The sequence below is a fragment of the Streptomyces macrosporus genome (assembly GCF_039533145.1).
In the GTDB taxonomy this organism is placed as follows: domain Bacteria; phylum Actinomycetota; class Actinomycetes; order Streptomycetales; family Streptomycetaceae; genus Streptomyces; species Streptomyces macrosporus.
This window is the reverse complement of record NZ_BAAASZ010000035.1, coordinates 132,704-180,144: the sequence shown is the minus strand read 5'-3', so window position 1 is coordinate 180,144 and position 47,441 is coordinate 132,704. Positions and strand designations below refer to the sequence as shown.

27 protein-coding genes and 3 pseudogenes (1 of these 30 cut by a window edge) are annotated in these 47,441 nt (G+C 70.2%); 21 read left to right on the top strand and 9 right to left on the bottom strand.

Features of this window, described 5'->3' with window-relative positions; all coding sequences use genetic code 11:
- The 3 genes and pseudogenes from ABD335_RS25490 to ABD335_RS25480 form a co-directional block, all read left to right on the top strand.
- Window positions 1-723 (top strand): annotated as a pseudogene (locus tag ABD335_RS25490) (hypothetical protein); the annotation flags it as partial.
- 110 nt (window positions 724-833) lie between these two features.
- On the top strand, window positions 834-3,062 hold the full coding sequence (locus tag ABD335_RS25485) for a hypothetical protein (RefSeq protein WP_344327714.1): 2,229 nt from the start codon (window positions 834-836) through the stop codon (window positions 3,060-3,062).
- 245 nt (window positions 3,063-3,307) lie between these two features.
- Window positions 3,308-4,123 carry a GNAT family N-acetyltransferase gene (locus ABD335_RS25480; RefSeq protein WP_344327712.1) on the top strand — a complete coding sequence of 272 codons (816 nt, stop codon included), beginning with the start codon at window positions 3,308-3,310 and terminating at the stop codon, window positions 4,121-4,123.
- A gap of 592 nt (window positions 4,124-4,715) precedes the next feature.
- Here ABD335_RS25480 and ABD335_RS25475 read toward each other — a convergent pair.
- Window positions 4,716-5,147 carry a DUF6114 domain-containing protein gene (locus tag ABD335_RS25475; RefSeq protein WP_344327710.1) on the bottom strand — a complete coding sequence of 144 codons (432 nt, stop codon included), beginning with the start codon at window positions 5,145-5,147 and terminating at the stop codon, window positions 4,716-4,718.
- Window positions 5,138-5,659, bottom strand: a complete 522-nt coding sequence (locus ABD335_RS25470) for a DUF6230 family protein (RefSeq protein ID WP_344327708.1) — start codon at window positions 5,657-5,659, stop codon at window positions 5,138-5,140. Before ABD335_RS25470 ends, ABD335_RS25475 begins: the two co-directional genes overlap by 10 nt.
- A gap of 625 nt (window positions 5,660-6,284) precedes the next feature.
- On the opposite strand from ABD335_RS25470, the gene ABD335_RS25465 reads away from it, so the two are divergent.
- Window positions 6,285-6,692 carry a YciI family protein gene (locus ABD335_RS25465; protein WP_344327755.1) on the top strand — a complete coding sequence of 136 codons (408 nt, stop codon included), beginning with the start codon at window positions 6,285-6,287 and terminating at the stop codon, window positions 6,690-6,692.
- A 10-nt stretch (window positions 6,693-6,702) separates the two neighbouring features.
- Window positions 6,703-7,848: an RNA polymerase sigma factor gene (locus ABD335_RS25460; protein ID WP_344327706.1), complete on the top strand. Its 1,146-nt coding sequence runs from the start codon at window positions 6,703-6,705 to the stop codon at window positions 7,846-7,848.
- 955 nt (window positions 7,849-8,803) lie between these two features.
- Here ABD335_RS25460 and ABD335_RS30960 read toward each other — a convergent pair.
- The 6 genes and pseudogenes from ABD335_RS30960 to ABD335_RS25440 all read right to left on the bottom strand — a co-directional run bounded on the left by ABD335_RS30960 (window position 8,804) and on the right by ABD335_RS25440 (window position 13,512).
- Window positions 8,804-9,214: an integrase core domain-containing protein gene (locus ABD335_RS30960; protein WP_425583737.1), complete on the bottom strand. Its 411-nt coding sequence runs from the start codon at window positions 9,212-9,214 to the stop codon at window positions 8,804-8,806.
- Window positions 9,178-9,315 carry a hypothetical protein gene (locus ABD335_RS25455; RefSeq protein WP_344327705.1) on the bottom strand — a complete coding sequence of 46 codons (138 nt, stop codon included), beginning with the start codon at window positions 9,313-9,315 and terminating at the stop codon, window positions 9,178-9,180. Before ABD335_RS25455 ends, ABD335_RS30960 begins: the two co-directional genes overlap by 37 nt.
- Before the next feature lie 89 nt (window positions 9,316-9,404).
- Window positions 9,405-9,650 (bottom strand): annotated as a pseudogene (locus ABD335_RS30955) (IS110 family transposase); the annotation flags it as partial.
- A 313-nt stretch (window positions 9,651-9,963) separates the two neighbouring features.
- Window positions 9,964-10,585 (bottom strand): annotated as a pseudogene (locus tag ABD335_RS30950) (transposase); the annotation flags it as partial.
- 390 nt (window positions 10,586-10,975) lie between these two features.
- On the bottom strand, window positions 10,976-12,088 hold the full coding sequence (locus tag ABD335_RS25445) for a cytochrome P450 (RefSeq protein ID WP_344327703.1): 1,113 nt from the start codon (window positions 12,086-12,088) through the stop codon (window positions 10,976-10,978).
- A 167-nt stretch (window positions 12,089-12,255) separates the two neighbouring features.
- Complete coding sequence (locus ABD335_RS25440) at window positions 12,256-13,512, bottom strand: ATP-grasp domain-containing protein (RefSeq protein WP_344327701.1); 1,257 nt, start codon at window positions 13,510-13,512, stop codon at window positions 12,256-12,258.
- A gap of 502 nt (window positions 13,513-14,014) precedes the next feature.
- On the opposite strand from ABD335_RS25440, the gene ABD335_RS25435 reads away from it, so the two are divergent.
- The 12 genes from ABD335_RS25435 (at window position 14,015) to ABD335_RS25380 (ending at window position 41,773) form a co-directional block, all read left to right on the top strand.
- Window positions 14,015-15,757: a non-ribosomal peptide synthetase gene (locus ABD335_RS25435; RefSeq protein WP_344327700.1), complete on the top strand. Its 1,743-nt coding sequence runs from the start codon at window positions 14,015-14,017 to the stop codon at window positions 15,755-15,757.
- A gap of 3 nt (window positions 15,758-15,760) precedes the next feature.
- Window positions 15,761-17,209 (top strand): AMP-binding protein, encoded by a 1,449-nt coding sequence (locus ABD335_RS25430; RefSeq protein ID WP_344327699.1) that lies wholly within the window; start codon window positions 15,761-15,763, stop codon window positions 17,207-17,209.
- Entirely contained in the window at window positions 17,200-18,195 is a 996-nt protein-coding gene (locus ABD335_RS25425; protein WP_344327697.1) for an alpha/beta fold hydrolase, read from the top strand. Before ABD335_RS25430 ends, ABD335_RS25425 begins: the two co-directional genes overlap by 10 nt.
- Before the next feature lie 55 nt (window positions 18,196-18,250).
- Window positions 18,251-21,406 carry a non-ribosomal peptide synthetase gene (locus tag ABD335_RS25420; RefSeq protein ID WP_344327694.1) on the top strand — a complete coding sequence of 1,052 codons (3,156 nt, stop codon included), beginning with the start codon at window positions 18,251-18,253 and terminating at the stop codon, window positions 21,404-21,406.
- Window positions 21,407-21,411: 5 nt separating this feature from the next.
- Window positions 21,412-24,003, top strand: coding sequence for a beta-ketoacyl synthase N-terminal-like domain-containing protein (locus ABD335_RS25415; RefSeq protein ID WP_344327692.1), 2,592 nt, complete (start codon window positions 21,412-21,414; stop codon window positions 24,001-24,003).
- On the top strand, window positions 24,000-27,455 hold the full coding sequence (locus ABD335_RS25410) for a non-ribosomal peptide synthetase (protein ID WP_344327690.1): 3,456 nt from the start codon (window positions 24,000-24,002) through the stop codon (window positions 27,453-27,455). Before ABD335_RS25415 ends, ABD335_RS25410 begins: the two co-directional genes overlap by 4 nt.
- A 33-nt stretch (window positions 27,456-27,488) precedes the next feature.
- Window positions 27,489-34,643, top strand: coding sequence for a hybrid non-ribosomal peptide synthetase/type I polyketide synthase (locus ABD335_RS25405; RefSeq protein ID WP_344327688.1), 7,155 nt, complete (start codon window positions 27,489-27,491; stop codon window positions 34,641-34,643).
- Window positions 34,640-35,671, top strand: coding sequence for a MupA/Atu3671 family FMN-dependent luciferase-like monooxygenase (locus tag ABD335_RS25400; protein WP_344327686.1), 1,032 nt, complete (start codon window positions 34,640-34,642; stop codon window positions 35,669-35,671). Before ABD335_RS25405 ends, ABD335_RS25400 begins: the two co-directional genes overlap by 4 nt.
- A 25-nt stretch (window positions 35,672-35,696) precedes the next feature.
- Window positions 35,697-36,686, top strand: a complete 990-nt coding sequence (fabD, locus tag ABD335_RS25395; protein WP_344327684.1) for an ACP S-malonyltransferase — start codon at window positions 35,697-35,699, stop codon at window positions 36,684-36,686.
- The gene (locus tag ABD335_RS25390) at window positions 36,683-37,498 is read left to right on the top strand and encodes a thioesterase II family protein (protein ID WP_344327682.1); all 816 of its coding nucleotides are present in this window, start codon (window positions 36,683-36,685) and stop codon (window positions 37,496-37,498) included. Before fabD ends, ABD335_RS25390 begins: the two co-directional genes overlap by 4 nt.
- Window positions 37,485-38,840 carry an MATE family efflux transporter gene (locus ABD335_RS25385; RefSeq protein WP_344327680.1) on the top strand — a complete coding sequence of 452 codons (1,356 nt, stop codon included), beginning with the start codon at window positions 37,485-37,487 and terminating at the stop codon, window positions 38,838-38,840. The genes ABD335_RS25390 and ABD335_RS25385 overlap by 14 nt, the downstream gene beginning before the upstream one ends.
- Before the next feature lie 266 nt (window positions 38,841-39,106).
- Window positions 39,107-41,773, top strand: a complete 2,667-nt coding sequence (locus ABD335_RS25380; RefSeq protein ID WP_344327678.1) for a helix-turn-helix transcriptional regulator — start codon at window positions 39,107-39,109, stop codon at window positions 41,771-41,773.
- Here ABD335_RS25380 and ABD335_RS25375 read toward each other — a convergent pair.
- Window positions 41,766-43,088 (bottom strand): preATP grasp domain-containing protein, encoded by a 1,323-nt coding sequence (locus ABD335_RS25375; RefSeq protein WP_344327676.1) that lies wholly within the window; start codon window positions 43,086-43,088, stop codon window positions 41,766-41,768. The genes ABD335_RS25380 and ABD335_RS25375 overlap by 8 nt on opposite strands.
- Before the next feature lie 235 nt (window positions 43,089-43,323).
- Between ABD335_RS25375 and ABD335_RS25370 the strand changes: the two genes are divergently transcribed.
- The 4 genes from ABD335_RS25370 to ABD335_RS25355 all read left to right on the top strand — a co-directional run.
- Window positions 43,324-44,496, top strand: coding sequence for an NAD(P)-dependent malic enzyme (locus ABD335_RS25370; protein WP_344327674.1), 1,173 nt, complete (start codon window positions 43,324-43,326; stop codon window positions 44,494-44,496).
- A 144-nt stretch (window positions 44,497-44,640) separates the two neighbouring features.
- Window positions 44,641-45,516 (top strand): phytanoyl-CoA dioxygenase family protein, encoded by an 876-nt coding sequence (locus tag ABD335_RS25365; protein ID WP_344327672.1) that lies wholly within the window; start codon window positions 44,641-44,643, stop codon window positions 45,514-45,516.
- 402 nt (window positions 45,517-45,918) lie between these two features.
- The gene (locus ABD335_RS25360; RefSeq protein ID WP_344327670.1) at window positions 45,919-47,196 is read left to right on the top strand and encodes an MFS transporter; all 1,278 of its coding nucleotides are present in this window, start codon (window positions 45,919-45,921) and stop codon (window positions 47,194-47,196) included.
- Window positions 47,156-47,441, top strand: the beginning of a protein-coding gene (locus ABD335_RS25355) for a non-ribosomal peptide synthetase/type I polyketide synthase (RefSeq protein WP_344327669.1). 10,553 nt of this gene lie beyond the right edge of the window; 286 of the gene's 10,839 nt are visible here — the first part of the coding sequence; it begins with the start codon at window positions 47,156-47,158; its stop codon lies off the right edge, out of view. The genes ABD335_RS25360 and ABD335_RS25355 overlap by 41 nt, the downstream gene beginning before the upstream one ends.

The window sequence follows — 47,441 nt, the reverse complement described above, 5'->3', positions numbered from 1 at the left end:
GGCTACGGTTCACGCGTCATCGCCTATGCCGTCGTGGCGGGGGTGGTGCTCAACGGCATCAGACTGCTCGTCCGCCAGTGGAGTTGGCAGCGCACCGCGCCGTGGCTGCTGCCCGCTCTCCTGCCGATCGCGCTGAGCCTCCTCCCGTCGCTCGGTATCGGGCTGCACACGTTCTACCTCGACGCTTTCGACCTGAACCCCGAGGACGTCCGGATTCCCCGGGCCTACCAATTCATCGCGTCGCTGAAACTGATGGCCTGCGTGAGTGTGTGGCTCGTGGTGCCGGCGCTGCTCGGCTACATGAAACACCTGCACTGGTACGTGAAGGACCGCTGGCTCGGGAACCTGGTGCTGTTGGTCACGAGCCTGGTGCTTCTGCTCGTCGGGGTGTTCGATCTCGGAGTTCTGCCCGCGAGCAGAGCCGGAGCCGACGCGGTGGCGGCCGCGAAGGACGGGCGTACTCCTCCGGCGTACTTCGGGGTCGCGCCCGAATGGATGTGTGTACACCCGATAGGCAGGGCCGCGGACATACCCGTCGACGGTGGCGAACTCGTGCCGTCCCGGCCGTATCTCAGGATCGGCGACGAGGGTGGGACGGTCGTGCTGTGGGACGCCACGAAGGAGAGAGCGCTCAAGGCCCCCATGGGCAGACTCCGCCTCCTTCCGGCAGATGGGCAACGGCCGTCGGGACGCGTGACGGCGTGTGGCGAAGGGCACGGATGACCAAGCCGGCCCTGTCGCTGGTGGCGCGTCCGCGGCCTGTGCCGCGCCCATGATGCCCGGCTCGGCCGATCCCGTGACGCGGCGCGGTACCTCGGGAGAAGATGATTCGCATGATGGGGCGTTGGGGGCGTGTGGGTCTGTACGTGGCCTGTGCGGCGGCGCTGGGCTGGCTGACGCTCGTGGTGGTGCAGGGTGGCTGGGAGGCCGCGGACCCGGTGGCCAGTGTCATCGGTGCCACCGCCGGGGTGGGCGCTCTCCTCGTGGCATGGTGGACCGCTTTCGGACGCGACCCGGAGGTCGTGGCGGATCGTCTGGCACACCACGTGGCGCGGGTCGAGGCGGAACGCTACGCCCAACTCCTGGGTGGCGACCTCGGCGGCCGTATCGACGTGACGTTCGATGCGGAGACCTACGGAGAGGTGGACGGCGTCGCCGCCACGGGGCGGCTGACGGACATCACCCGCTTCTACCGGGACCTGCGTCCGGGCCGGGTCGTGATCACGGACGCCGCCGGCTCCTCGGACGGGACGCGTGAGGCCGGCTCCGGAAAGACGCTCGCCGCGGTCACGCTGCTCCTCGGCCTGGTGGGTGAGAGAAGCGCCGACAGCCCGGTGCCCGTGTGGCTGACCGCACCGTCCTGGCCCGGCGGCAGCGTGGAGGCATGGCTGAAGAAGGAACTGACGCAAGTGTGGCGGGTGCCCGGCAACGCCGCGAAGCGGCTGCTCGAAGCCCGGCTCGTACTGCCCGTGATCGACGGGCTGGACGAGCTCGACGGCACCGCTCTGCCCGGCCACGCCTCCCGCGCCGCCGCTCTGCTCCGAATGGTCAACGCCTACCAGCACGCACTGCACCGCGCCCCGGTGGTCGTGACCTGCCGTGGACACACCTACGGCGCGCTGATGGACGCGGACGCCCATCTGCGGAACGCCGTCGTGCTCCGGCTCCACCCCGTCACGGGACCCCAGGCCCGGCGGTTCCTGGAACACCGGGTGGCCGACAGTCCCACGGGGCAAGCCCGTTGGCGACCGGTGCTCGACGCCCTCGCGCCGCCATCCCCGCCCGCCGAGGAGGTGACGGAGGAGGTGGCGGAGGAGGACGCGCAACAACCGGAGGGGGAAGCGCCCCCGGCGCACGCCGCCTCTCCGTCCCGCCGGCGCCGGGCGGCCTTCCTGTGGCGTCGGCCCGCTCGGATGTACGAGACGGCCGAGACGGCGGAACCCGTTCCGCGACCTGGCCGACCCGCCGCCGCCCCCCATCCGCTGCAGCGCGCCCTGGACACCCCGTGGCGGCTCGCCCTCGCCGCCACCGTCTACCAGGAGCGCGGTCCTGGCGGCGAGTACCGCCGCGCTCCGGCCGCCCTCATCGATCTCGCCCGGGCCGGCACGCTCCGCGAGCACCTCCTCGACCGGTACGTGGCCGCCGCCCTGGCCGCACCGGTGCACCGTCGTGCCCGCAGCCGGGGCCTGGTACTGGCACCCGACAGGACGTGGCGCCATCTGGCCGTGCTCGCCCGGTACCTGAACGGCAACGTCGGCCGGCCTCCCGTGGGAGGAGCGGTGTTCGGACGCCCCCTCTCCTCGACCGACTTGGTCCTGCACGAACTCTGGCCCCTCGCCGGCACCCGCCGGCCCCGCCTCGTGCACCTTCTGCTCGCACTGGTCTACGCGACGCTCGGCACGTTCGGTTTCGTCCTGCCCGCGTTCGGTGTCGGTGGAGCGTTGAACAGCGGGTTCGTGGTGGCCGTGTTCTACGCGCCCGTGGTGTACGCGACGATGTCGTGGCCGTTCCCCGTACGTGTGGCGCTCCGCGAGATCCGGTCCTGGCGAGGGGCCGGTTGGACACTGCTGGGCCTCACCGGAGGGCTTGTGACCGTGGGGGACACCGACGGACCGCTGCGCGCCGCGGCCGCGATCGGTGGCGGTGTGATGGCGGGCATGGTGGCCGGAGCATTCGCTCCGGGCCACGAGCCGTCGAGCGATCCGCAGCAGCCGTTGCGGGCCAACATCGCCGTCATGCTCCTCACGGCCGTGGGCCTCGGCCCGGCCCTGGGCATCTGGCTCTGGAGCGGACAGGCGGAGGCTTCCTTCGGCTGGACGGTGGGTGCGTGGCTCGTGTTCGGCCTGGTGCTCGCCCTGAACGTCGGGCTCATCACACCCGCAGGACGCTATCTCGCGTTCCTGCTCAGCACCCGCGGACAGCTCCCCTGGAGGCTGGGCCGGTTCCTGGAGGGCTGTTACGAAAGGGGATTGCTCCGCACGGCGGGACTCGCCTACCAGTTCCGCCACCGCGAACTGCAGGAACACCTCGCCCGGCATCCGCAGCCGCCACTGCACGACTGACGCGCCAACGGCTCCTGGGGTCGGAGAAATCGAGGATCGAAGTCCACCGGGGCGACGGAAGGCGCCTCCGGGCCGGCTCGTCGGTTGGCGGCGTCGGGAAGGGGAAGGACCGAGCCCCTTCCAACCCGCCGTGTCCACTTGGCAGTTGGTCCGCCGGGTGGGTGAAGCCCCTGGTGGTGGAGCCGGCAGGGTGCATACCCTTGCTCGGTCGGTTTCTCGCCCGCTCGACCACTTGAGAGGTTTCGGTGACGGGACTCGCGGAATCCATCGAATCGATGGAGCAGCTCGCTGTGGTCTGGCGTGCCATGGTGCTCGACCGGGATTCGGATGCGGATGTGCGGGACCTCCCGGGTATCGCCGTCCGCTGGGCCGACTGCCGGTTCGCCTTCTGGAACTGCGTCACGTTGACCGATGTCGGCGCGGACGCGGGAGTCCTCGCACAACGCCTGAGCCGGGCAGCGGACATCATGCGCTCGAAGAGACATCCGGGCTTCCTGTGGGTCTTCGAGAACCTCCTCGACGGCGATGCACGCACAGCGCTGAGGGCAGCGGCCGAGCAAGCAGGCCTCGTGTACGCCTTCTCCGGCACCGGCATGGCCGGAGACCTGCTCCCCATCCCCGAGCCGACCCACCCCGACCTGACGTTCGTGCGCGTGACCACCGACGGGCAGTTGCAGGCCTATGCGGACATCAACTCGCGCGCCTACGGATTCCCCTTGGAGGCCGGCCGGGACGGACTCGTCGGCTCCGATCTGTGGAAGAACCGGGTGTACGCCTACCTGGGCATGCGAGACGGTACTCCGGTGACCTGCGCTGCGACGGTGGAGGCGGAGGGCCGCCTCTTCGTTGTGCTTGTGGCCACGGACCCGGAGTGGGAGCGCAGAGGCTACGGCGAGGCGGTGACGCGGAAAGCGCTGTACGAGGGAGCCCGAGCCACCGGACTGACCCGCGCCACCCTGCACGCGACCGTCGCCGGGGCGCCGGTGTACCCGCGCATCGGCTTCGCCCCGAACTCACCGATAGGCTTCTACAGCCTGGCGCCCGGATCCACGGACGGGTGATGGCGAGCCTGAGAGGCATCGGGTCTCCTGTCAGGGCGGCGTCGGGATGCTCCTGGTGAAAAGCCCCGGTCATGCCGTAGACGTCGAAGATCGAACCGTACGCGGAGATCAGACGCGACCATCGCGGCGGTACGTCGATGCGGGAGCTTGAGCGCAGGCACGGCGTGACGTGGCGGACGGTGCGGAAGGCGCAGGGCTCGGCTTGGCCGGAACCGCGCAAGAAGCTCTCGCCCCGGTCCGGTGCCCCGGACCCGTCAAGCCGGTGATCGACGAGACCCTCCGGGCGAGTCCGGACGCGCCGCGCAGCCGGCGGCCCACACGGCCCGGAGGGCCGGGCGCGGAGCCGGCGGAATCAGCGAGGTGAGCGCGTACTCGTCCGGGGTCCGGCGCCGGACCGTGTAGGCATCTCTCGGCTCCGGGTCGCGGATCTCGGCTTGGTGGGGATGTCGAGCAACACCGACTCCCTCGGGGGATGGCTGTGGGTGGGAACGGAACGAAAAGACGGGGCCGCCGCGAGGTCGAGGAGTTCCCTCACACCGTTCCGGGGCGCGGTCCGTGGGGAGGGCGGGCAGTCGACGGAGCGGCGCCGGGATTACACCGGTTTCCGGGGCTCCGCCGGACCCGGCGGAGCCCCGGAAACCGGTGGGGAGGGTTTCGGCGGGGTCCAGGAGAAGGCCAGGCAGCCGCCGAGGATCCCGCAGACGGTGCCGAGGAGGAGCCCACCGAAGTTGCAGGTGAGCAGGGCCAGAACGGACAGGGCGGTGGCCGCCACGCCGGTGAGGGCGTGGAGGAAAGGGAAACGCAACAGCACGACTCCGCACAGCAACAGCGGCAAACTCACCCCCAGCCCCGCGGAACCGGCGACACCGGCCTGGAGCAAGGCGAGCGGGGTGCCGAGGAAGGGCAGCACGATCAGCCAGGCACCGGCCGCCATGATCAGAACCGCGGAACCGGTCGGTCGCTGCCGGTGCCAAACGGCGGCCGTTCGCCTGGACGGTGGCGCGGTGCCGCGGGTCAGAAGCACTCGTGCTCTCCCGGCTTCAGGCGGATGTCCAGGTCCTGCAGGTGGAAGGAGCCCGCGGCACCCTGCCAGCCGGTGAACCTCGGATCGTGGACGACCAGGCGGGACGCCTTCCCGGACAGGCCACCGGGCCCGTCACCGTCCTTCGACGCGCCGAACGCCTGTGCGGACACGTCGGTCAGCCTCAGATCCCCGAACGCCCGGTCGGCGTTGACGGACAACCCGGTGGCACGCACCGGGCGCGAGGTACCGGCCTTCACCACCACGGTCATCCGCTGCCCCAGCAACTCGGGCAGCAGCAGGCTCACGCACAGGTTCTCCAACCGTGCCTCGCGGGCCGTCACCACCAGCACCGGGTGCCGGCTTCCGCCCGGTTCGGTGTACGTCCCGGGCACGACCGTGAAACCGCTGCCCTCCAGCCGGTCGCCGGACACTTTGAACGCGTTCCCCGAGGCGGCCACGGAGGCCGCCAGCGCGCCTTGGGCCATGCCCGCCAGGACCGCCCCCGCCGCCATGGTCGCGGGGGTCAGGAGCAGCCAGAACCGGCTCCACGCGCGTCCCGCTGTCGAACCTACAGTCTTATCTACGGCATCCACGACAACGACAACGCGAGAGGGAGCGGCAGGACACGGACGATTTTGTTTTCGAGCACGGCAAGACGATCGATCGGTGGTTCGTTTCCGTGCGCCGGAGCCGTGTCCTGGCCGCCCGGGAGCCGAGACACCGGATCTCCGTGGACCGACCCGGGTCGGCTCGTTCGACTGATCGAGCCCTGGTCGGCGGGTGCCGGCAGGGGCGGGTTCCGTCTGCGGAGAGCAGGATCCGGATCGTGCGGTTCTCGGAGATCCCGGCGGTCCTGCTACCGGCGGCGGGGCCGGTGGCCGTGGGTGAGGTCTCGCGAGGTCTCGGCGTGCTTCCCGACCGCGTTCCGGCAGGTGTGCCGGTTCGCCCCGAGCCGCAGCAGGCTGACCGCCCACCCCCGCTGCCCGGCTGGTGGGCCCGGACACCGCGAGACGGCTCCTTCCGGCCCGTCCACGCGGGCCGAAAAAGTGCGGACGGCGATGTCGAGAATCCGTGATCGGCTCCGTCTCCGGGGTGAACGCGACCACAATGGGTCGCATCAGCACCGAGGAGAAACCGATGGCCAAGTACCTGCTGCTCAAGCACTACCGCGGTGCCCCGGCTCCGGCCAACGACGTGCCCATGGACCAGTGGACGCCAGAGGAGATCTCGGATCACGTGCAGTACATGCGCGACTTCGCGGCCCGGCTGGAGGAGACCGGCGAGTTCGTCGACAGCCAGGCGCTCGCCCCCGAGGGGATGTTCGTCCGGTACGACGGCGAGGGCCGCCCGCCGGTCACCGACGGCCCGTTCGCCGAGACCAAGGACCTCATCGCCGGCTGGATGGTGATCGACGTCGACAGCCACGAGCGCGCCATCGAGCTGGCCGGGGAGCTGTCGGCCGCCCCCGGGGCGGGCGGGAAGCCGATCCACGAGTGGCTCGAGGTGCGCCCGTTCCTGGCCGCCCCGCCCACCATCACGGAGTGAGATCCCGGAGATGGACGAGGTCCTGCTCCGGAACCTCACGCCGAGCGTGCTCGCGATCCTCGTCCGCCGCGGAGCCGACTTCGCGGCGGCCGAGGACGCCGTGCAGGACGCGCTGGTGGAGGCGGTCCGCGTCTGGCCGGCCGACCCGCCGCGGGATCCGAAGGGCTGGCTGGTCACCGTGGCCTGGCGCCGGTTCCTCGACGCGACCCGGGCGGACGCCGCCCGCCGCCGGCGCGAGCACCTCCTCGACCAGGAGCCGCCGCCCGGTCCCGCGCCCGCGGTGGACGACACGCTCCGGCTCTACTTCCTCTGCGCCCATCCGTCGCTGACGCCGGCGTCCGCGGTCGCGCTCACGCTGCGCGCCGTCGGCGGGCTGACCACCCGGCAGATCGCCCGGGCCTGTCTGGTGCCCGAGGCGACCATGGCGCAGCGCATCAGCCGGGCCAAGCGCACCGTCTCCGGCGTGCGGTTCGACCGGCCCGGCGACGTCGCCACCGTGCTGCGCGTCCTCTACCTGATCTTCAACGAGGGCTACTCCGGCGACATCGACCTCGCCGCCGAGGCCATCCGGCTCACCCGGCGGCTCGCGGCCACGATCGACCACCCCGAGGTGGCGGGACTGCTCGCCCTCATGCTGCTCCACCACGCCCGGCGCGCCGCCCGGACCGCGCCCGACGGCAGCCTGGTGCCGCTCGCCGCGCAGGACCGCGGCCGGTGGGACACCGCGTCGATCGCCGAGGGCGTCGCGATCCTGCAGGCGGCCTTGGCCCGCGACCGGCTGGGCGAGTTTCAGGCCCAGGCCGCCATCGCGGCCCTGCACGCCGACGCGCCCACCGCCGAGGAGACCGACTGGGTGCAGATCGTCGAGTGGTACGACGAGCTCGTGCGCCTGACCGACAGTCCGGTCGTCCGGCTCAACCGCGCGGTGGCCGTGGGCGAGGCCGACGGACCGCGCGCCGGTCTGGCGGCGCTCGCGAAGCTGGACGCCTCGCTGCCCCGCCACACCGCGGTGGCGGCGTACCTCCACGAGCGCGCCGGCGACCCGGCGACGGCGGCCCGGCTGTACGCCGAGGCGGCCCGGAAGGCCCCCAACCTCGCCGAGCGCGATCACCTGACGCGCCAGGCCGCCCGGCTCAACGCCCGCCGGTGCCGCTGACGGGGCGCGCTCGCCGCTTCCCGCGGCGCTCGGCGCGGCCCCGTGGCCGGAGCGGTCGCCTCACCGTGAGCGGACGGGTCGAGACCAGCCGTGCGACGCGTTGCCGGCGGGGAAGCCCAGCGGCGACGACAGGCGCACCGGAGGCGCGGTGTCTCGAGAGATCCGCCCCTTGAAGTGCCCGGTGAAGGCGACCCGTCTGCGACGGTCCGGCTGCCCGACAAGCGGCTCACCCAAGCTCGTCGCCGGTGGGGACGGCCGGCTGAACCGCGCCGGTGCACACCCGCCCGGGTCCGCCGGGGGTTCCGGCACCTCCGCGCGAAGGCCGCTCGTCCCGCCGGTGTGCCCAACCCCTCCCGGCCGGACCCCGGACGCCTGCCCGGCTCACGGAACCGCAGGCCAGTCCCGTACCACGAACCCGGAAGACCGCGAAACGAGCCGCAACCCTCACCGAACACGTCCGCTTGGAACGGCAGCGAGGTCGAACGACAAGCTCGCACCGAACGATTTACGGCCCCCCAAACCGGTTGCTGCGAAGAGGATGAAAGGCATCGGATCGTAACCGTGGAGTGTGGACGATCTTGATTCAGGCCCGGGGGAGAGGGTTGTCGATGCGGTGGACACGGCGATTCAGTCCGGTGGCGGCCATGGTGACGGCCGTCGTCTTCGGTACCGCGGTGCGCAGGCGAATGCCGCGGAGCCTCCTCGGAATGTCGGCCGGCTCTACACGGTGGGCAGCAGCGGCGCGGTGTTCTTCGACGCCGACCTGGCCGACCACTCGTCGATGGAGAAGATCACGGTGTGCGACAACAAGTCCGATGGTCGGGGCATCGTCGCCACGGTCACCGGAACCGACCCCCGTGGCGGTGGCATGGCGGTCATCCTGCGGAACCCGTCCAACAACGGCAGCTGCACCGCGGACTACGACAACTTATTCGCCGACGGGTCTACGTGTACGTCACGGTCTGTGAGTACGGGGGCGACAACGAGGAGAACCGCAGGAGCGCCAGGGGCGTGGCGTAGGTCCGACCGCAGGCTTCCGGGACAGGGCGTTCCACAAGTGGTCTCCACCGTCTGCGGGACGCCCCACCCGTGTCGTATCCAGCTGATGTGCCCCGGCTTGCGTGGAGTCGAGCTGCTGGAGAGCAGGCGGTCGAGGGGCTGCCCTGAGCTCGAACTCGACCGGTGTGAGCATGCCGAGTGCGGAGTGCCGACGTGGTCGGGTGTGGAAGATCACGAGGTACTCGAGGATCGCGTCGGCCAGTTCCGGGCGGGTGCGCCACCCGCGGCGGTTGAGCGGCTCGGTCTGCATCCGGCCCCAGAACGATTCGATCATGGCGTTGTCGTAGCGGTCGCCGATCGTGCCCATCGAGGGAACCAGGCCCGGGGGATGGGCGAGGAACCGGCGTAGGCCTGCAGGTCGCGGGCGGTGGCGAACCCGGTGCGGTCGTCTCCGATCTCGGCGAGCACCCGGGTGCCGGGTTGGAGGTCGAAGCCGGGGAGACCGAGGATGATCCCAGCGTCCGGGCGTTGAGGGAAAAACTCCGCGACCGCCTCCGTGAGGCTGTCGGCGGCGGCCGGTGGGCATGCATGTCGGTGCGCAAGATACTCGCAAGGGCCGGGGCGTCACCGGGGTCGGACTTCTTGCGCGAGACGCTGTGCCGGTCGCGGTAGCGGGCCGCGGCCATCGGGGTGATGGCGAAGATCTTGCGCTTGCCGGTCCGCAGGACCACCACGAGCAGACCGCGGAAGGTCCCGATGGCCACCGGGATCGGGTGCTCCTCGGTATCGCCGTGCTCGGCGAGCGGGAACTCGGACGGCCCGGGTAGATCGAGAGGGCACCGTGCAGCGGGCTCGCACCACGAATGTCAGCGAGCCGGCACAGCAGGTGGCGGCGGCCGCGAGGACACCGAACGCTGCCGATCCCGACCGAGGCGGCAAGGCCAGGTCGGGTGAAGGCATACGCACAGAGGTCAGACGACCGCCACCACCGCGCACAAGAGCCGCACGCCGTTCCACGGCCAGAGGCGACGATCGGAACGGGAGACGGCACTACGGGCCGTGTACTCGAACAGTCCTGGGCTGACAGCCCCATGGAGATTGCTCTCGGCACCGCATCAGGTCGGGTGCACAGGGCGGCAGATAGGGGATCGCCGGCCGGTCTCGGGACGTGGCGAACTCGCGCAGCTCGGCTGCCTCGTGGACGTCCAGGCCGTCCCATAACAGGGCGATCCGGCCGTCGAGCCGGGCGTGGGCGACGGTCAGCAGACCGCGGTCGTCGCGCCAAGAGAAGCTCTTGCGCCCACCGTGACGGGGCCGGTAGAACAACCGCGACCGGTGTCCGGTTCGTAGCGGGTCAGGGCCGCGATCGAGACCCGTCGGTGAGAGCGGCCCCGGCCCCGCACCACCGGGGGTGGGGCCGCGTGGTGCCCGGGTGCGCAAGCGCGGCGGCGTCATGGAGGAGCCGGTTTCGTCTTCGAAGATCAGCCAGGCTCCACGGGCCGCCGCCTGGCTTCCGCGCAGGGCCACACTCTCCCGCGAGCGGGGGCACCCCCACCTTCACCCGGCTGGCGACCGCCTCGTCGTCCCGCTCCATCGCGCGGCGTGCCGGGGGTACCGCCCGGCCGAAGACCGGGGGAGACTGACAGGAGCAGCCGGTGCGGATCAGCGGCTTGCGCACGCCCCGCAGGGTGTAGGTCGGGTGAAAGCGCCGCTCGATCACCTTCGTGATCCGGCCCAGGGCCGGCGCCGCATCGACCGCACACTGCCCGTAGCTCCCCGGCGAGCACCGCGTTCGTCTCGCTCTGCTCGCTCCGGGTGAATCGCTCGGCCGCCCGGAGCCGCGACCGCCCCCGGGACCGCTGCCGCTCGGCGGTCAGGGCCGCCGCCGTGTGGATATACCGCATTCCATCGGCGTATCGCAGGGATCGAGGACTGCAGGCCCCTCACGACACCACGAGTTCAACCTCGGTAACCACGGCTCGACCTGCCTGCTCTCACATTATGTCCGCGACACGCTTCAGGAATGAGGGAAGGACGAAAGACGGAGCCGTCGGGCGGCCCAGAGCTGTCAGGGGCGATGGGGCCCGTGGCTTCCCACCGGGCGAGATGCCCAGGCGGTCTCGGGACGTCACCTCGATGTGCTCGCACGGGTGCGAACGGGACGGATCTCAAGGCTTTCGAGGACCGGTACGCCGAAGTGCCGCTTGACGACCGGCGCAGTCACCAGTTCCACGGCATCCCATTTGGCGACCAACTGCCGGAGGACGATCTGGACCTCGAGTCGGGCCAGGCCGGCGCCCAGACAGTAGTGTGGTCCCTGCCCGAAGGCCAGATGCCGTCTGATCCGCCGTTCTTCCAACAGATGATCCGGTTCGTCGAAGACCTCGCCGTCCCGGTTCGCCGCTCCCAGCATGAGGAGTACCAGCTCGCCCTCGGCGATCCGGTGGCCACCGATCACGACGTCGGACATCGCGACCCGGGCGACCTGCCGGACCGATGTGTCGAACCGCAACAGTTCTTCCACCATGGAGGCGTTCCCAGGACCGCCCAATTGAGACCAGAGATCCGCGTGCAGGGCCGAACGAACTGCTTTGCCGATGAAGACCGAAGTCGTCTCGAAACCCGCATAGACCAGCAGGCTGGCCACGCTGAGGATATCTCGTTCGTCGATCTCTCCCGCGAGCCGGGCACGGCGCAGGAGGCCGAGCCCTGAGTCATCGGGGAGTTCCGGCCGGGCCAACGCCTCCCGCACGACGCCCTCCAGGCCCCGCAGTGCTCGGTGTCCGCGCTCGACGACCTCCGGAAGATAGTCGGCATAGAGCAGAGCGGCAATATCCTGACCCCATTCCGCCAGGCTCCGTGCCACCTCTCCGGGCATTCCCAGAAGACGGCAGATCACCCCGCTGGAGAGCGGTACCGACACGTCCTTGACGATGTCGAGTCGGTCGTGTTTGCCGTCCAGTAGTCGCGTGACCAGATCTTCGATATGAGGCTGGAAAGCGGCGAGTTGCTGTGCCGAGAAGAGCGGAGCGACGAGCCGGCGAAGTTTCATGTGCTGGTCGCCGTCGTTGAACATGAACCAACGGCGAACCGTGTCATCGGTCCTGGTCGGCCCTTCCAGGGAGATAGACCCGTCGTGCAGCGTGGTGTTCGCGTGCGCGGGCCAAGCGGAGGACATCGCGGGGTTCCGCAGCAGTGCGGTGACCTCGTTGAAACCGGTGACCACCCAGACATCGAGCACATCCTCCCTGAGGACGGCCGGTCCTTCGCTCAGCCGGAGGTAATCGGCGCAGGGGTCGTCCTGGGGACTGCTCTCCGCCGCGTACGGGCATTTTCTGATCACGATGTGAACCAGTGCCTATTCTGTCGAATGTCGCAATATCGGAGAAGGGGCCGGTGAACCGCGGATCACGGGGTGGAGCGCAGATAGGTCACGCGTACGATGTCGTCCAGTTCGGAGACCAGTGATTCAAGTTCGGTGTGGGTCTCGACCTTGCCGAAACATATGTAGGTATGACCGAGTCGGCCGCTGCGCCAGTCGATCTCCTGCCCCGGTTCCTGGAGCGCCAGCACACGGGACACCTCAGGTCTGCGCCGCAGGGCGTCCATGCCGTCGACCGTCAGGAGGCCGACCGCGTCGGCCGGGGGCACCTTCGCGTACATGAAGGCGACACCCGAGGAGGGTGATGGTGGCCGCTTCGGCAGCCCCCGCCGGTCGCCCAGCGCCACACGCGCGGCGATCTCGATGGCGTTCGGCCCGCCTGTTCGGCGGAGCAGGTCGTTGACCCTGCCACCTAGTCGGCCGTTCACCTCGATGACCTGCGGACCATCGGGCGACAGCTTCACTTCGGTGTGGAAAATCCCCCACCGCACACCCAACCCGTGTAGCGCACGGTCGACCACCTCGGTGACCGCGGCTCTCGACTCACGGGGGAGTGCGTCGGGGAAGAACGATCCCGTCTCCCTGAACGGTTCGGCGAGCGGGAACTTGCCGCAGACCGCCAGGTGCTCGATGCTGCCCTCGGACACCACCGAGTCCACCGAGACGTAGTCGCCCCAGGGGCCTGCCGAGCCCGGGGAAGGGATCTCCGCTTCCAGAACGAAAGGCTCATGACCGGCTGCCGGGACGGACTCGTCGGGGAACACCTCACGGCAGGCTTGTCGGAAATCCTTCTCGGTGACGAGCCGGTACGTGCTCCGGCTGCCCGTGCCCGTGTCCGGTTTCAGGACCGCGGGGCCGCCGACCTCGGCCCAGGCGGCGGAGAGCGCAGCCGAATCCCGAACCAGACGGGTGGCCACACGGGAGGCGCCACACGCGTTGAGCAGCCGGCGTTGGACCGACTTGCGGGTGAGGGCGTGAACGGTCTCGATGTCGTGAAACGGGAGGCCCAACGCATCGGCTAATTCCTCCGCCAAATCCAGTACGTGGTCGCTGAAGGTGACGATCCCCTCGGGTGAAAATTCCCGGAGACGCTCGGCGGCGGCGGGCAGGCTCATTCCTCTGATGTCACAGAGGGCGCCGAACTCGCTCATCACGTCGTAGGGGAATTCTTCGTGCTGCGAATCGCCGCAGACGAAAACAGGGATGGCGAAATCTTCCAGCGCGGAGATTATGTCGTACACTCCCGCCGAGCCAAGATCGTAGACGATCGCGATGCGCCGCACCGATATTCCTCTCGTTCTGCCGCCGGAAAGGCCGTCTGTGCGCACGATGGAAGCCTGGGTGAACAAGAGCGGGTGGCTTCGCCGATCAGTGGAAGAACGCTAACACCGGAATTCACGACGGGTCTGTGATTCATGTCACACGCATGCGATAACGGAGGTGATGATCACCATGATCCCCTCCTGGGTGATCTTGTGAGGAATGTCCAAATGTGAAAAACTCTTTTGTGCCCGCAGGGTTCCGTGTAGGCTGCCGCCGACCGTCGTGACTTCAGTGTGTGCAGAAGTGTGCGTGGTGCGATCCGGATGCACCTACCCGGATTGCGTGTTGTGGTTGCGTGTCGCACCTCCGTCGGGAAAACTTCCCGAACTTGTGCTTGGGTTCTTCAAGTCGGCGCAGATGCGATGTCTGTCCGCCGGTGTTGTCGAGGCGTGAAATCCGATGGCTGTGCTGTCGGTTCAGTGGTGCTCGAAATGGGATGGCGTCTTAAAAGGGGGGACAGTCTTGACCGTCCAGACGGGTGAAGACACGGTGCATGGACTGATCGAGCGGCTGGTCTTACGGTCGCCGGATGCCACGGCCGTCGAGTGCGACGGTGACCGGCTCTCCTTCGAGCAGTTGTGGCGGCGGTCCGCCGTGGTCGCCGCTCGGATCCGGGAGATCCCGGGCCACCGGACCGGGGACCTGTTGGCGACCCTCTTTCCACGCGGTATCGAAGGGATCGTCGCGCAGCTGGGAATCTGGCGCGCGGGATGTGCGTACCTCCCGCTGGACCCGGCGCTGCCGAAGGGTCGGTTGGACGCCGTCCTGGCGGATGCCCGGCCGCGGGCTGTGCTGACGTCCCGGGACATCGACCGTCGGGCCGCGCACGGTGTGCCGGTCGTGCGGGTCGCGGCGGAGGATCCGGGCCCCGGGCCCGATCTGCCGCCGGTCGCCGAGACGGAGATCGCGCCCGCGTATGTCATCTACACCTCGGGTTCCACGGGAACGCCCAAGGGTGTGGAAGTGGGGCACCGCAGCCTGGTCCGCCTGGTGGCATGGCACGGGCAGAGGTACCGGACCCGCGCCGGGGTGCGCGTCGCCGCGTTCGCCGGGCTGGGCTTCGACGCCTCCGTGTGGGAGACGTGGGCGACGCTGGCCAACGGTGCCACCCTCGTCCTGCCGGCGACCGTGCTCCCGGCCGACCTCGGACAGATCTCGGAGTTCCTCGAACGGCACGCCATCGAGCAGTGCTTTCTGAGCACCCCACTCGCCGAGCAGATGTTCCTGCTTGGGGAGTGCCCGGCCTCGCTGAAGGTGCTGACCACCGGTGGGGACCGCCTCCGTATCCACCCGCCCGGCGACTTTACGGCCGCGGTCTTCAACCATTACGGGCCGACCGAGGCCACGGTCGTCACGACGGCCAGTGCGGACCTCCGGACCTGTGAACGGACCGGACTCCCCGTCATAGGCCGCCCCATCGACCCGGCGCGCGTCCAACTGGTGGACGCCGACGGGGAGGAGATCACCGATTCCAAGACGGACGGCGAGCTCCTCATCGGTGGCGGGATCCTCGCGCTGGGGTACCGGCACGACGAGACGCTGAACAGCGAGCGTTTCGTCCACGGCGACGACGGTTCCCGCTGGTACCGCTCCGGAGACATCTGCCGGTGGAACGAATCGGGCGAGCTGGAGTTCGTCGGGCGCCAGGACGGACAGGTGAAGATCAGCGGGTACCGCATCGAACTGGCCGAGATCGAGCAGGTGATGCTCCGTACCGCCAGTGTGGACCAGGCCGCCGCGGTCGTCCGGAGAACGGAGGACGGAGACACGATTCTGGCCTTCTACTGCGGCGCGGCCGAGGAAGGAGACATCCGAGCCGGCCTCAGGGAGAATCTGCCGGGCTACATGCTGCCTGCGGTCATACGGCGCATCGAGAGGATGCCGCTCAACAGCACGGGCGGAAAGATCGACCGGAACGCCTTGCTCTCAGAACACCCGGACGACCGGCGGGAAGCGGGCGAGCCCACGGCGCCGCGCAGCACCCGGGAACGGGTGTCGGACATCTGGTCGTCGATGTTGGGCTGCACCGTCGGTGAGTCGGACAACTTCTTCGACGTGGGCGGGCACTCGCTCAGCGCCGCCAGGATCACCGGGCGGGTGCGCAAGGAGTTCGGTATCGCCATCGGCCTCGGAGCGATCCTCAACAATCCGGTCCTGACCGACTACGCGGACCGAGTGGACGAACTGCTGCGTGGCGGGAAGTAACTGATGACCACCATCTGGGACGCGATCCGAGAACAGGCCGGGCGCACGCCGCGCGCACTGGCCGCCGTCGGGCACAGACGGTACACCTACGCGGACATCGTCGAGCAAGCCGAGGTGCTCGCCGGCTCGATCGCGGAGCACGCCGACCGCGGCGACCTGGTCGCGCTCGACTTCGACGATCCCGTGAGCGGCGGTGTCGCCATGCTGGCAGCGGCACGCCGCGGTTGCGCGTTCATGCCGCTCAACAGGAAGAGTCCGCCGGACTACCGAGCGAGAGTCCTCTCGGACGCTCGTGCCGCCGCTGTCGTACGGCTGTCCGGTGAGTGCCGCTTCTCCGTCACAGGCACGGGGTTGTCACGGACCGGCGGCTCGGGCGCGGAACCCTTACCGGACGCTGCCTATGTGATGTACACCTCGGGCTCCACCGGGAGTCCCAAGGGCGTCGTCGTCCCGCACGGCGGCCTGCTGGCGAGACTGGCCGGTCTGGCGCGGAAACCGGGCCTCGGCCAAGGCGACTCCATCGCGGCTCTGACCGCGCTGTCGTTCGACATTTCCATCGCCGAGATCCTGATGCCGCTTTCCGTCGGTGCGCACTTCATCGCGGCGCCGGACACGGCACGGAGCGATCCGGGCGTGTTCTCGGAGTTCCTGGCCGAGCACCGGCCGGATGTCGTGCAGGCCACGCCGAGCTTCTGGCGGCTGATGAGTGCCGGGGGATGGCTCGGCGCACCCGACAGCCGGATCTGGTGTGGCGGCGAGGCGCTGACAGCTCCGCTGGCCCGTGAACTGATCGGCAAGTGCCGACAGTTGTGGAACCTCTACGGCCCGACGGAGGCCACCATCTGGGCGACCGCGGCTCTTGTGGAATCGGCGGACCGGATCACGCTCGGAGACGTGTTGCCGGGCGGCGGCATGTGTCTGGACACCTGGGAGTCGCCCCACCTCCTCGAGGGCGAGGTCCTGCTCTACGGTGAGGGCCTGGCGGCGGGATACCTCGGGCAGGACGACCTGACGGCGGAGCGGTTCCGCTCGCGTCGGACACCGGACGGTCGACGGCGCGCATACCACAGCGGGGACCGGGCGCGGCTGCGGTCCGACGGCGCGCTGGAATTCATCGGCCGCCAAGACGGACAGATCAAGCTCCGGGGTCACCGCATCGAACTCGGTGAAGTGGAGACGACCCTGGAGGGCCATCCGGCGATCTCGGAAGCCGTGGCGATCCTCCAAGACGCCGCTCGTCCGGAACGGGCGTACATATCGGTGTTCGTCGTCGCCCGGGACGTCTCCCAGAGGGAGATCAGGGAGTGGGTGCGCACGCGGCTGCCGGAGAGCCACTGCCCCACCAGGATCAATGTTCTCGATTCGCTTCCCCGCACCGCCGCCGGAAAGGTGGACCGGGTCCGTCTGGCCAGTGCCGGTGGCAGCAGCAAGGAGAAAACACGGTGCGGTTGAACGGCGCGGGGCAGTCCATGAGGGAGAGCATAGTCGGCGCCTGGCGGGCAACACTCGAACAGGATTCCCCCTCCGACGAAGAGAACTTCTTCGAATCAGGAGGAAACTCGATCCTCCTGGTCGAGTTCCAACGCAGATTGTCCGAGGCGCTCGGTTTCGGCGTGGCCCTGCGGGAAATATTCGAGAACCCGACAGTGGCGGGAATCCAGGCGCGGCTGTCCGGCAGAGCCGAGTCCGCGGCGTCCCCGGGTACGCACGGGCCGCAAGAACCGGTGCGGTTGTTCTGCCTGCCGTACGCCGGATGCTCCGCGCGGATCTACGAGCCGTGGAAGGACAAGCTGGCCGACTCGATCGCCGTGAGGCCGGTCGAACTGCCGGGCCGCGGTGCGCGATGCACGGAGAAGCCCGTTTCGGAACTTCCCGCGCTGCTCGACGATCTGACTCGCGCCATCGCACCGGAAACCGGCTCGGACTATGTGGTCTTCGGGCACAGCTTCGGCGCCGTCATCGCCTACGAGCTGGTCAAACACCTGGAAGCGGGATCACTGCCCGGCCCGAGAGCCTTGGTGGTCTCCGGCTGCCGCGCACCGCACCAGGCGACTCCGGCCAGGGCCATTCACGACCGCACGGACGCGGAATTCCGCGAGGGGCTGCGTCGAGTGGGCGGTACGCCGAAGGAACTGCTGGAGAACGACGAGCTGATGGAGCTCTACCTTCCCGTCATCCGTGCCGACTACAGGATCCTGGACCTCTACCGCCCGCTCGGTGACCGTCCCGAGGTCGATTGCGACATCATCGCGCTGTACGGGAGCGAGGATCCGGATGCGGACGAGTCCGATGTCCGGCGGTGGGGTGCGTACACCAAGGGGAGTTTCACGGTTCACGAGGTGACCGGAAATCACTTCTTCCTGCACTCGGCCGAGGACCAGGTACAGGCCCACATTCTCCGGGACCTTGTGCCTCCGCCGATTTCACACACAGGGTGAGGTCCCGCCGGCTGTCCGACCGTGATCGGCCGGTCGATTTCCGCTCGCTCCGTCCATGAAACCCCCATCAGGCGTCCCGGAAGAATGTTCAGGACTGGTCGTGACCTCACAAGGCGCTCTCCTAACCCAACAGCAGCAGGCAATCTGGGCTGCCCAACAACTGCATCCTTCGAGCAACCAGTACAACGTGCCCGTCGCCTATCGGCTCAGTGGCGCGGTCGATACCGGGGCGCTGGACCGGGCCCTCGTGGAAATCCTGCGAACGCACCCTGTGCTGCGGACCTCCGTAGGGGAGTCCGAAACCGGACTGCCCTTCCAGACCATCAATCCGAGCCCGGAGTCGGTGTTGCGCGTCCGACGGACGGAGGCCGACCGGCTGCTGGACATCCTCACCGATGAGGCCTCGGAGCCCTTCGGCGGCGACACCTCCTGCCGTCTGCGGGCCCGACTGTTCGTCACGGGTGACGACGAGGCCACGCTGCTGCTGGTCTTCGATCACCTGGCCGTCGACGCACCGTCCGTGCACCTTGTGTTGAGACAACTGGAGGCCGCGTACGGGGCCTTCGCGGCGGGCGCAACGCCGGAGCCACCGGCGAAAGACGCGGACTACTTCCACTACGCGTCCTCCCAGCACGAGTGGTTCCAGAGCGAGTCGGGACGCCAGGACGCGGAGTACTGGGGGGAGTACGTCCGCGATCTGGACCCGGAACCCCTGCTTCCCCGCTCCGCGCGGGGAGGTAGGGGCGAGTTCGCCCCCACCGCGTTCGTTCCCGTCGAGATACCTTCCGGACTGCTGCGAGTCGCGGGAGAACTGCACATCACGCCGTTCTCCGTGCTCATGGCCTCCCTTTCGCTGACCATGCGGAACCTGTACCGGTCGCGGGACGTGCTCATCGCCTACCCCGTCGTGGACTGGAGGCGGAGCGAATACGAGGGCGTTGTCGGCCTGTTCACGCAGATGCTGCTGTTCAGGTCGCCTGCGGTGCGGGGCCGGTCCCTTCTGTCTTACGCCCGCGACGTGCAGGAGGCGCTGGCCGAGGGCCTCGACCACCAGGGCGCGTCACTGGACCTGATGTGGGCGAGGCTTCGGGAGAACCGGACGGTGGGGGCCGACATCCCCGTGATGCTGTCGCTCAACGAGGCCGAGGGCGAAGTCCTGCGGCTGCCCGGGATCGGCGCCGAGCAGATTCCGGTGGCGCCCCGCTCCGCGAAGGCCGATCTGCTCCTCTCCGTCAACCTGCACGGCGACCACGCGACGGGGCGACTGGACTTCCGGACGGACCTGTACGACGCGCCGACGGCGGAGCGGATCGCGACGGCCTTCAGCCGCGCTCTGGCCCGGATCGTCGCGGGTGCCGACGGAGCGGCCGAGGACGTCGACCTCGTGTCCGAAGCGGATCGGCACAAGCTGCTGGAGAGGTTCGCCCGCGGGGAGACGTGGGAGGACGAGGTTCCCCTGTGGCTCGAGTCGTTCTCGGAGCGAGCGGCCGGATCCCCGGACGCGGTGGCGTTGATCGAGGGTGACACCGAGATCACGTACGGCGAGCTGGATCGGCGCAGCCGTGCGCTAGCCACCCGGATCGCCCGCTGCCGACTGCCCGCGGGCAGCCCGGTGGCCGTTTGCCTGCCCCGGTCGGCGCGCTTCGTGGTCGCCGTGGTCGCCGTCCTGCGCCAGGGTCTGGCCTTCCTGCCCGTCGATCTGGAGCAGCCGGTCCGGCGACGGTCCCTGATCCTTGCGGACGCGGGTGCGGTGGCGGCGGTCGTGGACGGCGAGGAGGCGGCCGGCGGGCTCTCCCGGAAGGTGCGGCCCGTGGTGTACGACGACACCGATGTCGATGCCGACACCGAGAACGCCGCCGACGCGGAGATCACGAGGAACTCGCCGGCGTATCTGATCACCACATCGGGTTCCACGGGACTGCCCAAGACCGTCGTGGTACCGCACGGTGCCATCGCCAACAACCTGGCCTGGAAGAGGCGCGAGTTCGGGTTCGGCGCCCGCGATCGGTTCTACTTCAAGACTCCGCCCGTCTTCGACGCGTCGGTCTGGGAGTACCTCGGCCCGCTGAGCGTCGGCGCGTCGGTGGTCGTCGCACCGGCCGGAGCACACCGTGACCCACGGCTCCTGCTCGAAGAGATGCGCCGGCACGGCGTGACGGTCGTCCAGTTCGTTCCCACACTGCTCAAGATGGTGCTGGCCGAAGACGCCGGCCTCGGCAGCTGCACCGGACTGCGCTGGCTCTTCTGCGGCGGCGAACAATTGGACCAGGCCGTGGTGAGGGCCGTGCAGAGCTCGTGCGAGGCACGGGTGGTGAACCTCTACGGACCGACGGAAGCAGCCATCGACGCCACTTTCCATCTGTGTGCGTCCGCGGACGGGGAGGGCGGGGCCGTGCCGATCGGCCGTCCGATCCGAGGGGCGGACGTCCATGTGCTCGGCCGCGGGGGACAACTGCTGCCGCCAGGTTTCGTGGGTGAGCTCCACATCGGCGGCGCCCCGCTGGCCACCGGCTACGCCAACAGGGACAAACTGACCGCAGAACGGTTCGTACCGCACCCCTATGCCGGGGACGCGTCGGCCCGTCTCTACCGCACCGGTGATCTGGTCAGGTTCCGGGAGGACGGAACCCTCGAATTCGTGGGCCGGGATGACGCTCAGGCCAAGGTCCGCGGACTCCGCGTCGATTTGGACGGGATCCGCAGCCTGCTCTGCGAGCATCCCCGGGTCGCCGACGCCGCAGTGGTCGTCCGGCCCGAGGCGGCGGACTCGCTGGTCGCCTACGTCGTCTCCCGGGAAGGCGTCGACACCCGCGAGGTCCGCGCCCACCTGGCCGCGCGGCTGCCCGCGGAGCTGGTGCCGAGCCATGTCGTGGCGGTCGGGGAGCTGCCGCTGACCCCGTCGGGGAAGGTCGACCTGCGGGCGCTCCCGGAGCCGCAGGGCGGGGAGGCGGTCTCCGGCGGCTCCGCTCCCCGCACCGCACTGGAGCGGCGGCTGACCCGGCTGTGGGCCGAGCTGCTCCAGGTGCCGGACGAACGGGTACCGCGGAACGTCAGCTTTTTCGAGCTGGGCGGGAACTCGCTCACCCTCATCCGCCTGCACCGGAGGCTCAGGGCCGAATTCCCCGGCGACATCCAGGTGACCGACCTCTTCAAGTACCCGACGGTGGCCGCTGTCGCGGACTTCCTCGGCTCTGACGAAAGGCACGGGTGATCCGAATGACCCTGCTGCAGGAGCAGCAGCCCATCGCTGTGGTGGGCATGGCGTGCAGGTTTCCGGGTGCCCGGAACGTCCAGGAGTACTGGGAGAGGCTCTGCCAGGGCGAGAGTTCCATCGTCCGTCCGTCCGAGGACGTGCTCCGCTCGATGGGGGTGCCGGAGGAGGTCCTCTCCGACGAGCGGTACGTGCCGGCAGCGGGCCTGCTGGAGGACATGGACCTGTTCGACCCGGGCTACTTCGGCATCTCCCCGGGCGAAGCGGAGAACATGGATCCGCAGCACCGGATATTCCTGCAGGAGGCGGTCCACGCACTGGAACACGCAGGAATCGCCGACCCCGGGCGCCGACCGCGCATCGGCGTGTTCTGCGGCACCGGCGAGAATCGCTACGCGGAGCTGCTGGAGCGGCCGGATGACGCCGCACGCGCCCACCGGCACATGATCGACACACCCGCGGCGCTCCCTCTCCGGGTCTCGTACCACCTCGACCTCAACGGACCGAGCGTCTTCGTGAGCAGCCTGTGCTCGACATCGCTGACGGCCGTCCACCTCGCGCGCCGCAGTCTGCTCGCCGGCGACTGCGACGTGGCGCTGGCCGGGGCCGTCTCCCTGCAACTGCCGCGGCACCACGGGTACCGCGCCGTCGACGGCGGGGTCGCGTCCGCCACCGGCGAGCTGCGTCCCTTCGACGCGGCGGCCGACGGCACGCTGCCCGGGAGCGGCGTCGGGATCGTGGTGCTGAAGCGGCTGGGCGACGTCCACGACCGGGACGTGGTCCACGCGGTCATCCGCGGCTCGGCGCTGAACAACGACGGTGCGAACAAGCAGAGCTTCGCCGCGCCCAGTGTGGACGGCCAGCGCGAGGTCATCGTCGCCGCCCTCGCCGACGCCGGCGTCGACCCGACGACCATCGGCTTCGTCGAGGCGCACGGCACGGGGACCCCCCTCGGGGACCCGATCGAGATGGCGGCGCTGAAGGAAGCCCGGGCCCGGTTGGGGGTGAGCAGCCCCTGTGCGATCGGCGCGGTGAAGTCCTCCGTGGGGCATCTGGACACCGCGGCCGGAATGGCCGGCCTCATCAAGACGGTGATCGCCGTGCGGGAGGGCGTGGTGCCCGCGATGGCCGGACACGTGGAACTCAGCCCTGCCATCGACCTCGACGGCACCGGCCTGTTCGTCAACACCCGGACGCAGCCGTGGCCGCAGACCGCGGTGCCGAGGCGAGCAGCCGTCACGGCACTCGGCGTCGGGGGCACCAACGCGCACGTCATCCTCGAGGCGCCGAGCACGGACACCTCGGGGGAGGCCGTGCCGGCGGTCGACCTGCCCGAGGTGTTCCCGGTCTCCGCGCACAGCGCCGCCTCCTTCGAGCGGCTGTGCACGGAACTCGCACATGCTGTGGCCGGCGGCCCGGACCTCCCGGCCGCGAGCATCGCGGCGACCCTGCAGCACCGGCGCGGGCACCGGCGGCTGCGGCGTGCCTGGGTCTACGAATCGGCCGGGGAGTTCGCCGAGGCGCTGGGGTCCGCTCCCCGTCCGGCGGTACCGGGAGAGCTCGTGCTGCACGTGGACCTCGAGCGAGAGGGAAGGTTCTCCTCCGATCCCGCGCTCGGCGCGCTGCTCCCCGGGCTCGCCGAGGAGCAGCCGGACGGGGGAGGGTCCGACGGTCTTGAGAGCCGCTTGCGCACGGCCTGCCGCGCACTGGAGTGGCTGCGGGACCTGGGCGTCCGGCCGCACGCGCTGTCGACCACCGGAGCCGGTGTGTACGCGGCCGCCGCCCACGCCGGAGGACTGCCCGTGGACGTCGCCCGACGGTGTGTCCGGCTGCACGAACTGGCGTTCGCCGCGGTGCGGGACCACGGCGACCTGGACGCCGCCGAGCAGATTCTGCAGTCGCTCGAACAGGAGCTCTCGGCCGCCGCGCTGGAGCCTCTGACCTGCGAGGTCAGACCGGTCGACATCGACCGCCCGCTGCGGGCCGGCACGCCGCTCACCGCGGTCCGCCTGGTCGACGTGACCCGCTCGGCCCTGCTGGACGGATTCGACGAACAGGGCCGGACCGAAGCCGTCGACGTACTGGGGGCCCTCGGCTCCGCGCGACGGTGGCTCTCCCTGGTGGCCCACTGCTGGGAGCTGGGAGCCGAGGTCGCATGGGAGCGACTGCATCCCGGCACACCGGCCCGGCCGGTCGACCTGCCCCTGTACCCCTTCGACGAGCAGCGGTACTGGGCGGCCGGTGGGGCGCCGGTTCCCGCGCCCGAGACCGCCCCCGCGGCCGAGGCCGTCGAGGGCGTGAAGGCGCCGGACGATGTGCTGCCGGTGCTCTCCGGGATCTGGGAGGAGGTGCTCGGGGTCTCCGGCGTCAAGCCCGACGACAGCTTCTTCGCGCTGGGCGGCCACTCGCTCGTCGCCTCACAGGTGATGGTCAGGATCCGCGACAGGCTCGGGGTGCGGATCTCGCTGGGCGGGCTGCTGGAGGCGGAGACGCTGTCGGGCATGAGCGCCCTCGTCGAGCACGAGCGGTCCTCCGCGGCCGTGTTCGAAACCCTGACCGAAGACATCGACGACACGATGGGGACGATCGAGCTGTGACTGTCCTGGACCTGTTGAAGGACCTCTCGGACCGTGGCATCCGGCTCTCCGCCAAGGGCGACACCCTCGCCGTGTCCGCCCCCGACGGTGTGCTGACCGAGCGGATCCGCACCGACATCCGGAACAACCGGCAGCAGATCGTCCAGTTCCTCCGGGAGTACGCGGAGGAGCAGGCACGACGACGGGTGACGATCGAACGCATCGACCGCGGTCGGCCGATTCCGGCATCGTACGCCCAACAGCGGCTGTGGCTGGTGGAGCAGACCGCGACCGAACTGCCGGTCTACAACATGTACTTCGCCACCGAACTCACCGGGAAACTGGACGTCGATGCCTTGAAGGGCGCGGCGCAGGCGCTGATCGACCGCCACGAGGTGCTCCGTACGGCGCTGCGGGAGTCGGAGTCCGGACTGCTGCAACACATCGACGAACACTGCCGGGCCGTCTTCGAGGAGCACGAGGCATCGGCCGACGACCTCGACGAGGTTCTGCTGGCCATCCTGTCCACGCGCTTCGACCTCGCGAAACCACCGCTCATCCACTTCCACCTCGTGCGTACCGGCGAAGAGCGCTGGATCTTCGTGGTGAAGCAGCACCACGTGATCTCGGACGGGTGGTCGACGGGCATCATCAAAAAGGAACTCTCGGAGCTCTACTCGGCCGGAATCCAGGGCAAGGAGGCCGAACTCCCGCAGCTCACCGTGCAGTACGCCGACTACGCGGCATGGGAACGCCACTGGCTGGGCACCGAACTGGCCGGGAGACAACGGGACTACTGGCGCGAAGCCCTCGCGGACCTCCCGCCGCTGCTCGACCTCGTGCCCTCGCGCAAGCGCGAGGCGGTGCAGAGCTACGGGGCGGGATCCCTCACCTTCCACTACGACCGGGAGTTCCTCGACAGGGCGCGTTCGTTCTGCGCGGAGGCCGGTACCACGCTGTACAGCCTGCTCGTCGCGGCCTACTCGCTGCTGCTCTCCCGCATGAGCCGGTGCGACGACATCGCTGTGGGAAGCCCCCTGGCCAACCGTCCCTACCCCGCGCTGGAAGGCACACTCGGCCTCTTCTTCAACTCCATCACCATCCGCTCACGGATCGACGACCGTCGGTCGGTCCGCGAGTACCTCGCCGCCACCAGGCGTACGGCCTACGAGGCCTTCGCACATCAGGACCTGCCTTTCGACCAGGTGGTCCAGATCGCCGCGCCGGACCGGAGCAGTTCCCACTCGCCGGTCTTCCAGAACGTCTTCATACTCCAGACCTACCCGGGCGAGGACCTGACCCTGCCGGGCGTGCGGGCCGTACCCGCATCGACCCCCGTCTTCTCCGCCCAGTACGACCTGACGCTGAAGCTCCGTGAAGACGACGACGGAATGCAGGGGCTGCTGACCTACAACAACGCCCTCCTCGACGCCTCGGACGCCGGTCGGCTCGTCGTCTGGTACCGGCAACTCGTGGAGCAGATGTGCGCGAATCCGGACGCACGCGTGGGCGACCTCCAGCTCATGGACCCCGACAGCGCCGAACGGATAGCGCGATGGAACCGGGAGACCGCGCGGGACGTCCCGGACGTACCCGTCCACGAGCAGATCGGACGACGTCTCGTGGAGGACCCCGACGCGGTGGCCGTGCGGTTCCGAGGCCGGCGGGTCTCCCGCGGGGAACTCGCCGCGACGGCCGAGGCCGTCGCCGCCGGACTCCAGTCGGCAGGTCTGCCGCCCGGCACGCGCGTCGGCGTCATGGTGCCGCGGTCGCCGGAGCTGCCTGCCGTGCTGCTGGGTGTCCTGCGGGCAGGCATGACGTATGTGCCGCTCGACGGCACCGCGCCCGAGGGCCGACTGGAGTACATGCTCGAATCCGCCCGCTGCGCCGCGCTGATCACCGACGACCGGTACGCGGAGCGGTGCCCGGGGTACACCGGGCACCGGCTCGCTCTCGCCGAACTGCTGCACACCACCTCCGCTCCGGTACCGACGGAGCCCGCCGACTCCGCATACGTGATCTTCACCTCGGGCACCACGGGGAAGCCGAAGGGCGTCGAGGTCACGCACGGGAACCTGGCGAACCTCTTCGTCGCTCTCGACGAGGCCGTACCGCTGCCCCGGTCCTCGGTTTGGCTCTCGGTGACCGCGGTCACCTTCGACATCGCCGTCGTCGAACTCCTGTGGACCCTGTACCGGGGCGTACCGGTGGTCCTGGCGGAGACGGCGGAAACGCTGAGCCTGTTGACCGAGGCCCCCGAGCAGCAGGAGGCGGCACTGATCCCCGAGCTGATCCTCGGCGAAGGGGTCACCGCGCTCCAGGCCACACCGACGCTGCTCCGCGGCATGCTGCGGCTGCCCGACGCGGAACGGGCGCTCGCGTCGCTCCGGCTCCTGATGGTCGGTGGGGAGGCGCTGGATCCCACCTTGGCCGCGAAGCTCAAGGAACTCGGCATACGGCGGGTCCTGAACATGTACGGCCCCACGGAGACGACCGTCTGGTCGACCTGCTGGGAGGTGCCCGACGAGGCGGACCGGATCCTCGTGGGACGGCCGCTGGCCAACACCGTGGCTCACATCGTGGACTCCGCCTGGAACCCGCTGCCGGTCGGCATGTTCGGTGAACTGGTCATCGCCGGCGCCGGTGTCGCCCGGGGATACACGGGCAATCCCGAGCTCACGAAAGAGCGCTTCCTCCAGCTTCCCGCCGTGCACGGGGAGGGCGCGGTCTACCGCACCGGCGACATCGCGAGATGGCTGCCGACGGGGGAGATCGAACTGCTGGGGCGAGTCGACAACCAGGTCAAGGTGAACGGGTACCGCATTGAGCTCGAGGAGGTGGAGCAGGCGATCAACTCGCTGGGCGGGGTGGCCGAGTCGGCCGTTGTGGTGCAGCGGCACGGGGACCGCGACGTTCTGGTGGCCCACTGCGTACCCGAGGACCCGGCGACGTTCGACGCGGCGGAACTGCGCGTCGGCCTGTCGCGGCTGCTCCCGCACCAGATGGTCCCGGCCGTCTTCGTGACACGCGATGCCCTGCCCACCACCACGAGCGGCAAGACGGATCGCAACGCCTTGCCGCGGGTGGCGCCGACGGCGCAGAGGACGGCCGCCCCCACTTCTCCGGCCGGCGGTCTCGAGGAACGGCTGCTGAAGATCTGGCGGCGTCTCCTGGACAACGAACAGTTGAGCGTCACGGACGACTTCTTCCGCGTGGGCGGCAATTCCCTGCTGGTGGCCAGACTCCTGACGGAGGTACGGGCCGAGATCGATCCGGACGCACGGATCGTCGACCTCTTCCGCCACCCGACCATCCGGGGTTACGCGGCCCACCTGAGCGACCCCGGGGGAGCCGGGGCCGCGCCGGGCGGACCGGACCCGACGGCAGCCGGGCGTCATACGGCTCGGCTGGAGCGCAGGCAGCAGGTGGCCCGGAAACGACGCCTCCGCCGGCCGCGAGACGGGCGCGGCTGACGCCCCGCCCCCGCCCACGCATCGAAGCGGTCCATGTCCCCTCGCAGGTCAGGAGATCAGGTGCCGACCACCGAAGACGTACACGACAACGGCGGCTTTGACGGGACTGCCATCGCAGTCACCGGCATGGCCTGCAGATTCCCGGGCGCCGACTCGATCGACGCGTACTGGGACCTGCTCTGCTCGGGCGGCGAACCGCTGGAGCGGGTTCCGGACGAGGAGCTGCGCGCAGCGGGCCTGCTGGAGAACGCCCGGACCGACCCGTCCTACGTCGCGCTGCGCAAGCCGTTCGCCGACCCGTCGCTGTTCGACGCCGGGTTCTTCGGGATGACCCCGGCCGAAGCGGCGGCGACGGACCCCCAGCAGCGCATGCTCCTGGAGACCGCCGTCCAGGCGCTGGAGGACGCGGGCGTGGACCCGGCCCGATTCCCGGGCGGGATCGGCGTGTACCTGGGCATGAACCACTCCGACTACCTCCTGCGGAACGTCCTCGGCCACCGGGACGTCATCGACCGGCTCGGCTGGCACCGCGTGCTGATGGGAAACGACCGCGGCTTCACCGCGACGAGCCTCTCCTACCGGCTCGGTCTGACCGGCCCCAGCATCGCCGTCGACTGTGCCTGTTCGTCGAGCCTGGCCGCGGTTCACCAGGCATGTCGCGCACTGATGGACTTCGAGGCGGATGCCGCGCTCGTCGGTGGGGCCGGCGTGAAACCGCGTGACCTGGGCTACCGGTACTCGGAGGGCGGCATCGGTTCGCCGGACGGGCGCTGCCGACCGTTCTCCGCCGACGCCCGGGGCACGGTGTTCGCGAGTGGTGTGGGGCTCGTCGTGCTGCGCCGCCTGGAGGACGCACTCGCCGACGGCGATCGGGTGCTCGCCGTCGTCAGAGCGAGTGACATGAACAACGACGGCGCGCGCAAGAGCAGCTACACCGCACCCAGCCACGAGGGACAGGCGGAGCTCATCGCCGGTGTGCACGAGCTCGCCGGAGTGACGGCGGACCGGATCACCTATGTCGAGGCGCACGGGACGGGCACGGCACTGGGCGACCCCATCGAGGTCGGCGCGCTCGCGGATGCGTTCCGAGCCACGAGCGACATGCGGGGCTTCTGCGCCCTCGGATCGGCGAAGGCGAACATCGGACACCTGGACTCGGCCTCCGGCATCGCGGGCTTCATCAAGGTGGTACTGGCCCTACGGCACCGCGTGCTACCGCCCACGCCGGGCTGCGAGCGGCTCAATCCGCACATCGACTTCCAGAACTCGCCGTTCCGCGTCGTCAGGGAACTCGAGCCATGGGACGCCCCGGGTCCGCTGATGGCCGGAGTGAGTTCCTTCGGCGTGGGAGGAACCAATGTCCACGTGCTCCTGGAGGAGCACGTGGAGCGGGCCGAGGCGGAGCCCGGGCACCCCGGGACGAGTGTGCTCCTGCCGTTCTCGGCGAAGTCCGAGGGCTCGCTCCGGGCGATGGAATCCGAACTCCGCGACTGGGCGTCGACCACGCCGACCGCTGCGGTGGCCGACGGCGCCCATGAGCTCGTCACGCGCCGTACCGTCCATCCGATGCGCGGCGCACTGCTGTGGCGACGGTCCGAGGACGTGGTCGTACTCGACCCGGGTCGCGGCGACGCCGAGTTGACAGGCCGCAAGCCGGCCTTCTCGCTGAACACACCGGAGCTGGACCAGGCGGCCGTGTCCTCGTTGCTGGAACGGCATCCCCCGTTCAGCCGGACGGCCGAGAGGCTCGTCGGCCCCCTGGCCGCCGAGCGGGGGGTCACGCCGCGGCAGGTGCTCGAGGAACTGGCCGACGAGGCGCCCCCCGTCACGAGCACCGTCGTCGCACTGGGATGCGCCGCCGTCTGGGCGGAGCTCGGCATCGAACCCGGTGCCGTGTTGGCCGACCAGGACAGTCGACTCGCCGCCGCCGTGTTGAGCGGAGCCCTGGAGCGGGACGCCCTGTGCGACGTCCTCGCGCGGATCGCGGCGGGCGGTGACGCGGTCTCCGCCCTGGGCGCGGTGACCCTGCGGGCTCCCGTCATCCCCTGGTACGACGCCGACGGGTCGGAGCTCTGCTCGCCGGGGCAGTCGCCCTCACCGGCCTGCGCGCCCGGCGGGCGGCCCGCGCCACCGGGTTGGCGGACCCTGCCGCCGCGGGTGCCGGCAGTGATCGAACTGTGTCCCGCCCCCGGACCGCGGGGAGACGTGAAGGTCTTCTCCGGGGCGCCCCGCCTCGGCGCGCCCCGGGGCGTGGCAGCCGGCCACGACAGTGTGCTGGCCACAGCGGGGCAGGCGTGGGCGCTCGGCCTGCCGATGGACATCGCCGGTCTCGTCGAAAGCAGGCCGCGGCGCGCGGAAGCGCTGCCCGGTTACCGGTTCGAGCGGCGTCGGCACTGGCTGGATCCCGAGCCCGCCGGAGCCGCACCGAAGGGGCACGTGACGGCCGCGCCCGACGCGGACGCCGGCGCCGCCGACTTCCACGGCGGTGCGTGTGAGCTGTTCGCGCAGGCACTCGGCCTCGACGAGGTGGAGTCCCACGACGACCTCTTCTCGTTGGGGGGCGACTCGCTGCTCGCCACCAGGATCGTGGCCCTGGCCCAGGCGCGCTGGGGCCACCGGGTGCCGTTCGGCACCTTCCTGCGGACGCCGACCCCCGCCGGCTTGGCGGCCGTCCTCGAAGAATCCGCCGCCGCGAGCACGCCGCGGGCGGTCGGCGGCGTCCCGACCGAGCGCGCGGAGGGCCGGCCGAGCACGGTGCTTCCCGTCACACCGCTGCAGGAGCGCTTCCTCCACCTCAGCGAACTCGACGGTGCCGCCGAGTCCTACAACGTGCCCGTCCTGGCCGACCTTCGCGGCCCACTGGACCCGGCCGCCCTGCAGGCCGCGTTCGCCGATGTGGTGGACCGGCACGAGAGCCTGCGGGTCGCCTTCCGACACGGCCAGGACGGCTTCGTACAGGTCGTCGCCGAGCGGACCACGGCGGACCTTCCGCTGGTGGAGGTGGCCGAGGAGGACCTGAGCGGCGCCGTCGCGGAACTGCTGGACAGCACGATCGCGTTGGAGAAGGCGCCGCTGTTCCGGGGGAGGATCTTCCGTCTCGGACCCGAACGACACGTCTTCGCCCTCGTGCTGCACCACATCATCGCCGATGCGCGCTCAACCGGGGTGCTGCTGACCGATCTCTACGCCTGCTACGAGGAGCACACCTCGGGCCGGCCGGCCGCACTGGCTCCGGTGGCCGGACGACTGGCGGCTTACTCCCGTGCCCAGGCCGACTGGCGGGAGTCGGAGGCCGCTCGGCGACAACTGCAGTACTGGCTTCGGGAACTGGCGGACCTGCCCGAGCCGATCGAACTGCCCGGTGACCGGCCGCGCGGCACACAGCGGAGCTACCGGGGGGCGAAGCTGGAATTCACCATGCCGGCGGAGGTGTCCGCGCGTGTGCGTCGACTGGCCGCACAACAGGGAACGACGCCCTTCGCGGTGGTGCTGGCGGCCTTCGGCTGCTGGCTCTCCAGGATCGCGAACCGCGAGAGCCTGATCATCGGCGCACCCGTGTCCGGCAGGCACCGTGCAGACAACCAGAATCTGATCGGCAACTTCGTCAACACCCTGCCCCTGCGCGCCCGCATCGACGAGCGCCGGAGCTTCGCCGACCTGCTACGGGGGACCGTCACCCGGCTCACCGACGCACTGGACAACCAGGACCTGCCGTTCGAAGCCGTCGCCAGGGAACTGGGACGGGACCCCAGAGACGCGGAGCCGGTCTTCCAGGTTCTGTTCAACATGCTCAGCGCTTCGGCGAGCATCCCTCCCGCACCGTCTGGACTGACGGTCGAACCACTGCCGTTCGACAGGGCCACCAGCCCCTACGAGCTCTCCCTGGACTGGTGGTTCTCCTCGGACGGCGCCATCGCGGGCCGCTTCCTGTACGACACCGACCGCTTCGACCGGGACACCGTCGCCGCGTGGCAGGAGTCCTTCGCGTTCCTGCTGGACGCTGTTTCCCGGGCTCCCCTGGCGCCTCTGTCGACGGTCCGGAGCGCACCGCCGGCGGCACGTGCGCGTTGCTCCGCGGCACTGACCGGAGCGGTGGTCGAGGTCCCGCAGCGGCCTGTCCACGCGGTCTTCGCCGAACAAGCGGAGCGGAATCCGGACCGCCTCGCCGTGACGGACGGGCGGACATCGGTCAGCTACGGGCGATTGGCGCGGATATCAGCCGGTCTGGCCGACCAGGTCACCGGCAGCGGGGTGGGCCCCGGAGAACCCGTCGGGATAGCCATGCGGCGGGGTACCGCGCTGGTGGCGGCGCTGCTCGGGGTCCTGAGAGCGGGGGCCACCCCCGTCCCCCTCGATCCGACCCTCCCGGCCCGGCGGCTCGCACTCATGGCGGAGGACGCCGGAGTGAAGCTCATCCTCGCGCGCAGCGCGCGCGACGCGTCCTTCGCTCCCGAAGTGCGCGTCCTGCGCGTGCCTCCTCTCGCGGAGATCGCCGGCCGGGAAGGCGGGACCGCCGGCGACGGGTGCCCCGGGGACACGGGAGCCTACGTGACCTACACGAGCGGAACCACCGGACGACCGAAGGGGATCCACTTCCCGCACCGTGCGCTGGCCAACCTCGTGCACTGGGAGACGGAAGGCCACCGTGTCGCCCGCCGTTGGCTCCAGTTCGCCTCCTTCGGCTTCGACGCGGCCTTTCACGAGACGTTCTCGGCACTGTGTGGCGGCGGATCACTGCACATCCTGGACGACGACTCCAAGCACGACCACGACGCCCTGGCCTCCTTCGTGGAAGCGCACCGTGTCGAGAAGGCGATAGTGCCCGTGTCCCTGCTGCACGCGCTGGCGGCCCGGTTCGCGGACGATCCCGCTCCGTTCGCCACGGTCCGGGAGATCGCCTCGACCGGTGAACAGCTTCGGATCAGCCGGCCGCTCGTCGCCTTCTTCGAGCGGATGCCGCACTGCAGGCTCGTCAACAACTACGGGCCGGCCGAGACCCATGTCGTCACGTCGTACCGGTTCCCCGAACGGCCGCGGGAGTGGCCGTGGCACGCTCCCATCGGCAGCCCGATCCAGAACGTGCGCCTGGCCATCACCGGGGTCGGCGGACAGGACGCGCCACCCGGCAGCGTGGGGGAGCTCTTCATCTCCGGCAGGTGCGTGGCGACGGGCTACCTGAACCAGCCCGAGCTCACCGAGGAGAAGTTCCGGGCGGTCCCGGAGGGCGGACGGGCCTATCGCAGCGGCGATCTGGTGCGGCTGCTGCGCTCGGGCCTGATCGAGTTCACGGGGAGACGCGACCAGCAGGTCAAGATCCGAGGGCACCGGGTGGAACTCGGGGAGATCGAGGTGTGCATCCGCCGGGAAGCCGGGGTCGACGATGTGGCACTGGCGGTGCGGGGCCCCGACGGCGACCGGCGGATCGACGCCTACCTGGTGGTGGGGGACCGCGATCCCGAGGTCGTCACGCGCGTGCGCAAGCGAATCCGGGCGGAGCTGCCGGTCGCGATGATGCCCGCCACGTTCACCGTTCTCGACCGACTGCCGGTCAACGCCAACGGCAAGATCGACCTCGGGCGGCTGCCGGACCCGGGGAGGGCCGCGGAACACGCGGAGGACGGCGAGGCCGTCGCCGACCACGCCCCGGGAACGGTCCTGGAGAAGATCCTCCAGGTGTTCCGGACCGTCCTCGACCGCCCCGCGGTGGGACCCGACGACGACTTCTTCGAGTCCGGCGGCCACTCGCTCTCGGCGACCCGGGCCGTCTACAGCCTGCGGGAGCGGCTGGGCGTATCCGTCGCGATGGGCGAGTTCTATCGGACCGGAACGCCCTCCCGGCTCGCCAAACTGGTCGGGGACCGGATCGGGGACTCGACACCGTGTCACTCGGACGAGCTGCCGGAAGCGCCGCGCTCGGTCGCGCTCACCCCGGGTCTCCGCTCGCTGAGCGAGGGGGAAGTCCGGGACGCGCAGAAGAGCTTCGTGTTCGACGTCCCACGGAGGCTGGACAGGGCGAGGATGGCGACCGCGGTCCGGAACCTGCTCGAACGGCACGCAGCGTTGCGTCTCCGCGTCACCGGCGATTCGGTCGTCCGCGGGTCGACCGAACCCGACCTGCTCGAATTCGACTGCCCCTCCGGGATGGCCACAGACGCGGCGGCGGCCTGGCTCCACCAGCGGGTCCAGGCGCTTCCCACCGACACCGGACGCGGGCCTCTGATGCGTGTCGCGATGGCCGACGTCTCGGAGAACCGCACCCTGCTCGCGCTGACCGTGCACCTGCTCGCCCTCGACGGCCGCAGCCTCGTGACGCTCTGCGAGGAGCTCGCGCGCGGGTACGACGAGCCGGAGGAGGGTCGGGAAGAAGACGACGGTTACATCCGCTACCTGGCCTGGCGCTCCTCACTGTACGACGGCCCGGAGCGGGCCCGGGCGATCGCCGGATGGCGGGATGTCCTGACGGACCGCCCCGAGTCCGCGGGCATGGTGCCGCCGGACGGCCCCGCGGTGGTCGGCCAGCAGGGCTGGGCTCCCGCGCCCCGACTGCACCAGGCCCTTCGGGCCCGCTGCGCGGAGGCCCGCGTCACCCCCTTCCTCCTCCACCTGACGGCGTTCGCCGTGGCACTCTCACGAGCGCAGCGCACGGAACACGTGTGCGTCTCCGTGGCGCTCGACGGGCGGCCGGACTGGAGCCTGGACGGAACGGTCGGCCACTTCGCGAACGTGGTTCCGGTGCCGCTGCGGATCCCCGCCGACGCCGACCCCGACAGCCTGGTCGAGCACGTGCGGTCCAGTTGCCAGGAGATATTCGACCGTCGACACGTCCCCTACCGTGACCTCGCGGCGGACGATCCCGTACTGACCGGTTACCTGGACGTTCCGGTCGTCTTCACCTACGCACGCGACGACGGTGAGGACGTCCGCATCGCCGGCGTCACCATGCGGGCAGCGGGGCCGGACCCGCTCGCCCCCGGACAGCGGCTCGGGTTCGTCGTCGTGGACACCGGTCAGCGGTTCCGGGCCTCGGCGAGATATGCCCCCAGCCCCGTGAGCAGTTCCGACGCGACCGTCATGGATCTCTATCGCGAGGCGCTGTACGCGTTGGTCTTCGAGGCGGGGTCGGTCCGTCCCGCGGCGCACGGCACGGCACCGGACACCCCGTTCACCGCAGCCATGGAGAAAATGTGAAATTCGGTCTGTTCTTCTTCGCGAACGGAAGCGACAGCACCTCCCAGTACCGGCTGTTGCTCGATGCGGCCCGCTACGCCGACCGGGCGGGGTTCGCCGCGGTCTGGACGCCCGAGCGGCACTTCCACGACTTCGGTGCCCCCTTCCCCAACCCGGCCGTCACCGGGGCCGCTGTGGCGGCGGTCACGGAACGCGTCGCGGTACGTGCGGGAAGCGTGGTCCTGCCCCTGCACGACCCCTTGCGCGTCGCCGAGGAGTGGGCGGTGGTGGACCGGATTTCGGCGGGGAGAGCCGGACTGGCCATCGCGTCCGGCTGGAACCCGCACGACTTCGTGCTGGCTCCGGACCGGTACGCGGACAACAAGTCCTGGATGCGCAGCGGAATCGACGAACTGCGGCAGCTGTGGCGCGGCCGGGAACTGGCCCGTACCGGACCCGGAGGCGAAGTGCGCCGGATCCGGACCCATCCCCGGCCGCACCAGGCGGAGATCCCCTTGTGGATCACGGCGGCGGGAAGCCCGCAGACCTTCGCCTGGGCGGGGGAACAGGGGTTCGGGGTGCTCACCCATCTGCTGGGGCAGTCCTGGGAGAACCTCGAGGACAATCTCGTGGCGTACTCGGACGCCCTGGACGGGGCCGGGTTCGGTGTGGCGAACGAGCGGGCGGTGGTCATGCTCCACACGTTCGTGGCGGACGATCGCGAGCGGGCCGTGGAGACGGCCAAAGCGCCGCTCATGAGTTACATGCGTTCGTCCATGAGCCTGTTCGGCCTGAAGGACCGGGAGAGCGACCCGGACGCGGTGTCGCCGGACGCCCTCGAGGAAATGCTGGAACACGCCTATTACGAGTATGCGACGACCAGGTGTCTCATCGGCTCCGTGGAAAGCTGCCTCCCCATCCTGGAAGCACTCTCGGACCTGGGAATCGACGAGGTGGCCTGCCTCATCGATTTCGGAGTCGAACCCGCGCAGGTCATGGACCAGCTCGTGGTGCTGAACCGGCTTCGGGAAGCCTGCGCGGACCTGTGACATGGAAGAGGAATCTGGAGGGCTGATGGACCGTATCGCGTTTCTCTTCCCGGGGCAGGGGTCGCAGGTCGCCGGGATGGGCCGTGACTTCGCCGCGGACTTCCCCGAAACGGCGTGCCCGATCTTCGAGGAAGCCGACCGTACGGTTGGATTCCCGTTGAGCAAGCTGTGCTTCGAGGGCGGCCCGGACGAGCTTCTCGACACCTCGGCGGCGCAGCCGGCGATCTTCGTCACCAGCCTGGTCGCGGCGGTGATCCTGGAGGAATGCGGAGTCACCCCCATGGTTGCCGCCGGACACAGCCTCGGTGAGTACAACGCCCTGGTCTGCGCCGGTGTATTGGAGTGGCGGGATGCGCTGCGGCTGGTGCGCAGAAGGGGCGAGCTCATGGCTTCCGTCAACGAACGGACACCCGGCGGCATGGCCGCCGTCATCGGACTGCCGGTCAGCAGGGTGGAGTCGATCTGCGCGGAGGCGTCACGCGTCTCCGGACACACCGTGGAGGTCGCGAACCACAACTCCGCCTCGCAGACCGTCATCTCCGGAGCCAAGGCGGCGATCTCCCTCGCGGTGGCGCTGGCCAGGGAGTCGGCAGCCCAGCACGTGGCCGTCCTCAGGACGGGAGCGCCGTTCCACAGCTCCCTGATGGCCGACATCGAGGAGGAGTTCGCCAGAGAGTTGGACACCGTCCGGTTCGGCACCCCGAGAATCCCGGTCGTCTCCACCGTGACGGCACGGTACGTCCGGTCGGGCGACGAGGCACGGCGGCTTCTGCGACGACAACTGTCCGCGCCCGTGCGGTGGCACGAGACGACGAGCGCGCTGGCCGACGGTGAGGTGACGGCGTTCGTGGAAGTCGGTCCGGGCCGCGTGCTGACCAACATCAATCGCGGCGCGCACCCCCGGACACCTGCGATGGCCGCGGGTACCAGCGAGCGGATACGCGGGGTCTGCAAGCGGTTGGCCGCGCCCGCGGCGCGATCGGGCGAGTCGAAGGCTGGGGAATCCCGGGCATGACCGCACCGGAACCGCTCCACAGGCTCAGGGCCGGCTGGTCGGAGACCGCTCCCGCGGCAGCCGGGGTGACATGCCTGCTGTTGCATCACTCCGGCGGATCCGCCGCGAGCTTCGTGGAATTCGCCCGGCACCTGCCGGCGCACTGGGAAGTCCAGGCCGTCGAGCTTCCGGGGCGCGGTCGGAGCTTCGGCGAGCGACCCTGTCGGAGCATGGACGAGACAGTGGACCTCCTGGCCCGGGCCCTGGAGGAGAACCGGCGCGACTACGTGCTCTTCGGGCACAGTCTGGGCGGGCTGATCGCATACGAGTTGACACGCGAGATGGAGCGGCTGGGGAAACCCCCGCGGTGGCTCGGCGTGTCAGGATGCGGTTCGCCGGACGTGTTGTGCGACGAGCCGAGGGAGCGCCGCGACCTATGGGACTCGGAGCGGCTGACGGACTTTCTCCGGTCGTTGGGAGGAACACCGGAAGAAGTTCTGCGGGTTCCCGAAATGGTTGACTATCTGGTTGGTGTCCTCCGTTGGGACCTGGGAATCATGGACAGCTACCGCCATCGGCCGGGTGCTTCCATGACGACGGCGGTCTCCGTGTTCGGCGGTATGTCCGATCCGGTGGTTCCCGAGCGGGCAATCCGGGGATGGCGTGAATTCACCGGACCGGACACCCGTCTGCACATGTGGCCTGGCGGTCACTTCTATCTTTTCGAGCGCATGGCGGAAGTCGCCGCCGTTATAGGGCGGGACACGGCGGACGCGATGCGTCTCACGTACAGTGGCGAAAAAAGGAGAACGGATAAACATGGCTGCGACTGACGGCATCGGTCAGAGCGACAAGCCAAAGGCGCGGAGAATCGCCTCGGCGGCGCTTCCGCTGTATCTCACGATGATCGCGTCCTCGGCGGCGGGCATCGTCGACGCCTCTGTGCTGGGGCGGTATGGAACGGTGTCGCTCGCCGCCTTCGCCGTGACCATGGCCGTCTTCAGCCCGGCCGTGGCGGCTGTCGCCGGCGCCATGCGCGGTCTGATGCCGTTCGTCGCCGCGAACGACGAGGACGCCGACGCTCTCGTCCCGGTGGTCCGGAACGGTATGTGGCTGGGCATCTGCACAGGGTCCGTGGCGGCCCTGTGCGTACTCGCGGTGCCCCTCATCGCGCTGCTGATGGGCGTTCCGGCAGCCACTCGGGAGGGTCTCGGCGCCTTCCCGGCGCTGCTCGCGGCCGCCGTACTGGTCACCGCGGTCGGCACGTCGGCCACGACCACCTTGGTGGGACTCGGACGGGGGAAACTGGTCATGCGGGCCGGTATGGCGGGCACCGCCGCCGCCGTGGTGCTCTCCCTCGTCCTGGTGGGCGGCGTCGGCGGCTTCACCGGACTGGGGCTCCCGGGGGCCGGTGTGGCCATGCTGGCCTCCAGTCTCATCAGCGCCACGCTGGCCCATCGGGCGCTCCGCCGGTCCACCGTGCTGGCCGGTCACTCGCTGCGGCCCGGCCCCCTGGACCTCCGCGCCGTGTTCAAGATCGCCCGAGTCGGAATTCCGCTGGCCGCCACGGTGCTGATCAAGTTCGCGGTGCTGGGTGTGCTCGCCATGGCCGTGGCCCGGGTGGACACCGACAGCACGGCCGTGCACAGCATCAGCATCACGCTGGTCAACTTCATGTTCACGGCCGCCGCGGCCACTGGCCAGGCGACCGTGCCGATAGCGGCGAAGGACGCCGGCGCCGGGGACGGGGCCGGGCTCAGGAGCACCGTACTGACGGGCTTGGGCGTGGCCTTCGGCGCGGTGGTGCTGCTCTGCGTTGTCCTGGCGGTGGCTCGTGGTCCACTTCTGTCGCTGTTCACCCATGACGGCGATCTCCGCACGCAGATCGTGGCCATCCTGCCGTTGGTCTTCGTCGTGGTGGTGACGGACGGAATCCAGGCCCTCTTCGGGTTCGGGCTGATCGCGATCAAACGCACCGTGCCCAGCCTCGCCGTCTTCGCCGTCGTCTACGGACTGTTGGCCGTGGCCGCGATACCGGTGGCCGCCGCGGGCGGGCTGGCGGCGCTCTGGGGCGCTCTGGCCGGAGCCAACATGCTGCTGGTGGCCGGGCAGTCCTTCTTCTTCTTCCGCAACAGTCGGCAGTCGGCGGCTCTCGGCGGAGTGGCCGCCGCATGAGTGCGTGGCAGGTGACCGCGGTCTCGCCGGGTTCCGGGGAGCGGTGCCGTGCGGCCGGGTCCGGCCCGTCGTCCCCCTGGTGACCGTGGGCGCAGCGGCAGACGCCCCCGGCCGGACACGCGGTCGCCGCGTTTCCGTCGCGCTCCGGGGAAACCCCCAAGGCGCCGGTGCCGCCGAGCGCTGCGAACCCACGGCAAAGACCGTCGCGCGACCGTGCCGGTCCGCACCGAACAGGCGGGTGAACGGCTGGGGGAACCAGCCCGTCGGTGCGCCGCGGAGCCTCCCGGCCGGTGGGCCGGCGGAACTTCGTGGCGGCGGCGCACCGATCCGCCGCTCGCCGTCGGAGCAACGGCCGGCCCCTCCGCCGACCGGGTGCAGTGGCGCGGCGTGCACGCGCGGCGGAGGCCCCGGCCACTAGTCCATCGCCGTCGGTGCTCGCGCCGGTACTCAGGCGAAGAGCGCCCAGTCCTTGGAAGAGACTCGTGAATCATCTCTATGGCCGTGACCGTGAGATCCGGCGTGTGTCCGCGTTCCTCGACGACGCGGTGGACGGCGGTCGTGGCGCCCTGCTGGTCGAAGGCCCTCTGGGGAGTGGGAAGAGCAGTGTTCTGGTGCATGCGGCGGCGCTCGCCGAAGCCCGTGGCACAGAGGTCGTCCGCTGTCCGGCGACGGACCTGGCTCTCCGCGCGGGGCGACGACCTGGTCCGTACCTGTACCTGATCGACGACCTGGACGTCTGCGCCCCGGCCGCGCTCGCCGCGCTGTTCGCCCGGGAGGCCCCGGCTCTCCGCGAAGCGGCGGGTGTGCTCGCCGCGCTGAACCCGCTGCGGGGCGCGGCTCACCGACAGGTGCTGCTGGACGCGTTCGGCAACCGGCTGGAGTGCCTGCGACTGGACCCCCTGGGTCCGGCGGCCGTGCGGAAACTGGCGGCGGAGCTGGTCGGCGGCGTGCCCGGACCCGCGCTGAGGGAGCGCGTCGGGGCGGCGGGAGGGAACCCGAGACTGATCGTGGAACTGGTGCGCGGCCTCGGCGACACGGGCGAGACCGCGGCGGACGGCACGGCGGGGCGACGTGCCGGGGCCGCTGTTCCCGCCGGAGTGAGGTCCGTGGTGCGACGGATGGTGGAGGAGCTGTCTCCCGAGACGACGCAGCTGGTCCGCGCGGGTGCACTCCTCGGGCAGGTGTTCTCCGTCCCCGCCGTCGCTGCGTTGCTGCGGTCGTCCAGCCTGGCCGTGTTGTCGGCGGTCGACGAGGCGGTCCTGGCCGGAATCCTGCGGGAGCAGGAGGACGGGCTGGTCTTCGTGCACCCGGTCGTCCGGGAGGTGGTCGGTGACGCGATTCCGCCGGCGGTGCGGAAGGCGATCCTCGCGGAGTCTCCGCACGTCTCCTGGGACAGGGTGCGTCCCTCCGGGTGTCGGAGCGGCGGGCCCGCGGCTTCCACGGACCGACAACGGCAGCCGCGACCGAGCGATGCCGACGACGAGGACGGTGTCGTCGGGGCCGTCCGTACCCTCCTGTCGTCCGGATACCCGGAGTCCGCTGCCCTGCTGGCGGGCACGGCGATCGACCGTTCGCCGACCGGGACCGAGGAACGGGGACTCAGGGGCGTCGTCTCGGACGTCGCGGCCATGATGCACGAGGCCGGACCGCGGCCTGACGACGTTCCGCGAGAGCCCGAGGAAGTGCTCTCGGAGCTTGCGGCCAGGGAAGGGCTCGACCGTGCCGGAGCCGGGCGGTTGAGGGTCGCCGCGGCCTGTGCCCTGTCGAACCTCGACTGGGGGGCCGGGGACCTGAGCGGAGCCTTGCGATGGGGACGCGGCGCGGCCGAGGAGTCGGATGTCGCCGTTCCCGGCGGCCGGCGGATCCGTGCCCGGCTGGCGCTGGCCTGGAAGCTGACCTGCCTGGGCGAGTACTACGAGGCGGAGTGGCTGATCGAACAGTGCCGAGAGGCCCTGGCGCGGGAACCGCGGACTTCGCCCTGTCCCGCACCGGACATCCAACTGGCCGCCCTGAGACTGCGCACGGGGCACCCCGGGACGGCCGCCGAGCTCGCGGCCGAGGCGCTGAGGAAGGGCCTGGTGTACGGGAACCCCTCCTACACGGTGTCGGCCGCGGTGGTCCTGGCCCAGGCCAGGATCCAGTCCGGTGACGTCGTGGCGGCCGGACGTGTCCTGGACCGCCATGCGGGGACGGCGGAGGACAGGTGCCTGGCGTGGCCGGCCCGCCGTCTGTGGACCGTGGCGGTACAGCGCGCGGCCTGCGGCGACGTGGACGGCGCCGCGGCCGCCATCGGTCCCGGCGGCAGTGGACTGGGGGACCTTCGCGGCCTGATGGCCGCCGAGCCCGCCGCGGCGGCCTGGATCGTGCGCTTCGCGCGCGCCACGGGCCGGGAAAACCTGGCCCGGACAGCGGTACGGACCGCGGAGTCCCTCTCCTCCCGCAACCCCGGCATCAGATCCACGGCAGCGGCCGCGCAGCACGCACGCAGTCTCTTCGACGGGGACGGAACCGGGCTGGCGCGCGCCGCCGAGACGCACATCGAGGCCTGGGCCGCGAGCTCCGCGCGGCACGACCTGGGACGGCTGCGGACGCCGGGCGGTCCGGTGGGCATGCCGGCGTCCATGGAGCGGTTGATCGACACGCGAGGCGAGCCAGGCGAGGAGGGTCCGTGGACGGACGCCGCGCCCTCGGCGGACGTCCCGGCGGAACCGGGCACGCCCCGGTCGGTGCTGACGATGCTGGGCGACACGGAAAGGGCCATCGCGGTTCTGGTGGCGGACGGCCTCACCAACCGAGAGGTCGCCAAGAGGGTCTGCCTGTCCCCGCACACCATCAACTACTACCTGCGCCGGATCTACCGGACCCTGGGAATACGTTCGCGCACCGAGCTGGCCGCTCACGTCCACAGCGGCGCCAGGCTGCGGGTCAGCTGAGAAGGAGACACGTGCCGACCTGCCGCTCCAATTCCTCGGCCTGTGCCAGACTCTCCGCGACGACGAGGTACTCCCCGTAGCCGCCGTTCGGGCCGGCGTCCTCGACCGCGACGACCACCCCGCTTCGGGTGCCGTGATCGAACGCTATTCCGTGGTCGTGCAGCACCTGGATCGCCCGATCGAGGGGCGGAAAGCTGCAGCGTCGCATTTCGATGATGACGCGCCGATCCTGCCAGTCCTCCCCGACGATTCCCCTCCCGAATTCGTAGGCGTGCGTGGAGCCGCTCACCCGGCAGTTGAACTCGTTGACCAGGATGCCGTGGGTGGTGGTGAGAACGGCGTCCACACTCACGATGCCGCGATACCCCAGGGCGTGGATGGAGCCGCACAACCCGAGCCCATCGCTGATGAAGTCGGGGAAGATGGGCGAATCGGCCGAGGGGGCCGGCCAGATGTGGCCGTTGAGTACCGGCTGCATGCGCATCTCACCGTGGCCGAGGAACACGACCGAATCATCGGTCAGGCGGAACTCGGCGCACAGCGGGGTGGAATTCTCGAAGTAGCGCTCCGCGACGATCCGGTTCCGTCCGCCGTCGGTGAGCCAGTGCCAGCGGTCGGCAAGGTATTTCGCGAGCTCGTCACGGCTGCGCGTCACCACCGAACGCAGCGCACCCACCGGGTCCACGCCCTCGAAGGGACTGATCACCTCGTTGCCGAACCCGGCCACGTGGTAGTCCTGCTTGAGGATCGCGGGGTGCCCGTGCGAGAGGAACCTCTCCCAGAGGTACCGCTCGACCTCCTTCCGCGAGTCGCATACGAATCCGTCGGGTACCGGAACACCGGCCCCGGCGGCCAGCGCGCGGAAGGTCGCCTTGCTGTTGAGCAGGCGTCCGCCCCCTTGGTCCAAGAGCCCGAACCCCGGGGTCACGTCGGCCAGTCCGAGCTCCTCGGTCAGTCTGGATATCGTGCTGTCGAAGTGGAACGGGACGACCTCGTCGATGCCGTGTGCTGCGACGGCGTCCCGCAGGACCGCGAGGAACGAGGGGTCGAGGAGCCGGTCCGAGGAGAGAATGCCCTCCGGCGCACCGCCTTCCGGGGGGACGAGGACGTCCACCGATCCGGGAGTGATGCCCAGCGTCTCCGAGACGTAGCCGAGGAATGCGGCATGAGGGGCCATGGGAAGGACGAGGAGATCGCCGTCCCGCATGCACCAGGCCATTCGCTGCCCCTGGTTTCCCACGTATCTGCAGTACTCCGGATCGAGTACCCCCAAGTCGCCGACCATTTCATCGGTCCGCTGGTTGCTGATGAACAAACGGGACATAGTGGTCGGCTCCAATGAATCTGTCGACGGATTCCCGGGCTTCGTTTTACTCGTTCGGCCCGCCACGGTCACCACATTTTTTTCCGCCGAGCCGCGACAGGCCACTACTCGCATGGGTAATCATGCCGTTCGCGAGCGACGTCCCGTCCGCCAGGACTGCTCACGTGAGTAGCTGCGGGCACCTGACCGCCGAGTTAGCCTGAGCTGACTCGGAGAGGGAGGGAACATGGCGGTTGCGGCGACACACGAGAATTTCGCGCCGATAACAGAGGACGAAATCTTTGCGGCGCACGAAGGCGGCCAGCTGCGCATCTCCTCCGCCCTTCCGATCGTTGACGTTCGCTCACTGTCCATCGCCTACACCCCGGGAGTGGCAAGGGTCAGCCAGGCGATCGCGGAACAGCCGGCGTTGGCCACCAGATATACATCGGCGAGCCGCCTGGTCGCGATCGTCACGGACGGCACTTCCGTACTCGGCCTCGGCAATGCAGGGCCGCTCGCCGCGATTCCGGTGATGGAGGGGAAGGCGGCCCTCTTCAAATCGATCGCCGGTGTGGACGCCATTCCGCTGGTCTTCAACACTCCGGACACCGAGGAGATCGTCCGCACCCTCACGTGTTTGCGTCCCTCCTTCGGTGCGGTCTGCATCGAGGACGTCGCCTCGCCCCGATGCTTCGCGCTGGAGGAACGGTTGTCCGCGGTACTGGACTGCCCGGTCGTGCACGACGACCAACACGGGACGGCCATCGCCGTGCTGGCCGCCCTGCGTGGGGCCTGCCGGGTCCTCGGCAGGCCGGTCGAGTCCCGGCGCGTGGTGGTCGTCGGCGCCGGAGCGGCCGGTGTCGCGTGTGCCGACCTCCTCCTCGCCGCAGGAATCACCGACGTCACGGTGCTCGACTCACGCGGGATCCTCCACCCCGGACGCAGCGGGATGAACGAGGTGAAGACGCCGCTGGCCGAGCGGTCCAACCCGCGGGGACTGCGCGGTGGACTGGACCGGGCACTGGCGGGCGCGGACGTCTTGGTGGGGCTCTCGAGTTCAACGGTGCCCGAGGAACTGATGCGGACCATGGCACCCGAGCCGATTGTCTTCGCCCTGTCCAACCCGACCCCCGAGATCGCCCCTGACACGGCGAGCAGATATGCCGGCATCGTGGCCACCGGCGGCAGCGACCATCCGAACCAAGTGATCAACACGCTCGCCTCGCCGGGCGTCTTCCGCGGACTGCTCGACTCCGGTGCCCGGCGCCTCACCGAGAGGATGCGGCTCGCCGCGGCCGAGGCGATCGCCGCGGTGGCGGAGGACGGGCTGGCCGCGGACCGCATCGTGCCGTCCTCCCTGGACCCTCGCCTCGCTCCTGCCGTCGCCGCACGTGTCGCCGCGGCAGCCGAGGTGTGACAGCGGACTCCGACACGGAGCGACTGGTGAACCGGCCCGGCCCCGCCCTGCCGCGGGACGCTCCTGTCCGGTGCCGCACCGGTGAACGTCGCAACCGATCAAGACCTTTGCCCCGACCACGACGATGACGGAGGAGGGAACCTCGTGACCGCGACGGCCGAGGGAACACTCACCGAGTTGAGCGCCGCGTACCGCCGGGACGGATACTTCCGCTTCCCGTACCGGTTCCACGGCGAGTCCGTCCGACTGCTGCGGGAACGCGTCTCGGCGATCAGCCGGCAGAGGCGGCCGGAGGTCGTCCACGAGAAGGACACCGACACGGTCCGCGCCGTTCACGGCTGTCACGCCTTCGACGACCTCTGCCGGGCCTTGGTCCGCCACCCCCGGCTGGTGGCTCTGGCCGAGGCACTGCTCGGGGGGCCCGTCTACACGTACCAGTTCAAGGTGAACCTCAAGAGGGCGCGTGAGGGCGCGGCATGGCCGTGGCACCAGGACTTCTCCTTCTGGCGGGAAGAGGACGGCATGGCACGCCCGGACGCCGTCAACATCGCCGTCCCGCTCGACGCGGTTCATCCGGACAACGGCCCACTGGTCGTCATTCCCACCTCCCACACGCTGGGGCTCCTGGACCTGCCCGAGAACTCGGACAACTCCAGGGGGGACTGGCGGCAGCACGTGTCGGCGAACCTCGCGTACACCGTCAAGGCAGACCGCGCGGAAGAACTGATGAGGCAACGGGGGAGGAAACCGATCCTCGGGCCGGCCGGATCGATCCACGTCTTCCACCCGAGCATCGTCCACTCCTCTTCGAACAACACCTCGTCCGACGGCCGGGCGCTGCTCTTGATCACCTACAACCGGGTGGACAACGCGCCGAAGAACCCCACCCGGCCGGAGTTCCTCGTCTCCAGGGATTCCACGGCGATCGTCCCGCACCCGGACGACCGCCTCAGGCTGGTGCCCGAGGAACCCGAGGCCGACCCGACCGGACCCACCGACAAGGCGGAGGCCCGGAGCTGACGCGCCCGCCTGCCGGCCGGGCCGGGCCCGTGCTCCGTTCGGCCTCGACACCGGCACCGGCGGTCCGGCGTACCGCGCGCCCGGGGGCTCTTCCGGAGTTCCCACGGGCTTGTGGACCGGTCACGCCCGACCGCCGCCCGGGCGCCCCCGGCAGAACGGGAGAACAGCCCCCGAGGGACGGGAACACAGCGGCGGCAGGGAAGCGGACCCGGCCCCACGACGCACCGACGGGTCCGTGGTGACCCCGTGGAGGCTGGTCGGGTTCCCCCTTCCGGCACGCATCTCGGGGTCGGGGCGGCGGAGAGCGCGGGTGCGCTCCGCCTCAGTCCGCAGGACCGCGGACGCGTTGCGGGCGCGGCCCGGCGTCGCCGCTCGCGTTCCCAGACCGATGAGGAGTCCGGCATGACCCGTCCGCGGTGGCGCGTACGCACTCTGGTGGCGGCGTACGCGGTCTCCTCGTACGGCAACTACCTCAGTCTCATCGCGCTGAGTCTGTTCTCCTACGAGGTCACCGGCAGTGGTCTCGGTCTCGGTCTGCTCATGGCCCTGCGGCTGTCGTCCGGCTTCCTGGCCGGGTTGGGAGCCGGCGCCCTGACGAGCCGTATCGGGCGCAGGACCGTGATGATCGGTACGGACGTCGCCCAGGCGGCGGCGCTGACGGTCCTCGCGCTCTGTGCGGCCTCCACCACCCCTGTGTGGTTGCTCGCCGCCGTCGTCACGGTGCTCGGTGCCGGGAACACGCTCTTCGGCGTCGCCCTGCGCAGCGCGGTCCCCGTGATCGTGGGGCAGGAGGGGAGGGGACGGGCCAACGGGCAACTGGTGACGGCGCGTTCCCTCGCCACGGTGGCCGGTTTTGCCTCCGCCGCCCCCGTCGTCGGGGCCGCAGGCCACGGTGCCGCGTTCGCCGTGAACGCCGCCAGTTTCCTGGTGTCCGCGGCGGCACTGCTGCTGACGCGTCCGCGTACCGATGAGGACCGGCCCGCCGCTGGGGACACGACGGCGCCGCAACCCGCCTCCGGGCGGCGCGCGCTGACGGCGGTGCCCGCCCTGCTGCTCGGCATGCTGCTGCTGAGGGGCGTCGACGCGCTGGCCTCCTCCTCCCACAACGTTGCCCTTCCCGTCGTGGCCGCCGCGGAGTCGCCGGAGCACCCGGCGGTGTTCATGACGCGGTTCTGGGCCGCTTGGGCCGTGGGCGCCCTCATGGCCCATCAGGTGCTGAAACGCCGATGGACCCCCCGGAACGAGAACCGGTGGGGACCACCGGCTTTCGCGGGCGGCACCTGCGTGATGTCGCTGTGCTTCGTCCTGGCCTTCACGGCACCGGCGCCTGCGGCCCTCATGGTGATCGCGGGCCTGGCCGGCCTGGCGGACGGGTTCACGGAGATCGTGTACACCTCACGGCTGCAGGCGGTGCCGGACCGGGAACGCAGCCGTCTGTTCGGCCTCTCCGCCACGGCGGAGACCTCCGGGTTCACCCTCGGCACGGTGGCCGCCGCGGCGGCGCTCGACGCGTGGCCGGCCCTCGTGGTCGTGGGCCTCTTTCACACGGCGGCCGCCTGTTGCGCGCTGCTGTTTCTCCTGTTCTGCGCCACTCGCCGGGCGGGTGGCCGATCGTCACGCCAAGAAGGAGCGCACCTCCGTGATCGACACGTGGACGGAAGCCCTGTACCAAGGGCCTGAGCTGGAGTTCACCGACGACGATCCGGTGAACGCCGTCGGTGCCCTGCTGCGCGCGGCGGAACGCTCGCCCCGAGAGGGCGTCGTCACCGTCGGAGCCGACGGCCGTACGATCCACCGGAGCTATCCGGAACTGTTGTCCCGAGCACGCCGTATGCTCACGGGGCTGCGCGAGCGCGGGCTGCGCCGTGGCGCCCACGTCGTGCTGTGCGGGCTGCCGCTGGACGACTTCTTCCCCGCCTTCTGGG

What these genes read in the sequence shown, in the direction of transcription:
- ABD335_RS25485 (WP_344327714.1), top strand. Translation starts at nt 834, where the DNA reads ATGATGGGGCGTTGGGGGCGTGTGGGTCTGTACGTGGCCTGTGCGGCG.
- ABD335_RS25470 (WP_344327708.1), bottom strand. Translation starts at nt 5,659, where the DNA reads ATGGCGGCGGGGGCGGTCCTGGCGGGCATGGCCCAAGGCGCGCTGGCG.
- ABD335_RS25465 (WP_344327755.1), top strand. Translation starts at nt 6,285, where the DNA reads ATGGCCAAGTACCTGCTGCTCAAGCACTACCGCGGTGCCCCGGCTCCG.
- ABD335_RS25460 (WP_344327706.1), top strand. Translation starts at nt 6,703, where the DNA reads ATGGACGAGGTCCTGCTCCGGAACCTCACGCCGAGCGTGCTCGCGATC.
- ABD335_RS30960 (WP_425583737.1), bottom strand. Translation starts at nt 9,214, where the DNA reads ATGGGCACGATCGGCGACCGCTACGACAACGCCATGATCGAATCGTTC.
- ABD335_RS25430 (WP_344327699.1), top strand. Translation starts at nt 15,761, where the DNA reads ATGACCACCATCTGGGACGCGATCCGAGAACAGGCCGGGCGCACGCCG.
- ABD335_RS25420 (WP_344327694.1), top strand. Translation starts at nt 18,251, where the DNA reads ATGAAACCCCCATCAGGCGTCCCGGAAGAATGTTCAGGACTGGTCGTG.
- ABD335_RS25415 (WP_344327692.1), top strand. Translation starts at nt 21,412, where the DNA reads ATGACCCTGCTGCAGGAGCAGCAGCCCATCGCTGTGGTGGGCATGGCG.
- ABD335_RS25405 (WP_344327688.1), top strand. Translation starts at nt 27,489, where the DNA reads ATGTCCCCTCGCAGGTCAGGAGATCAGGTGCCGACCACCGAAGACGTA.
- fabD (WP_344327684.1), top strand. Translation starts at nt 35,697, where the DNA reads ATGGACCGTATCGCGTTTCTCTTCCCGGGGCAGGGGTCGCAGGTCGCC.
- ABD335_RS25390 (WP_344327682.1), top strand. Translation starts at nt 36,683, where the DNA reads ATGACCGCACCGGAACCGCTCCACAGGCTCAGGGCCGGCTGGTCGGAG.
- ABD335_RS25385 (WP_344327680.1), top strand. Translation starts at nt 37,485, where the DNA reads ATGGCTGCGACTGACGGCATCGGTCAGAGCGACAAGCCAAAGGCGCGG.
- ABD335_RS25370 (WP_344327674.1), top strand. Translation starts at nt 43,324, where the DNA reads ATGGCGGTTGCGGCGACACACGAGAATTTCGCGCCGATAACAGAGGAC.
- ABD335_RS25360 (WP_344327670.1), top strand. Translation starts at nt 45,919, where the DNA reads ATGACCCGTCCGCGGTGGCGCGTACGCACTCTGGTGGCGGCGTACGCG.